Genomic DNA, 56,454 nt, shown 5'->3' with positions numbered 1-56,454 from the left:
GGTCATTCCGAGCGGAGCACCGAGGAGCCATCGCCCGAGCGCTCCGTCCGGCGTGTACTGTTCGATCCGTGCGTGCCACCTGCGACGCGAGTTCGTGCTCGACCCGAAGCGGCGAGGACCCATGGGATTACGACAGCGGCCCGATATAATAATTCCAACTGTTCGCGCGTCGGGGGTGCTGCGTTCGGGTGCAACCTGGCAGCCGTCAGTCGGTCGTCGGTCAATCGCCGGTCCCATCGCCCGACCGCGCGACGACACCACGATACCGGCGGTCGTCGACCGGTTCGATTGCGAACTCGAGCGCCTCGTAAAAGGGCCGCACGTCCGCATCGAATCGCGCCGTCAACCGCCGTTCGCGCTCGAGTGCGCGGGTCACGAGTTCTCGCCCGATGCCCCGGTTTCGGTGGCGGTTGCGGACGGCGACAGCCGAGATGTGGGCCCCGCGTTCGCCCGTGTGCGGGTCGAGAACGATCGCGCCGAGGATGCGTTCTCGTTCGCTCGTCTCGGGCCTCTCGGTGAACTCGTCCACGCCGTGGCGGTCGCCCGCGACGAGCACGTCTCCGTTGTCGATGCGGGTTTCGACGTCACCGGGGTCGAGCATGGCGGCGTCGATGATTCGCCGGACGTCGAGTTCGTCGTCGGGGCCGGCGGTGCGAACGTGGACGCGCATTCGGTAGGAAGTTGGTTCGCGTCGATCAACAGCGCGTCGCTTTCGAACCGGTTCGATCGCTTGTCCGGGTTCGCGCGTCTGATCGTGGTAATAGTTAAGGATGGTGGTGTGGTAAAACACACCAATGTGGATCGCAGGGACGGCCGCCTTCGACCGATCTGCGCTCGCGGCGCGGGCGGCTTGCGGACGAGCGAGGGAGCGACCGGTTCATCCCGCAGTGGGAAGTGAGTGCCAATGAGTCTGATCGCGATACTCGATATCGCACATCCGAATCTTGCGCTGACGCCGACGATCGACGAGTGCCCTGAGGTGTCTATTCAGGTTGTCTCTCACTCGACGACGGACCCCGAAACCGGACTGTTCTTTTTCCTCGTCGAAGGCGCGGACGAGACGTTCGAGCTGGCTCTCGAGGACGATCACACGGTCACGGCCTGGACGCTTATCGACGACTTCGGTTCGACGCGTGTCTACCGACTGGAACACGCCGAGGGAACGAAACTCATTTCGCCGAAAACCGCCGGGATTGGCGGACTCATGCTCAACGCGGAAAGCAACGATCGCGGCTGGACCGTTCGGTTGCACCTGCCGGATCGGGAGGCGCTTGCAACGCTGTGGGAGTTCTGCGAGACCGAGGACATTTCCGTCGAACTGCATCGTGTCTTCCGCCAGGACGAGTGGGTCGACGGACCGGCGACCGACGTAACCGACGAACAGCAGGCTGCCTTGGTGAACGCCTACGAGGAGGGGTACTTCGAGGAACCCCGCGAAACGTCGCTCGAAGAACTCGCGACGCGCCTCGACATCTCGCCGACGGCGGTCGGCGGCCGCATTCGGCGCGGCATGGGCAAACTCGTCGAAGCAACGTTGTTCGAGGAACGGTGAGCGCACTGGGACAGAGACGAGAGAACCGAACGCACTGTCGCGACGACACAGCGCACCCGACAGTGCCGCTCAAAAGGCCGCGAGGTGATCGTCGCGGGGCTCGTAGAGCGCCCCGGTCATCCGAACGTCGGCGATCTCCTCGAGGGTTTCACCGACGGTGAATCCCCGTTCGCTCATCGCTGCGACGACGATACCGATCGGCACCCCGGCGGTACCGCTCTCGGTACTATCGTGCTTGTCGACACCGTACCGGGCGTCGAGACCGTCGACGACTGCTGCGACGCCATCCGCAGCGTCGAGTGCAGCGCCGAACTCGAGATCGGCGCGGGTGACGACGATATCGTGTCCCGTGTGCCCGTGGTGTCGTCGATAGAACGCGACGAGTTCGGTGGCTGACTCGCTGGATCGTTCGATCTCACAGTCGGGACAGGTGGCGACGAACGGTGCGGGCTGCGAGTGGTGGGTGTGATGGGTGTGGTTGGGCATACGTAGTTGCGGAGAGGGATATCGGGCACCTAGGCCTCGTACGCCGTCTGAGCGAGGCGGTGGAGTTTGTGTACCGTGTGTTCGTTCGGACCGAGCTGGGCCTGTGCGATCGCGCCGGATGTGAGACCGCGCTGCTGTCGTTCGACCAGCTCGAAGTCCTCCTCTTGGAGTTGCCTGCTCGTTCGGATGAACCGCTCTTCTTCGTCGGTCAGCTCGGGGTCCTTGAAGTAGTAGTCCGCTACGAGCTGGAACCGCTCCTCGTCGATCGGGTCGATGATGTACGTTCCGTAGCCGTCGGCGGTGCCGTACATGTTGACCGTGAAGTTCGGCCAGAAGTAGTGGAACTGCGCTTCGTGCTCGTCGTGAATGCGCATCTCGTCGTCGACATCTTCCCTGTGCTTGTAGTGGAGCACCCAGTGGTAGTCGTTGACCTCGAGTTCGGAGTCGAGGAGTTCGAGATCCGTGACCCAGTCCTGGTGATTCGCCTGGCAGTGGTCGCATTCGGAGTAGTTGCCGCCGAAGACCTTCCAGTTGCACTCGACTTCCGAGACGATTCGCTGGGCGAGTTCGTACTCCGCCAGGGGGAGCGATTCGAGTTCGGATTTCAGTTTGCCGGCCTGTTCGGCGAGCGACATCGGGTCGTCGGCGAAGTTGACGAAGACGAACGGGCCGATACGGTCGCTGTGGACCTCCATGAGGGAGTTTTCCTCGGCGTCCAGGTCGGGAACGTCCTCGTCGTTGAGGTCGGGGTTTAGCCGCGCCTCCTCGAAACTCCGCGGGGTGCTCGCGAGGTCGCCGTCGAGGTCGTAAGTCCAGAGGTGGTACGGACACTGGATCCGTCGTGCGTTGTCCGGATCGGTCATCGGGGTCTCCTCGACGATCGCAGATCCGCGGTGGGCGCAGACGTTGTAGAACGCCTGTATGTCGCCGTCGTGGTTCCGGAGGACGATAATCTCTCGGTCGCCGATGGTGCGGGTGAAGTAGTCTCCCGCTTCCGGAATGCAGTTCGCGTGGCCGGCGTACACCCAGTACCGCCCGAACACTTTCTCTTTCTCCATCTCGTGGACGGCGGGGTCAGTGAAGTACCGCGCCGGGAGCGCGTTCGTCTCGTCGGTGATGTCGGCGCTCACTTGCTCTACCTCGTCGAGACCGTTGTTCCACCGTGTCATGCTATATGGCATGTCAAGACGTACCGTTCAATAAGGGTTGATCGCAGGTAGTTCGGACGTATAAGTGGCGGGTGGATTCGGCCTCGATCGCACCGAGAACGGCTGCACCGTGGACCGTTTTATTTCCGCTCTCTCGCCGTCTCGAAGGCATGATACGTCCGTTTCCGGGCCAGATACACAGCGCGAAGTCGCCCGCCGTTGCGCCAAAAAGGGATGGCGTGAGACAGACTAACTACCAAGGTGCTAGTCCTCGAACCGACCGAGAGTATGCACTCACCAGACGACCGGTACGACGTCGTGGTCGTCGGCGTCGGCGGCATGGGAAGCGCGACGACCGCTCACCTCGCCGAGCGCGGACTCGACGTGCTGGGACTCGAACGATACGACATCCCGCACACGATGGGGTCGTCACATGGCATCACGCGGATCATCCGCCGGGCCTACTACGAACACCCGTCGTACATTCCGCTCATCGAGCGGGCGTACGACCTCTGGGATGAACTCGCGGCCGAGACCGATCGCGAGATCATCCGCCGGACGGGATCGATCGACGCCGGTCCCGAGGACACCGTCGTCTTCGAGGGCTCGCTGCGCTCCTGCGAGCAACACGATATTCCACACGAGGTCCTGACGAGCGAGGAGGTTACCGAGCGCTTTCCCGGCTACCGGCTTCCGGAGGGGTACAAGGCATTGTACCAGCCCGACGGCGGGTTCGTCGTCCCCGAACAGTCGATCATCGGGCACGTCGAGACCGCACAAGCCGCCGGGGCGGACGTCCGCGCCCGCGAACGAGTTCACGACTGGGAGCCGACGCCGGCAGGCGGCGTGCGCGTCGAGACCGACCGCGGCACCTACGACGCGTCGGCGCTGGTCCTCGCTGCCGGCGCGTGGAACTACAAGTTCGCAGACGCACTCGACGGACTTGCAGTACCCGAACGCCAGGTCCTCGGCTGGTTCCAACCCGAGCGGCCATCGACGTTCGAACCCGATAATTTCCCGGTCTGGAACTTGCAGGTCCCCGAAGGCCGCTTCTACGGGCTGCCGATCTACGACGTTCCGGGATTCAAGATCGGCAAGTACCATCACCGCGACGAACGGGTCGATCCGGACGCCTACGAGACGGACCCCGACCGGGACGACGAGCGCCTGCTCCGGGAGGTCGTGGCGAACTACTTCCCCGAGGCCGACGGTCCGACGATGCGACTCGCCACCTGTATGTTTACGAACTCGCCGGACGAACACTTCATTCTCGATACCCTTCCCGACCATCCGCAGGTGGCCGTCGGTGCGGGCTTTTCGGGCCACGGATTCAAGTTCGCCAGCGTGATCGGCGAGATTCTCGCCGACCTCGCCGTCGACGGCGAGACCGACTATCCGATCGACATGTTCCGACTCGACCGGTTCGACGACGGGCAAGGATAGTTCTGAGAACGGGAACTCGCCGACCCGCTACTTGCTCCCCTGATCGTCCAGAATGCGCTCTTCGGGCGTCGGCCGCCCCGGGTGGATGCCGTACCTCGCGAACCAGTAGAGCACCGTCACCGCGACCGCACACAGGATAGCGGCCCCGGCGATTCCCTCGAGTGCGGTCGTTGCAAGGGATCCTGAAAACGCCTCGCCGACCGCTGCGGCCTGCTCGTTCGAGGGTGCCGTCGCGAGCCCGTACGGGAGAAAGGAGACGAACGCAAGCATCCACCACCGTCTCGCGGTGAGTCGAAGGGAGTCGACGGACCGGCCGCGAACGGATCTGGCCACGCCGAAGAGGCCGGCGGCGATCAGGAGCACTGCGGGCACCGTTCGGACGGAGGTGGGAAAGACAGTATTAATCGTCACGCCGACCGCGACGGTGCCGGCAGAAACCGTCGGGAGAAACGTCGACGATGCGGGGAGAGTGCGGCGCATACTGCCCGCCGATTACAGCGGATCGTACAAAGGTTTCGCGAACTTCGAACCGTCGCTTACGGTGAAGAAACAGTTCGCTGACGCCCGTCGGCGCACAACAAAGAACGTATTACCCGTGCGGACAAGGCGAACGTGAAACCGGGTGCGGTAGGGTTCCGAACGAAACCGCTACCGGGCGATCGAACGCCGGGTGCCGCACACCGACCACGGATAGATGAAGCTGCTACGACACCTCTGGAAACGTCGCGTTACGGGTCGCCCCGACCAATACCAGGCGTACGTCGCTTTCCCGTCGCGGGCGGATCGGCCGGTCAGCGATATCCACGACCGAATCGACGAACTGGAGCACGCCTTCGAGGGCCGACTCGACATCTACGCTCGGTCGCACGGTATCGCGGTCGCCACGGACCGCGTCTCCGCCGAGACGTTCGACGTGAACGCGTTCGAGGCGATTCTCGAGCGAATCGAGGACGCCTACGCCGGGACACACCGGCTCGCACAGCTCGAGAAGTGGCGATCGATCGACGGCCGTCTCGTCACGTCCTACGTCGTCGTGCCCGTCAAGCCGCTCTTTCCGCACACCAAGGCCAAAGCCAAGGCCGACCGGACGGCGGAGAACGTCGCTCCGCCGACCGACTGAGGCGACTGCGGCGACTCAGTCGTCTTCCGCGCCCCGTCCGGGGCCCGGCTCAGTTCCGGGTTCTCGGTCGCTACCGCGTGACTCGCTGCCGCGGGGACGCTCGCTACTGGTGTCGCTCTCGGTCGGCGTGACCGAACTCGTCCGTCCCATCCAGCGGTCGATATTTTCGGCGACGTAGTCCTTACCGCCCCAGCCGAACGCGACGCCGGCACCGATGGCCACGGCGGCCGCCAGTCCCCACGCGAGCGCTCGAGCGAAGACGTACAGGATGCCGACGTTGATCCCCATCGTGTCGAGACCGATGACGATCGCCGTGAAGTAGAGGAACATGCGAGCGCCGTTCGCGAACCAGCTCGCGTACGCCGTCTCCGCTGCCGCTCGCGTTCGTTCGATGACGTCGCCGATGAAGTCGGCGACCACGAATCCGAACACGATGACGAGCAGGCCCGCGATGAACGCCGGCAAGTACGAGACCGCCGTCGCAATCCACTCCGAGAGGGTCGGGATCGCGAGCGCGTTCGCGGCCGCAAGGATGGCGAGCGCGTAGACGAACCACTTTCCAAGCTTGCCGAATGCGCGGGAGACGGCCCGTTCAGTCCCCCCGAGTATTCGCCCGAGCGGCGTCTCGAGGACCATCCGATCGAGTTCAATGCCGTCGGCGATTCGTCGGACGACTCGTGCGGCGAAACGACCGACGACCCAGCCGATGAGGAGGATGACCAGCGCTCCGATCAGCCGGGGGAGGAACACGACTAGTTCCGCGACCGGATCCTGCAACCACTCCGGTACCTGTACTTGTTGGGCGGGTTGGAGTTGTACCATACGTGTCGCGCTTGCGCTCCGCCACTCTTTGTAATTATCCAACTATTCGAGAGTCTGTAAAAATCCGTTCACTAGCACGACCGATACAACGGATGAAGCATCTGTTACGGCGAATTATCCGGCATATGGATTATCTTGAAGCGACGCTGAACGGGGCGTTTTGCCGACACGAGACCGCCCACGAGCAGCGTCGAAACCGTGAGACACGTCGCCGATAACAGTTGATTGGATCGCGATCGGCACCGACGCTGTCGACGATCGGCTTGCGGTCGGCGTCGTGATCCGACGCCGGTTCGTCGATCATTTCAGTTTTCGCTCAGTATCCGGATCCGAATACGATTCGGAACGTGACTCGACGAGGCGCTCCGTTCTCGGTCGTCCTCGAGCGACGGCGACTCGCCGGCTCGCGCCGGCGCGAGTTCGTTTGCTCTCGCGAGCGTCTCTACGATCGGGTACGGGAACTCGCCTGTCGACCACGAGCAGTGTGACAGTCGGCTTCCGAATGCAGCGCGAGATCACCGCGATTCCGTAAGCGTCGGTAATACGGTATTACCATCACCGCTCCGAATTAACTCTCATCGAGCGGAGAGTGATGAGAGTACGACCGAAACCGAATCCGCGCCACGGGTGCGTGAAACGAAAATGCGACCGGCGATTCGTATAGTAGCCCTCATACGGACTGCTGGCAGTCAGTTCCGGCGCACCCGCGACCTGTCCTGCGGGTGCGCCGGGAAATCGGTACGGCAGACCGCATCAGTCGGCGACGGTGCTGGTGGAATCCGCCAGCATGACTAGCGACGACGCCTGCTCCGTTCGGCTCGTTTCGCCGCTGCGATCGTCGCGCTCACCCGACAGCAGTTATACGCCCCAGATTATCCACCCGGGTAGCTATGGTCGATCGCATGGCACGTTCCATGTCATATGAGTACAGGGAACACTATACCCGACAGCGCGGGAACCGTCGTCGTCGGTGCCGGCTGCGTGGGCTGTAGCGCCGCCTACCACCTCACCGAACTCGGACGCGAGGACGTCGTCGTGCTCGATCAGGGACCGCTGTTCGAGACCGGCGGTTCCACGTCACACGCGCCCGGACTGGTGTTCCAGACCGGCGGCTGCAAGCTGATGACGCGGATGGCGTCGTACACGCGCGAGCTGTACGAGACGCTCGACGGATTTCGAACGTGCGGCGGCATCGAGGTCGCAACCACCGAGGACCGCTGGGACTACCTGCAACGAAAGCGAGAACGGGGGCAGTCGTACGGCGTCGAGGGCGGTGAACTCCTTTCGCCCGCCGAGGTCGCCGAACGGATCCCGCAGATCGACGCGGATACCATCCACGGCGGCTACTACGTCCCGACGGACGGCAAAGCCCACGCCGTCGACGCCTCCGCCGCGATGGCCGAGCGCGCCCGGGCGGCCGGTGCCGAGTTCTACGGCCAGACGACGGTAACCGACCTCGAAACGGCCGGCGGCGAGATTCAGACGGTCGTCACCGATCGTGGGCGCATCGCAGCCGACGAGGTGCTCGTCGCGACGAACATCTGGGGCCCCCTTTTCGGCGACATGGTCGGGGTCGACATCCCGCTGGTTCCCTGTGCCCACCAGTACCTCGTCTCCGACGAACTCGCCGCGCTCGCGGGAGCGGATCGAGAGATCGAACAACCGTTGCTTCGCCACCAGGATCAGTCACTGTACTTCCGCCAGCACGGCGAGCTCTACGGCATCGGCTCGTACAACCACGAGCCCCTGCTCGTCGATCCCGCAGACATCTACGGCCCCGAGAAACTCGCGGATCTCGGCCTCGAGTACCCGTCCTTGCGCGAGTTCACCGCGGAGCACTTCGTCGAGAACACGCATCCTGACCATGACCAGTCGGCCGCGGATGCGGCGGCCGAACTCGTGCCGTCCCTACGGGACGCCGAGTTCGAGTCGGCGATCAACGGGATGTTCTGCTTTACGCCCGACGGGATGCCGATCCTGGGGCCCACCGAGGATATCGACGGGCTCTGGTGGGCGCTCGCCATCTGGGTAACGCAGTCCGGGGGTGCCGGGAATATCGTCGCCCACTGGATGGAAGACGGCGTCCCGCGGCTCGACGGCGAGCGCGTCGATGCGACGCCCGCACACATCTCTCGCTTCCAGCCCCACGCCGGCTCGCGAGAGTACACCCGAGGCCGCGGTGCCCAGCAGTACCGGGAGGTCTACCAGCTGATCCATCCGCGCGAACAGCCGGCGGACCAGCGGGAACTCCGCCGGAGTCCGTTCTACGAGCGCCAGGCTGAACTCGGTGCGGCGTTCTACGATTCGGGTGGCTGGGAGATGCCGCAGTGGTACGAGTCCAACGAGGCCCTGCTGGAGGAGTACGACGTTCCGGACAGGCCAGACTGGCTCGACCGCGGCTGGTCCAAGGCCCAGGGCGTCGAGCACCAGGCAGTCCGCGACCGCGTCGCGATGGTCGATATGACCACGTTCACCGGGATTGAGGTGACGGGGGAGGGGGCCTGCGAGTTCCTCCAGGGACTGCTGACCAACGATGTCGATGTCTCGCCGGGCCGAATGCGCTACACCGCGATGTGCAACAGGGACGGCGGCGTCCTCGCGGATCTGACGGTCAGTCGGCTGGCGGACGATCGCTACATGGTGTTTACGGGTGGCGGGAACTCGGCGACGCTGCACTCGCGGTGGATCCGCGAGCACGCACCCGACGACGGTTCCGTCTCGGTGACCGCGCATGACTCGAGTCGTTGCGGGGTCGGCGTCTTCGGGCCCGACGCGCGGAACGTGTTGGCTCCGCTCGTCGAGGCGGAACTCTCGAACGACGCGTTCCCGTTCTATACGGCGCGCGAGACGTACCTCGAGAGCCTCCCAGTGACCATGCTTCGGCTCTCCTATGCGGGCGAGTTAGGCTGGGAGATTTACACGCCGATGGAGTACGGCGCGCGGCTGTGGGAACGGATCGAAGACGCCGGTGAGGCGCACGGCATCGTTCCGATGGGGTGGGCGGCCCTCGACTCGACGAGCATGGAGAAGGGATTCCGGCTGTGGGGAACCGATCTTACCCCCGAGTTTAATCCCTACGAGGCGGGCATCGGTTTCGCCGTCGATCTCGAGACAGATTTCGTCGGAAAGGAGGCGCTGCTCGAGTCGCGCGAGGCGGGAATCGACCGAAAAATCACCCCGATTACGCTCGATGAACCGGGCGAACTCGTCGACGCTGGCCATCCGGTGTTCGATCCCGACAGCGGCGACGTGCTCGGGGATGTCGTCCGGGCCGACTACGGCTACACGATCGACGCGGGGATCGCCTACGCCGTCCTGCCGGCGACTGCGGCCGAGGCGGGTCGCGAGGTCGAGATCGGGTACGAGAACGAGCGCCATCCCGCGACGGTCCGAGACGAACCATTATTCGACCCCAACCGAAAGAAACTGTTGCGCTGATACGATGACTCACGATTTCGAATCCGTCACCGTCGACGATATCGAGGCCGCCCGCGACCGACTCGACGACGACTCGGTCGTCAAACACACGCCGGTCGAGCGAAGCACGTCCCTCGACGAGCTAACCGGTGCCGAGGTCTTCCTCAAGATGGAGCACCTGCAGTGGACGGGCTCGTTCAAGACCCGCGGCGCGTACAACAAGATCGCCCAGTTCGTCGCTGAAGGCGAGTCGGCGTCGGGAACGGGGGTAGAAACGGCAACGGAGACGGAAACGGAAACACAAACGAAAACGAAGACGGACCGAGTCGTCGCCGCGAGCGCCGGCAATCACGCACAGGGCGTCGCCCTCGCCGCGACGAAACTGGGCGTCGACTCGACCATCGTCATGCCGCGAACCGCCCCCCAGGCCAAAGTCGACGCGACGCGGGGCTACGGCGCGACCGTTGAACTCGTCGGCACCGACTTCCAGGACGCGATGGCTCACGCTCGGGACCTCGTCGACGAGACCGACGCCGAGTTCGTCCACGCCTACGACGACCCCGCGATCGTCGCCGGACAGGGAACGCTCGGACTCGAGATGTACGAGGACGTCCCGGCCGTGGACACGATCGTCGTCCCGATCGGCGGCGGCGGCCTCATCTCGGGAATCGCGACCGCCTTCTCGAAACTGTCGCCGGAGACGCGCGTCGTCGGCGTGCAGGCGACGGGTGCCGCGACCGTTCCCGACAGCCTGCAAAAAGGGGCCCCGATCGCGCTCGAGTCCGTCGACACGATCGCCGACGGCATCGCCACGGGCGGCGTCTCGGACCTGACGCTCTCGCTCATCGAGGACCACGTTGACGAGGTCGTGACGGTGACCGACGGCGAAATCGCTCGCGCGATCTTGCTGTTGTTAGAGCGAGCCAAACAGGTCGTCGAAGGCGCGGGCGCGGCCGCAGTTGCTGCGATCATCAGCGACGAACTCGATGTCGAAGGCGAGACGGTCGTGGCGCTGCTCGGCGGCGGCAACCTCGACATGACGATGCTCCAGACGGTCCTCGTCCACGCGCTGAGCGATCGCGAACAACTGCTTCGATTGCGCGTTCGTATCGACGACCGGTCCGGCAAGATGGAGGAGATTTCGGGACTCATCGCCGATCACAACGCCAACATCCAGACCGTCCGCCACGATCGATCCGCACCTGAACTCGACGTCGGCGAGGCCCACCTCGACTTCCAGATCGAGACCAGCGGCGCAGGGCAGGCGCGGGCGATCATCCGCTCGATCCGCGACCACGGCCACGAAGTTACGCACGTCAACGCCTGACGACCCTCTTTTTCGGTCAGTTAAAAGCCCCACCATTGATTAAGATGAACACTGATAGCTCCCTTTGACAATTATTGCCACGACTGTCCGTCACACGATAGACTGCAGCACGGAGACTGCGTCGCTCGATCGACAGTCGACTGATCGAGAGCACGGAGACGGGCGGACACGGCGTGATACGGTGACAACCCATGAACGACTCAGGCTCACAGCGTACAGTAACCAGGTTCCGCGATGAACTCGATTCCGTCGTCTTCGTCGTCGGATTCGTCGTTGCGGCCATCGCAGTGCTCGCGTTCATCCTCAGACCGGACCGGGCGTCGGAGTACATGAACGACGCGAACGAGTTCCTCTGGACGGCGCTTGGCTGGTGGTACTTGATCGCGATGTTCATCCTCGTCGCGTTCGTCGCATTCCTCATCTTCGGCCCCTGGGGAAACATTACGCTCGGCGACGACGACGAAGAACCGGAGTTCTCGTTTCTCGCGTACTTCGCGATGCTGTACTCGGCGGGGATCGCCGCCGGGATCGTGTTCTGGGGGCCGGCCGAGGCGATCTTCCACTACGATACCGTTTCGCCGTTAATCGGTGCCGAATCGCAATCGTCCGCGGCCGCCGTCGGTGCCGTCCAGTACACCTTCTTCCACTGGGGCGTCTCCGCGTGGACGGCCTACGTGGTTATGGCGCTCCCGATCGCGTACTACGCGTACCGCTACGATGCCCCGTTGCGCATCTCGACGGTGATCGCTCCGTGGGTCGGACTCGACAACCTCGACGGCCCGCTCGCAAAAGTCATCGATATCCTCGCGGTGTTCGCGACGATCGGCGGCGTCGCGACCACGCTGGGACTCGTCGGGAATCAGTTCCTCGTCGGCGTCGAGTGGATGACCGGGGCGAGCGTCGGCGACGCCGGAACCGTCCTGGTGATTACCGGCCTCACCGTCGCGTTCACGATCTCGGTCGCGCTCGGGGTCCGAAAGGGGATCCGCCGAATTTCGTACTTCAATATGGCGCTGTTCGCCCTGTTGACCGTCGTCACGTTCATCCTTGGCCCGACGACGTACATCATGTCCGTCGGCACCGAAGCGCTCGGGGCGTACATCAACCAGTTCGTTACGATGAGCTTCTACACCGGCTCCGCAGAGACTGCCGGCGGCGCGATCGCCGGCTGGGTCGGCGACTGGACGATCTTCTACTGGGCGTGGTGGTTCTCCTGGATGCCGTTCGTCGGCCTGTTCATCGCGCGGATTTCGCGCGGTCGGACGGTTCGACAGGTCGCCGTCACCGGCGTCGTCGCCTCGACCGGCGTCACGATCCCGTGGTTCGCCACCATGGGTGCCACGGGAATCTTCATGCAACAGACCGGGCAGGCCGACATCCTCTCCGTCATCGGTGAACTCGGCGAGGCCGGCTCGGGCTACCCGCTGTTCGAAGCCCTGCCGCTCGGCGGCCTGTTGACGGTCCTGTTCCTCGTGCTCGTGACGACGTTCCTCGTCACGTCGGCCGATTCGTCGACGTTGGCGCTGGGGATGCTCACCACCGGCGGTGCTGAACGACCGTCGACGATTAACCGCGTCATCTGGGGCGTCCTCATCGGCGCGCTCGCGTCGCTGCTGATGGTCACCGGCGGCGTCGACGCGCTGCAGGCGGCCGCGATCATCACCGGCGGCCCGTTCTCGATCATCGCCCTCCTCGCCGTTGCCTCGATGGCGTACTCGTTCGGCACCGAACGAGCGCTGTTCCTCCGCGAGGAAGACAGCGTGGAGATGCCCGGCTCCAGCGACGTCGTCAGCGGCGGGGCTCAAGACGACGACTGATCGGCTCCGCTCTTCGAACATGCGGTTCCCGCAGCCGACTCACGCCCGACTCCGCAACTCCTTCTCACACGCGACTCGCAATCGTAACCGACTCTGTGACTCTCCGCACTCGAACTCGAGTTCACCAACGTGACTTGCACCCGCGCGACTCGCACTCGCCGCCGAGTGCAGCCGAGCGACCCACACCGCCGGATCGATCGGCGGGCTCGGTCACTCCTTCGGGCTGATCTTCCCCGCAAACGTCTGGAACGCGATTTCGTCGTCGGGAATGTGGAACGTATCGGTCGCGAACTCGTAGTCGTTTTCCGGCGTCTCGGCGGTCCACGTGATGTAGCCGAACTCGTCTTCGACGAGTTGTTCGTCTATCGTTATCGACGCGTCCGGCGCATCGAACTCGTCGAATAGCGTCTCGAACAGTCCCTCGATCTCAGCGAGTCCCCGAAACGTCCCCATATTCGTGACGACGGTCGATTCGTCGGTGTAGTCCTCCATGACGGCGTCGAGATCCTGGCTCTCGAACGCCTCGAGGTGGTGGTTCAGTACGTCTTCGGTCGTAGTCATGAAATGCAGACCCCGCCGAGTTCATCTGTTCGACGGGATTGGTACTGATTCAACACGATCCATCATAACGGTTCTGTCGAATGTAGAGTATCGGCGGTGAACGGCGACCGTGATGGCGGATGGCCGCCAGTACCACCGCCGCTAAGTGCTATCCGTGGACCGCGTTCCGTTCGGCGGTCACGTCAGTCGTAGATCGGGTGCGTCTCGCAGAGCCGTTGTACGTCCTCGCGAACGCGGTTTCGAACGTCCTCGTCGTCGGGCTCATCGAGGACGTCGGCGATGTGGTGTGCGACCGTTTCGAGTTCGTCCGCGCCGAATCCGCGCGTCGTCAGCGCGGGCGTCCCGATTCGGATCCCGCTGGTGACGAACGGTGACCGCGTCTCACCCGGCACGGTATTCTTGTTGACGACGATGTCGACGGCAGCGAGGGCGTCCTCGGCGTCGTCGCCGGTGAGATCGGGGTGTGAATCCCGCAGATCGACGAGCACGAGGTGCTTGTCCGTGCCGCCGGAGACGAGCGACAGGCCGCGATCACGGAGGACATCCGCGAAGACGGTCGCATTCGCGACGGTCTGCTCTGCGTACTCCTCGAACGCCGGCGTCGTCGCCTCCGTGAAGCCGACGGCCTTACCGGCGACGTTGTGCATGAGTGGCCCGCCCTGGCTGCCGGGAAAGACCGCGCTGTCCACGTCGTCAGCGTACTCCGCGTCGCACATGATGATCCCGCCCCGGCCGGCCCGGATCGTTTTGTGCGTGCTGCCGGTGACGAACGTCGCGTGATCGACGGGACTCGAGTGCACGCCGGCCGCGACGAGCCCCGTGATGTGCGCGATATCGGCGAGCTGGTGGGCACCGACCGCGTCCGCAATCTCGCCGACGCGCTCCCAGTCGAACTCGCGGGGGTACGCCGAGGACCCGCTGACGATTAGCTCGGGATCGACGTCGTGGGCCAGCGCGGCGAGTTCATCGTAGTCGATGTATCCGGTTTCGGGGTCGACCTCGTACTGGAAGACATCGTAGAGTTGGCCGGAGAAATTGACGTGGTGGCCGTGACTGAGGTGCCCGCCGTGGGTGAGGTCGAGCGAGAGGATCGTCTCGCCCGGCTCGAGGGCCGCGAAATAGACGCCCATGTTCGCCTGCGTGCCCGAGTGGGGCTGGACGTTGATGTGATCCGCACCCCACAGGTCGGTCGCCCGTTCGATGGCCAGTCGCTCGATCTCGTCGACGAACTCGCAGCCGCCGTAGTAGCGCGCGCCGGGGTAGCCCTCGGCGTACTTGTTCGTCAGCGCCGTCCCCTGGGCCGCGAGGACGGCCTCGGAAACGTGGTTCTCGGATGCGATCATCCCGAGCGTCGACTCCTGGCGCTCGCGTTCGTTCGCGACGGCGTCGGCGACTGTCGGCGCAACGTCTCTGATAGGGTTTGGCATACCATTGCCATCAATGCTCTGTTCTAAGTAGCTTGATCGCAGGTGATCGACCCGTTCAAAAGGCCTTCCTGAGCCGCATTATCCGCGCCATCCGCGCTACCCGTGTCTCTTACTTTACCCAACGCCACCAGCGTCAGCCGCCCTTGATCAGCCGCAACACCGTCACGTGCTCGCTCTCGACCGGCTGATCCTCCGGCACCGGCCGCCCGTCGACCAGCACGCTCACCTCGTGCGGGCTGAGGTCAACCTCGCGAAGCAGATCCGCATACGTCGGCTCGGGCGCGACCGACGGCTGCGCTGAACTCGTGGCGTCGCCGTCGCTGCGCTCCTCGTTCTGCGTTTCGAGTTCGATTTCGTGGGTGTCCTCGCCTTTGATATCGACGGTGACGCGCATATACGGGATTATCGAGGGTGGGACTTGAGCGCGTCGTTCGTGTTTGTCGTGAGTTCGTATTCGCGCGGTGTCGGTGTGCGAGTCGGTGTGCGAATCGGTGTGCGGATCGAGTTGCGGTTCGGGTACTGCCGGTGTTCGTATTGGTATGTGGCCGTCAGAGCGCGGTTCGCACACCGATTGTGGTGGCCCCGGGGAGCGTTACATCCAGGTCACTCATACACCAATCGATACAGTGGCGTGAGTGGTACGTGTCAAGAACAGGTGCGCGATATAGAGTGTCTGCGGTACAGTGGCCCGGCTGCGAAGAACCGCGGTCATCAAGGGAGAAGAAATAGTATAATTCGACGACAATATCAGTAGGATATGTCTGAATACAGCCTTCAGAATACGGTAGATGCGGTGACTGAAAGCCCGTTTCTTATCGCCGCGCTTCTCGGTTTCGCTTCGGTTCCGTTCACCCTCCTCGTCTCGTGGGAAACAACAACCCTGCTGCATAGTGCCCCGATGATAGTGACCGGACTTCTCGTCGGATATCTGTTCAATGCAAGGCCTGCGGATAGTCACCGGGCTGGATTGATTGCTGGTTTCGTGGCGTCTCTTGGGGGAGTTGTAGCGTTTGCTATCGAAGTTGTAGCAAGATTTTCCCTGGGTGAAAGTACAAGGCTAGAAGTCGTCGCAATTCCATTTGTACTCGTTTTACTGGTAATCTGTCTTGCTATACTGGTGATGATCTGTGCCATGGTCGGAAATTGGGTAGCGGAGATTACCACTCGCTTCCGGTCTATTCGACCACCTGAATAGAGTATGGACAAACCGGATAATCATCTATTGTTACTGGTTGTGGTTTCGCATCGGGAACTCGCGGTAACTATCTACAGCGCCATCAGTGGATTTCACTCTCAATGGTGATTGCGCTTGCTACTAACGCACCGAGGTGGGCGTCCTCTGCCGCATTTATTCTTGTTTTGCTAGGCCTCCCAAAGCCGGTCCGTCTCATTCGGCCGCCGGTTCGTCGGAATCGAAGCTATCGCGGGTGTCGCGGTCCGTTCGTGTATCCGCCCGCGGCTCTCGGTCCCGTCGCCGTTCTCGCTCGCGGACCGCTCGCCGGTGGCCGAACAGCGCGAGCGCGAGCGCACCGAGTCCCAGCAGCAGGACGATGAAGTTGAGCGGGCCGCCGACCCAGGGAATTTGTGCGATGAGTGCGCCGCCGACGAGGCCGACGACGAGTGCGATCCACCGGTTTCCGATGCCGGCAAGCGAGAGGAGCCACGCTGCCACGGCGAACCAGCCGTAGATGCCGCCGATCCAGACGAGCAGCGCGAAGACGAACGCGCCGACGATCGAGAGCGGAATCCCGATGACCGTGATCGCGAGCGCGACGAGCAGGATCGGAACACCGATAAGGACGCCGAGGCCCGCCAGTCCCGACCGAGCGGGCGTCTCCGCGACGCGGCCTGCAACGCGATCGGAGAACAGCGGAAAGAGCGCCAGCAAGATGGCTCCGAACAACAGGTTCAGCGCGAGGACGTACGCGGACACGAGGAGGGAGCCGATCGGGTCGAACGAGGGGAGGAAGTCGTTGCCCAACGTGGAGTCGTACTCGATAGTCCCGGCGACGGCGTCGGTGTTACCCTCGAGATCGCCGCCGTAGCGCAGGTCGCCCTCGATCGCGGCCTCGTCGCCGAGGCGGGTCGTTTCGGCCCCGATTTCGGCGTCGCCCTCGATCGTCCCGTCGATCGTCGCCCCGCCGCTGCCGGCCGTCAGGTCGCCACCGATGGTCGCGCCCTCGGCGAGTTCAAAGCCGCCGGCCCCGGCGTCGACATCGCCGTCGACGGTGCCGGTGATCGTGACGCTCCCAGCCCCCGCTTCGAGATCGCCGCCGACGTCGCCCTCGATTCGAACTTCGCCCGCAGCGGCGCTCACATCGCCAGTGACGGTCCCTTCGACGATGACGGTGCCGCCGACGGCGGTGAGGCTATCGACGGTTTCGTCCGCTTCGACGGTGATGGTCCCACCAGTTCGCGTGTCGGTCTGTGCGGCGACCGGTGCCGAAAGCGCACTACAGCCGACGAGGATGACGAGCACCAGGACGAGGAGTACTGATCCGCGACGTGAACTCGTCCGGGCCGCCTGTTTTGTCACCATGAGTATACCTTTTCCGACGAGTGTGAAAAATCTGTCATTCGTTCAATGGCTAGATACGTCGACTTCGTGGTGGCTCGGTCGCACCGGCGACCGACGGTGTCGTTCGGTCGTTTTATCTTCGGGCCACTCCTTGGTCCGGTATGAGCGACGCCGACGTGGACGCCGAGGTCGCCGAGTCGACTCCCGGCAAGACCGAGGTCTGGATCGAGAAGTACCGCCCGGAGCGACTCGACGAGATCAAGGGCCACGAGAATATCGTTCCGCGTCTCGAGCGGTACGTCGAGCAAGACGACCTGCCCCACCTCATGTTTGCGGGGCCGGCCGGCACCGGGAAGTGTGTTACCGGCGAGACACCGGTATTGACGAACGAGGGGATCACCCCGATATCCGCAGTCGTCGGTGCTATTGACGGCTTCGATACACCGGACGATGACCTCGAGATCCTCACGTACAACGACGACGGCTCGTTTGAGTACGCCGCTCCGTCGCACGTCTTCTCCAAAGAAGCGGCTAATCTCATTTCGATCGAGACGCGGGATGGAAACGAGATCACGGTTACGCCCGAACACAAACTCCTCGTCGCTGACGAGACGGGTCTCTCCTGGAAGCAAGCCGAGTCGATCACTGATGGAGAACGAATTGCTCGGCCGCTAGAAACACCCGTCGCCGACGACTCATCACCGTCGCTTGACTGGCTCTCGTCAATGGATGGCAATCGGACGTTCGTCACTGTCTCGAAGCCATTCGCTCGGCGATACGAGATTCCGGTGGAAGAGAACTACGTCGGACAGAAGAAAACGGTAATCGGCTGTCTCCGCCGCGGCTATTCGATCGACGAAATCGTCGCCGAGTCCGATGTCTCTCGTAAAACCGCTCAAAATTACAAACGCGCGGTTTCGATCGATCTCGACGAACCGTCCACGACCTGTTCACTGACGTATCTTCGATCGCTCGATGTCGAGGAATCGGAACTTCGATCTCATGTCGAATCCGTCAGCTACGTTACGCGGTACAACAGGCGATCCAGCCCGATCACGCCTCCCTGGAAACTCACTCCGGACCTGGCGCGCTTCGTTGGATTCGCGATCAGCGAAGCACGGATCGACAACGGCCGTATCAAGTTCTACAATACCGATGACGACCTCTGTACGTCGTTCGAACGAATTGCACAGGACCTGTTCGATGCCGAGACGGCCCGCGGTGTACAGAAAGGCGTGCCGTACGTCGAACTTCAGACCAAATCGCTCCATCATCTCCTCGAATCCTCCTTCGATGTCTTCGGTGATTCGTCGGCGTCTGCTATCGGTTCAACCCTCGTTCATGCCCCGGAAGACGCCCGAGCAGCGTTCCTGCGGGCTGTTTTCGATTCGGAGGCCTACGTCGCAGATCAGGGAACGATCGAACTGACACAGAAAGACGAGTCGCTGATCACACTCTGTTCGTATCTGCTCGCTTCGTTTGGAATTCAGACGCGACGCGACTGCGCCGAGAAGACCGCGACGAACGGCTCTAAAACGAAGCGTGAATACCACACCCTATACGTCTCGGGTGTGTCGGCGCTCTCGCGTTTCGAGGACGCCGTCGGATTCACTATCGACTACAAGCGCGACCGTCTCGCCGACGCGACGGCCGGCTCTGGGAACCCGAATTACGATACGATGCCTGCACAGGCGGCCGTCGACGACCTCTGTTGCACGCTCGCACTGAAAAAGGAGCCACTGGTGACCGAGAGTCTGCACCCCGACAATCCCGGTCGTGAATCCCACCTCGAGGACATCGACCGCGTTCTCGAGGCGGCGTCAGATCGTCTCGAGGCCGCACAGCAGGCCAAGCAAGAGATAGAGCAGGTTCGATCCGATATTCAGTCGGTGACCGCCGTTCCAACGGCGTGGATCGGTCAGCGGAACGCACTGGGGCCGCTCGAGATGCGGAAAGAGGTCGAGGAGAAAACAGGAATCCGGACGGACCGGCTACTCGAGTACTCCGACGGACGACGGTCGCCAACCGCAAGTCGCACAGGAGAGTTGCTTGCCGCGGTAGAGTCGCACACTGAAACGCCGCCGGATATCGCCTCTGTACAGCAATCCCTCCGGACCGTGATCGATGCACTCGGCGTTTCGGACAATCGTATCGCCGAGGGGACGGAGTTGCTCGGAAGAGACGTCCGACAACTCGTCGAGAACGATGACCACGATCTTGCGTCCCTCCCACGATTCGAGACCGTCGCTGATCGAGTTCACGACATCGCCGACGAGATGTGTTCGATGGACACCGTCGAACGACTGGTCGCGCTCGATCGGTTCTCCCGCGGCACGCTCTACTTCGACCGCGTGTCGACTGTAGAGCAAGTGGAGGACGAGCAGCGGGTCTACGACCTTACGGTACCCGGAACCCGAAACTACGTCGCGGGGGACATACCAACGGTTATGCACAACACAACGGCAGCGCAAGCCATCGCTCGCGAAGTCTACGACGACGACTGGCGTGAGAACTTCCTCGAGCTCAACGCCTCCGACCAGCGCGGAATCGACGTCGTCCGCGACCGGATCAAGGACTTCGCGCGCGCCTCCTTCGGCGGTTACGACCATCGCATCATCTTCTTAGACGAGGCCGACGCGCTCACCTCCGACGCCCAGTCGGCCCTGCGCCGAACGATGGAGCAGTTCTCGAACAACACCCGCTTTATCCTCTCGTGTAACTACTCGAGCCAGATCATCGACCCGATCCAGTCCCGCTGCGCCGTCTTCCGCTTTACCGAACTCACCGAGGACGCCATCGAAGCCCAAGTCCGCGAAATCGCCGAGACGGAGGGTATCGAGGTCACCGACGACGGCGTCGACGCGCTCGTCTACGCGGCCGACGGCGACATGCGCAAGGCGATCAACGCCCTGCAGGCCGCGGCCGTGATGGGCGAAACGGTCGATGAAGAGACCGTCTTCGCGATCACCGCCACGGCTCGGCCCGAAGAGGTCGAGGAGATGGTCGACCACGCCATCGCCGGTGATTTCACCGCCGCCCGCGCGACGCTCGAGGACCTCCTGACCGACCGCGGCCTCGCGGGCGGCGACGTTATCGACCAGTTGCACCGTTCAGCCTGGACGTTCGACATCCCCGAACAGGCGACAGTGCGCCTGCTCGAACGACTCGGCGAGGTCGACTTCCGGATTACCGAGGGCGCGAACGAGCGTCTGCAGCTCGAAGCGATGCTCGCATCCCTGGCACTTGAAGACGAGTAGCGACGAGTTCACGTGGGCCGTCGTCGCTAGAGATCGATCGCGTCGACGCCCCGAAACGCGAACGCCGTCCGGGCCTCATCTGCAGCGATTCCGACGTCCCAGTTGTGCGCATCGGCGATCTGTTCGACGAGCTCACGTGCGCCGTCGGCGTCAGGGTGGTCGGGGTGGTCGGGGTGGTCGGGGTCGGTTGCGGTTGCTGTCGTTGTCGCTGTCGATCGGTGTGCGGTCCCGTCGCTGTCGGCGGCTGCCGCCCCCTCTTTGCCCGGGTCCTCGGAAGCGGGATCGAACCGCGGATCGTCGGCTGCCGGCCCGTCGCGTGCCACGTAGAAGCCGTCCTCGGTTGCCCCGACGGTGACCGTCACCGACGATGGGACGGTGCCCGTCCCGTTTTCGCTATCGTTCCCGGCGACGAGTTGCAGGACCGACTCGAACAGGTTGTGCAACCGCGCTCTGTCGGCTTCGAGCATCAGGGTCGATTCGACCACGAGTTCGGCGTTGCCGGTGTCGACGGTGAGCCAGGCGCGTCTCGCGACATCGTGGATCGCGACCGGTTCGGTGTCGGCGAGAATCTCGTCGGTAGCGGCGAGTTCGTACAGCGATTCGACGTGGTCGGTCAGTTGCAGGTGTGCGTCGTCGATCACCTCGAAGTGGTCGCTGTCGCCGGTTTTCTCGACGAGTTCGAGGTAGCCGCGGGCGACGTTCAGCGGCGTCTGGACCTCGTCTTCGAGCAGGGTTGCGATGGTGTCGAGGCGTCGGGTAGCGGCTGTGAGCGCCCGCTGCGTGCGGGTCCGGTCGGTGATGTCGGTGAAGTAGAGAATGCCGGTCGGATGGTCGATGGGTGCGCTGTCGGTTGTGGGTCCGGTTCCCGTTCTGGGTTCGATTTCGTCGCCGCTCCGCCGGTCCCGCGCCGCCCGCTCCAGCGGCACGACCGTCACGCTGAACTCGCGGATGCCGTCGGTCGTTTCGCGGCGACAGTCGAGTTCGCGTCGGTCGCCTGCGCGGAGTGCCTCGGTGAGTGCGGTTGCTCGGTCGCGCACCCCCGAGGGAACGGTGTAGTTGCTGACCGGCTGACCAACAACGGTGTCTCGCTCCTCGCCGAACGTCGTCTCGAAGGCGGTGTTGATGTCCGTAATGACCGCTTTGGGAGCCTGATCCGGGTCGGAATCCGGGTTCGTGTCTGAGACTGAGTCCGGACGTGCGTCTCGTGCAGTGTCTGCGTTTGAATGGTGGCCATCGATCTCGTACCGCAGCATCGGCAGCGGCGCGCTCGAAAACGCCGCTCGGAAGCGATCGCGCTCGGCTGCAAGGTGTTCGGCAGCCTGCCCGATCACCGCCTGCTCGTCGGCGAGTCGGTTTCGCTCGCTCGTGCGGTCGTCGAGTTCGTTCTGCAACCGATCTCGTTCGGCGGTGAGACGCGCCTCGGCACGGTTTCGCTCGAGAACGGCAGCCGTGACCGCACAGAGTGACTCGAGGAGGGACACGTCGGCGTCATCGAACGCCTCTGAGGTGTCGGCGGCAACCTGCAAGACGCCGAGGTCGGCGATGGGGACGCTACACAGCGATCGTGCGTCCGACCACGGCGACTCGAGTTCAGTTCGCGCTTCGAGGTCCGGAAGCCGGAGCGACTCGCCCTGTCTCTTATACACATCTNCGACGCTCTTCCGATCTGAGCAATGAAGTTGACGGTCGCGATCCAGCACCGGTCGGTGTCTATCGCCTCGACGGTGGCCTCGACAAGGCGCTCGAGCAAGCGGTCCCGGTCGCGGCGTGCGATCAGATCGGCGGCGGCCGCGAGAACTGAACTCGCCTGTGTGGACAGCGTCGTGGATTCGGCTGCCGTGACCGCGTTGTCGTCGCCGTAGCACAGCCAGGTGAGTTCGTCGGCGAGATGCGCGATGGCGTTGTCAGTGTCACGGCGGACGTAGCCGTCGATGCCGTCGGTCGAACGGGCGGCGGTCGCGCCGTAGGCGGACTCGCTGAAGAGCACGAGGGGAGTCGACCCGCAGGCGTCGGCGACCTCGAGGAGGTGCGCGCCGGCGGGGGTCGTCGGCGTTTCGGCGAAGACGACGCAATCGACGTTCGGAGCCCAGTTTCGAACGCGCTCGACGGATGTCGTCGGCCGGACGGCCCGCTTTGGCCCTGCAGGAACCCGTTCGAGCGCCGTCGCTCCGCTCCGGGCCGCCTCGTCGGTTGCGGCCACGTAGAGGATCGTCTGCGGTCGGTGTCGTGATGTCTCGTTCCCCATCGTCGTGGTGCCCTCTGACTGATCGTCTATTCGTACTGTCCGTATCACCACGATAAAGATTCTGCTGAGTGTCTCTCTTCCTTAACAATATATATTTCTGCCATTATCAGATCCACGTGCCGTCGACTATTCGGGAACGTGCTCTCTCCGGATAATTTATCTCACTATGACTTATTTGTACTCGACATAACTAATAACTGAACAGTCTCGGATTCTTACGAACCGGCAGACGGCAAGGCGATTCTCGCACAATGAACGTTGCGGAACTGTTTTACGCCCTGCATGGCCAACACGTGTATAATGAGTGCACTTGAGGAGGAGTATCGTCTCGAGTATTTCGAGACGGAGGGATTCGTCCGCAAGGAGTGTCCCTCCTGTGGTGCGCACTTCTGGACGCGCGACCACGACCGGGAAACCTGCGGGGAACCGCCCTGCGAGGAGTACGACTTCATCGACAATCCCGGCTTCGATGAGGCTTACAACCTCACGGAAATGCGCGAGGCGTTCCTCTCGTTCTTCGAAACCCACGACCACGAACGGATCGACCCGTATCCGGTCGCGGCGAACCGCTGGCGAGACGATGTCCTGCTGACCCAGGCGTCGATCTACGACTTCCAACCGCTCGTCACCAGTGGCGAGACGCCGCCGCCGGCGAACCCGCTCACCGTCTCCCAGCCCTGCATCCGGATGCAGGACATCGACAACGTCGGGAAGACTGGCCGCCACACCATGGCCTTCGAAATGATGGCCCACCACGCGTTCAACGCTCGCGAGGATCTGGACGATCCCGACCAGTACGCCTACCAGGGCGAGGTCTACTGGAAGGACCATACCGTCGAACTCTGCGACGAGTTCTTCGACTCGATGGGCGTCGACTTAGAAGAGGTCATCTACATCGAGGATCCGTGGGTCGGCGGCGGCAACGCCGGCCCCGCGATCGAGGTCATCTACCGCGGCGTCGAACTCGCCACGCTGGTCTTCATGTGCATGGAGCAGGACTCGGAGGGCGAGTTCGAGATGAAAGACGGGAACCGCTACTCCTACATGGACACCTACATCGTCGACACCGGCTATGGCCTGGAACGGTGGACCTGGGTGTCCCAGGGAACCCCGACGGTCTACGAGGCCGTCTACCCCGACATGATCGAGTTCCTAAAGGACAACGCGGGGATCGACCACTCCGACGACGAGGAGGCGCTCATCCACCGCGCCGCCAAACTCGCGGGCCACATGGACATCGACGAGGCCGAGGACATGGAAACCGCCCGCGGCGACATCGCGGCCGAACTCGACGTCGACGCCGGCGAACTCGAGGACCTGATGGAACCCCTCGAGGACATCTACGCCATCGCCGACCACTCCCGCACCCTCGCGTACATGCTCGGTGACGGCATCGTCCCCTCGAACGTCGGCACCGGCTACCTCGCCCGGATGGTTCTCCGGCGCACCAAGCGCCTCTGTGACACCGTCGGCGTCGACGCGCCGCTCGATGAACTCGTCGACATGCAGGCCGAGCGCCTGGAGTACGAGAACCGCGACACCATCCGCGACATCGTCCGCACCGAGGTCGAGAAGTACCGCGAGACCTTAGAACGCGGCGGCCGCCGCGTCGAGAGCCTCGCCGAGGAGTACGCCAAGAAGGGCGAGCCGATTCCCACCGAGGAACTGATCGAACTCTACGATTCCCACGGCATCCAGCCGGACATGGTCGAGGAGATCGCCGCAGAGGCCGGTGCCGAGGTCGCCGTCCCCGACGACTTCTACAGTCTCGTCGCCAAACGCCATGATACCCCCGAGACGGTCGAGGAGGCGGCCGACGAGGAAGATGAGCGCTTCGCGGACCTCCCCGAGACGGAACGACTCTACTACGACGACCAGCAGCGAACCCAGTTCGAGGCCGTCGTCCTCGACGTCTTCGAACGCGAGGACGGCTACGATGTCGTCCTCGACCAGACGATGTTCTACCCCGAAGGGGGCGGTCAGCCCGCCGACAAGGGGACGCTCTCGACCGACGACGCGACCGTCGACGTCCGCGACGTACAGATCGAAGACGGCGTCATCCTCCACCGCACCGACGAGCGACTCGGCAAGGGCGAGTTCGTCAACGGCCAACTCGACGCCGGCCGTCGCCGCCAACTCATGCGCCACCACACGGCGACGCACATCATCATCCACTCCGCGCGCGAGGTCCTCGGCGAGCACGTCCGCCAGGCCGGTGCCCAGAAGGGCGTCGACTCCTCGCGGATCGACCTGCGCCACTACGACCGCATCTCTCGCGACGACGTCAAGGCGATCGAACGCATCGCGAACGAACTCGTGATGGACAACACGTCGGTCTCCCAGGAGTGGCCCGACCGCCACGACGCCGAATCCGAATACGGCTTCGACCTCTACCAGGGCGGCATCCCGCCGGGCGAGCAGATCCGGCTCATCCACGTCGCCGACGACGTGCAGGCCTGCGGCGGCACGCACGTCGACCGAACCGGCGACATCGGCGCGATCAAGATCCTGACCACCGAGCGCGTGCAAGACGGCGTCGAGCGGATCACCTTCGCAGCAGGCGAGGCCGCACTCGAGGCGACCCAGGCTAACGAGGACGCCCTCTACGAGGCCGCCGAGACGCTCGACGTCTCCCCCGAGGACGTTCCCGACACTGCTGAGCGGTTCTTCGAGGAGTGGAAGGATCGAGGCAAGCAGATCGACGACCTGACGGAACAGCTCGCGGCCGCCCGCGCCGGCGGCGGTGGCGGCGGCGACAAGTTCGAGGTCGGCGATCGGACGGCCGTCGTCGACCGACTCGATACCGACGTGGACGAACTGCGCGCGACCGCGAACGCCATCGCCGAGGAGGGGAGTATCGCCGTCCTCGGCAGCGGCGAAAGCGGTGCCCAGTTCGTCGTCGCGGTTCCGGACGACGTCGCCGTCAACGCCGGCGAGGTCGTTGGTGAACTCGCCGCGAAGGTCGGCGGCGGCGGCGGCGGTCCGGCAGACTTCGCCCAGGGCGGCGGGCCGAACGTTGCGGATCTGGATGCGGCGCTTGCGGATGCGCCGGACGTATTGCGGCAGGTCCTGGACGCGTAACGAGATCACTCGGGTCTTCTCTGTTCGTCGATTGGCTTCGCTCGAACGACTGCGACCTGCTATTGACGATCCTCGCAGTCGATCGACTGCATGGATCCGGTCGGTCGTCGGTGGCCATACGCTATTCGTCTCGACGACACGTATCAATCTGCTTCTATTTCGCCGCCGTTTTCACTCGAAATCGCCGCTTTCACTCTCGTGCGTCGTCTTGCAGTAGCTATGCCGACCGCATCGAACGGGAGCGTCTCGCTGTACTACCACCGCGAGGGCGATACCGCGGGCGACACCCCCGTCGTCTTCGTCCCCGAGGCCGGCCTCGGCGGCTGGCTCTGGGGGTGGCAACACGCCGCGCTCACCGGCCCCTTCGAAACCGTCGTCTGGGACCTCCGGGGAACCGGTCGCTCGGACGCCCCGCCGGCTCCGTACGCCATGTCCGAACTCGTCGCCGATCTCGAGGCGGTCCTCGCGGAGTGTGATATCCACAATGCCCACCTCGTCGGCTGCGGACTCGGCGGCGCGATCGCGCTCGCGGCGGCCCGAACCACGAATCGCGTCGCGACGCTCTCGCTGTTCGGCACCGCGGCTCGCGGCGACGAGTTCAGTCTCGATGCCCTGTTCGCGCCGCCGACCGATCGCGAGGCGATCCGTGACTCGCTGGAGGCGGCCCTCTCGGACGAGTTCAGAGCCGCCCAACCCGATGCGGTCGAGGGGATCGTCGACTGGCGGGCCGACGGCGACGCCGACCGGGCGGGTTGGGAGGCACAGCGTGCGGCCCTCGGCGAGTTCGACGCGACGGAGTGGCTCGTCGAGGTGACACAGCCGACGCGGGTGTTCCACGGGAGCGAGGACGACCTCGTCGCGCCCACGGCCGGACGCGAACTCGCCCGGGGAGTGCCGCGGGGCGAGTTCACCGAACTCGAGGGGGCGGGCCACCTCGCGTTCGTCGAGCGCTCGCGAGACGCGAACGATCTGTTGCTCGGATTTCTGGAATCGCAGGCGGACTCGCCGGCGGACGGGTTGTAAGCGGCCGGCGACGCACTGCGGACGATGCTCGTGCTTGCGAATGACCCCTCTCGTATTACGGCTGCAAGCGTTGTTCCTGCTCTCGTGACCCTTTCGCTCTCGCGACGGGCCGAACGCTTTCCCGACCGAACGGCCGTCGTCGACATCTCGGAGGAACGGCTGTACGCGCCCGCCGAGACGATCAGCGAGGAGCGGCTCACCTACGGCGATCTCTCGACGCTCGCCGACTGGGCGGGTGCCCGGCTCTCGGGGCTCGATATTGGCCCCGGCGATACCGTCTGTCTGGTCTCGCGCAACCGCGTGCTCTCGCTTGCGCTCCTCTTTGCCTGCCGCCGACTCGGCGCGACGCTCGCCCCGATCTCGCACCTCCTGACGCCGGTGACCGTCGAACGCCCCTTCGACGCGATCGATCCCGAACTCGTCGTCGCGGAGCCGGCTCAGCGCGATCTGGTCCGCTCGATTCCGTTCGATCAGTCGGTGACGCTAGAAGAACTGACGACCGTCTCCCCCGAGGCGGACTGGCGGGACGAATCCGACGCGTCGAACCCGCTGTTGTGCTTGCACGGTGACGGCGGCCAGCCGGTTGCCGCGTTCTCCGCGCGGACGCTCGAGTGGAACTGCATCACGGCGCTCGTGACGTGGGGGATCACGCAGGACGACGTAGCACCGCTCGTCGCGCCGCTGTCGACGCCGGACGGGCTGCTTCGGCTCGCGCTTCCCCTCCTCTATGCCGGCGGTCAACTGCTGCTCGATCGAGCGTTCGATCCTGGCGACGCGCTGACGGCGATCGCGGCCGAGAACGCGACGCTGCTGGCGGGACGCACGCCGGCGCTCCGGGATCTCGCGGCCGAACCGGCGTTCGACGACGCGATCGGATCGATCGAGCGAGTGATCGCAGATGCGACGGTCGAAGACGACGTTCTCGAGCCCTACCGCGAGGTCTCCGGTACTGCTCCCGGAACTGAGAACGGGAATGGAAACGGGAACGGGAACAAAAGTGAGCGCAGGAACACGAACGCGAGTGGAATCGCCGTTTCGCGGGCCTACGGTCGCCTCGAATGTCCGACCGTTCTCGCGCAGTCGGTCGAGCGCAACCGGGAGACGCCAGACGGCGAGCGAGCGGACGCCCAGTCCGTCCCAGGCGCGGTCGGCCGACCGGTGCTCGACTGCCGCGTGCGACTGGTCGACGACGGCGACACCGAACTCGTGGGAGCGGGGACCGGCCGGTTGCAGGTGACGGGACCGATCGTCGCCGACGAACGCGCGCCGCCCGTCGGTAGCGAAAGTAAGGCGGATACGAGAGCGGAGACGGAACGGGAGCACGAGACGGCGGAATCCGACGCGACGGATGCGGACCCGTCGGCCGCCGGTCAGTTCGTCGACGGCTGGTTCGACACCGGCCAACTGTTCGCCCGCGACGAGGACGGACGCTACGCCCGCCGCTGAACGCGGGAGTGCGTCCTCACGACCGGAGCCGCTTTTCGTATCGCGCACCCGCGCGTTCGGTCGCGAGGAGGAGTTGGTGTGCGACGACGAGAACGACGACGGTGAGCGCGATCAATACCCCCTCGAAGACGGTCGAGAGGAGGCCGAGCGAAACGATCAGCGTCGTCGCGCACGCGGGCGGATGGCGGGTATCGGTTGCGAGCATCCCGCCCGCCGTGAGCATCGTCGCGAGGACGGCACTCCCCGCGAGGCGAAGCCCCTCGATCGACCCCGGCGGCGGTGAACTCGTCATCGAGACGCCGGTCGCGAGCAGGTGATACGCCAGTAATCCGGCGGCGACGCCGATCGCGTGCCCGCCGATCACCCGCCGCGGCGAGGTGGCGTCGCTGTCCTGAAAGAGTGCGAGGACGAACGCCGACGGACCGAGACTCGGGAACAACATTGGCAGTCCAGATATCCACGCAATCACGGCGGTCGTCAGGATAAGCAGGCCGGTGTGTAGCGTCGTCCCCGTCCTGTCGTCCATACGTCTCGATTGGGCTGTGCCGTGGAAAACCCGCCGATTTTCGGCGGTCCGTCGTCTCTCAGGTCGTCACTTGCCTGTTAGACGCCGTCCGTTCGTCACTCGTCAGTCTCTCCTCCCGGAACGACCGTCACCGGAACCGTCGACCGACGGGCAACCCCTTCCGCGATACTCCCGAGCAACATCCGGGAAACACCCGATCGCCCCTCGCTTCCCATGACGATCTGATCGACGCCCTCCTCGCGAGCGAACTCGAGGATCGCTGCTGCCGACGTACCCTCGACGACGGCCGTTTCGACGCTCCGGTCGTATTCTGCAGCCATCGATCGGACAGTCGCAAAGAACTCGGGCTCGAACTCGTCGCTCTCGTTGCCCTCGTTGACGGCGGCAGTGGCGGCCGACGGCTCGCCGCCATAGCCGGCCTCGAGTTCATCGACGGCGTGCAAAACCGTGAGTTCGTCCTCGGGGAATATCGAGAGCGCGTGCTCGAGGGCTGCGCGAGCCGGTTCGGAGTCGTCCATCGGAACGAGCAGGTGGCGAGTCATGGCCGACGCTACGCGACCGACGGTGAAAACTCCGTGCTCGGCCGTCGATTCTGCCCACCTTTGGTGGTCTCGTCCGGGGTCGATCCACTGACAGAAATCCGACTAGTGGATAGTTTCATATGGGTGTAAAACATCCTTTACTGTAAAGGGAGCTTTCCACCGTTCCCGCCGAGACCACCCATGACCGCACTCCCAACTTCCGAGTTCAGTTCCCGGACGTACCGTAGAGCGTCGAACGCGAGTTACATCGTCGGCATCGCCGCGCTCCTCCTCGGGCTCGCCGTCGGCGAGGCGCTGATCGGCACCGTCGTCTACGTCGCCGCATTCGTTGTCGGTGTCACGATCCCGCGAGCGTCACCGCAGCCGGTCTACGACGAACGCGACGAGGCGCTGGCCGCTCGCACGAGCGACCTCGTCCTGACGGCGATCGGATTCGGCGGCTTCGCCGTCTTCGTCTCGCTGTGGACGCTCGAACTCCTCGGGCGGTTTACCTGGAGTTCGGAGCTCCTCTCCGTCTTCTGGGCGTGGTGTGCGTTCTGGTTGCTCTGGGGCGGTACGTACACGTACGTCCGGTTCCGAGCGTAACAGTATGCAAAACGACCTCCGGGCCCGCCGCGAACGGGCCGACCTGAGCCAGGGCGACCTCGCCGCGGCCGTCGACGTCACCCGGCAGACGATCAACGCGATCGAACGCGAGCGCTACGACCCCTCGCTCGAACTCGCGTTCGAACTCGCCGCGTACTTCGACTGCCCGATCGAGGACATTTTCGAGCCGGGTGAACTCGCGGCGGAAAACGGGACGAGTCCTGACGACTGATCGATGCTCGATGCTCGATGCTCACTTCTCGCTTCTCGATGATCGATCTCCGATACTCACTGCTCACTAAGCGAGACTGTGTTTCAAACCCCGTCACAGCCGCAGTCTCGAACCGCGTTACACCGGATCGTCGACCTCGAGTGCGGCCTCGAGCGCGGCCTGCTCCTCTCGTAGCGCCTCGAGTTCAGCGTCGAGTGCGCCGCTTGCGAGCTGCTCGCGCTCGTCGGGCGTGAGCCGAACGACCGCCTGAGCGGCCGTCTGGAGGCGGTCGTACTCGTCCTCGAAGGTGCACTCGCGGACCGCTCGGAGTCGATCGACCGTCTCCTCGTCGGCGACGCGGGCGACGAACGGGCGATACTCCCGGACTCGGCGTCGGAGCGCGCCGGCGGGACCGGGCGGCCACTCGACGGTCAGCGGCTCGGCGTCGATTCCGTCGAGATAGGTCTGCTGGGTCGCAACCCGACGTTTGAGCACGTCCGCGCTCTCGACGTAGTGCTCGAGTTTCGACCGCGAGTAGTCGGCGAATTCGAGCAGTTCCGGAATCGTGTCCTCGCCGTCGGCGCTCTCTTCGACGTACTCGCGCAGGTCTGCGGGCGGCTGTCTGAACTCGACGAAGGGGTACCACTGACTTCGTTGGAGGAGGGTGAAGACATCGCGAGCCGACGTCTCGTGTAGATACGCCGAGAACGCCTCGCGGACCGCCTCGTTGTAGTGCTCGATCGGGTCTCGCAACCGCTCGACCGGAGCATCGAGATCGGCGGTCCCGAGTTCAACGAGTCGTTTGCGCTCGCCGATCTCGTCGTCGAGTTCGCGGCGGCGCTTGGCGGCGACGGTTCGGGCGTCGTCGAGGGCCTCGCGGGCGGCTTCGCGTTCGTCGAGCAGGTCGGCGTACTGGGCGGCGGGTTCGAGTGCGTCGTGTGCGCGTTCGAAGTCGCTTTCGCTGAGACGGCGTTTGTCGATCGCGTCGAGTGCGTCGTCGAACGCCGCGCGCGCTTTCAGGTCGTCGGGGAGGCTTTCGACCAGCGTCGAGAACTGGCCCTCGAGTTCGACGTAGGCTTGGAAGTTCTCGCGGCCGGTCCCGGTGGCTCGGTCGACGTACTCGGTCAGGAGTTCGTCCGCGTTGCGGTAGGCTTCGGCGGCCTCGGTGACGGCGTCGCTGCCGTGGTCCTCGATGCGCCGATTTGCCTGCTCGAGCCGTTCTCTGGCCGCTTCGAGTGCTTCGAGGGGCGTGGGTGTCTCGTCGCCGACGTCGGCGGTGGGGTGGACGCGTTCACTCATTCGCCCGTGTTAGCCCTCGGTTTCGGTCGTTTCCTCGCCGTCTGCGTCCGCGTCGTAGACGGTATCCGGGTCGAACACCCGTTCGCCGACGACATCGCCCTCGATGGTCCGGTAGAAACACGAGCGGTAGCCGGTGTGGCACGCGCCGCCGTCCTGCTCGACCAGATAGAGGAGAGTATCGGCGTCGCAGTCGACGCGTACCTCCCGTACAGTCTGGACGTGACCGCTCGTTGCCCCTTTCTCCCAGAGTTCGTCTCGGCTGCGCGAGTAGTAGTGTGCGCGGCCGGTTTCCCGCGTGCGATCGAGCGCTTCCTGGGAGACGTACGCGAGCATGAGTACGTCGCCCGTTTCGGCGTCCTGTGCGACGGCGGGAACGAGTCCGTCGTCGTCGAACTCGACCGCGATGTCGGCATCGTCCTTCATAAGTGATGGGTTGGCCGTTGGGGCGATAGGTCTTTTGCCGCTACCGATCGGACATCGTGCACGCGAGTACTGGATACCCGAACCCGTTCGGTACCAACTGGCTGTGGATACTGTGGATGCGACCGGCTACTCGAACTCGAGACCGGCGGGCGGAAACTGACAGCCACACGGGGTCGAAACGGCCTTGGAGGGGCTGTGAACGGTTACGCGGGTGATCGACCCGCCGCACACCGGACAGGCAGACAGTGAGAGGACGTTCGGCCGCTCACCGTCATCGGGTGGATCGTGATCACCCATTGAACTCACCTCGATCCTTCGCAGCTGTTGGCCGTATTTCTCTTATTCTTGTCAGATTCAAACCCGGCGGATGCCACTGATTCTCCCGCATATTCGTCAATCTGTCGGGACGTTTATATCCCGGTAGAATGAACCAGGTCATGGCTTCGAAGTGGTGCAAACTTGGAAGCCACGTCTCGGGTGGGCCTAGCACCCGGGACATTTCCGCTTGCGCGGTTGTCCCCACTCCGGAGTGTGGCTTCCGGTCTAATTGTTGATCTATAGCGGCTTATACCTACTGTTACCCGCTCGGAACGTCGCTCGGCGCGGACTGCGCCCGATGTGCGGTCCGCGTTCGCGCCCCACCAGCGCCTGCAGCGCTACGAGACACCTTAACATTACGGACGTTCTCACGCGGATAGACAGTCACGAGTCATTATCCGTCTGCCCGTAATTGACGCCTACCAGAGACATGGCATCTTCAACGGTCACGCGCCGCGGCGTCATCGGGCTTCTCGCAGTCGGACTGGCGGGCTGTATGGGCAGTAACGACTCCGACGATACCGGAAACGACAATCAAGATGACGGGAACAGTACTGACGGCAACGGCGAACAGGACGGCCTCGACCGGGACATCCCAGACCGCGACATCGACGCTAATTGGGACGAGGCCGCCGCCTTCCGAACGTGGCTGACCGACGCAGACCCGTTCAACGGCGGTAACCGGCGCTTCGACTACACCGAATCGTTCCCCGAGGACACTGATTTCTCCTCCGTCTTCCCGGACTACTTCGGCGTCTCCGCCGACACCGTCGATGCACACCTGATCCAGTCGCTCACGCAGGTCTTCTTCGGCTCGTTCGACAAGCAGGCCATCGTCGACGGCGTCGAGGGCGACGACGAGTACGAGTTCGTCGAGGAGTACGCGGACTTCGCCGTCATCGACGGCGCGATTCCGAACTCGTCGGGACGGCGCGACATCGCGGTGAGCAACGAGACCATCGTCGTCGGGCCGGATTACGAGGAGCGGATCGACGCCCACAACGGCGAGCACGACCGCCTCGAAGATGTCGACCAGGAGTTCACGCACCTCTTCAGACAACTTCCACACGAGACGACCGTTACCGGCGAATACAACGCTCCAGCGGGCGATGCAGTCACGCTCGACGAAATATACATCTGGGGCGTCTCCAGCGAGACGCCGATGGCGGATACCATGACCTGGGTCTTCATCCTCGAGCCGGACACCGACCTGACCGACGAGGTCGTGGCTGAACTCGAGGGAATTACGAGCGACGTTCACGAGAGCAGCGTCGAGGGGCGGACGGTGACGATCACGGGGTCGGCACCGGAACCGCCGGAGACGCCGGAGCAGTCGCCGTCGGCGAAACAGGATCAGGACCAGGACCAGGAAACGCAGTCAGAATAACGTTCAACGATCGACGGAGCAGCGATTCGAATACAAACGCCGGCTATCGAGTGTAACGCGGCTTAGATCTGGCCGCTCAGCGTCAGGCTCAGTTCTGGCCGTTCAGCGTAATGTAGTCGACGCCGATGATTCGCCCATCCTCGTTGAGTTCGTCCTTCGCCGCGTCGGGAACCTGGCTGTCGACGTTGTACACCGTCAGGGCCTCGCTGCCGTGGGCTTCGCGGGCGTTGAACATGCCGGCGATGTTGACCCCGTGTTTGCCCATGACGGAACCGATTAGGCCGATAACGCCCGGTTCGTCCGTGTTGCGCGTGACGACCATCTTTCCGTGCGGGATGGCGTCGACCCGGTAGCCGTCGACGCGGACGATCCGCGGGTCGTCGCCGGCGAAGAGCGTTCCGTCGACGGAGATTTCGTCCTCGTCGTTACCGACCGTTACGGAGATCAAGCTCTGGAAGTCCGCGGCCTGGTGGGTTTTCGATTCGGTTACGTCGACGCCGCGATCCTCGGCGACCTGGGGCGCGTTAACCGCGTTGACCTGCCACTCGAGCGGTTCGAAGACGCCCTTCAGCGCCGACGCCGTGACGAACTCGATGTCCTCGTCGGTGATCTCGCCCTCGTAGGTGACTTCGACGGTTTCGATGCGGCCGTCGAGCAACTGGGCGGCGACCTTGCCGGCGGTCTCAGCGATTTCGATGTACGGTTCGACGCGGGGGAACGCGCTCTCGTCGATCGAAGGGGCGTTGAGCGCGTTCGCGACCGGCTCCTCGGAGAGGGCTGCGTTGACCTGTTCGGCCGTCGAGGTCGCGACGTTCTCCTGGGCGGCCTCGGTCGAAGCACCCAGGTGGGGCGTGACGATAACGTCGTCGTGTTCGAGCAGCGGCGACTCGGCGGGCAGCGGTTCCTCCGCGAACACGTCAAGCGCTGCTCCGGCGAGCGTTCCGTCTTCGACCTTCGCGGCGAGTGCGTCCTCCTGGATGATGCCGCCGCGGCCGACGTTGATGACGTACCCGCCGTCGAGCAGATCGAGTTCAGCCTCGCCGATCATGCCTTCGGTTTCGGGGGTCAGCGGCGTGTGGATGGTGAGGAAGTCGGCGCGCTCGAGGCAGTCTTCGAACTCGACGAGTTCGGCGCCGAGGCGGTCGGCGCGTTCCTCGGAGATGTAGGGGTCGAAGGCGACGATGTCCATGCCGAGCGAGTCGAGTTTTTTGGCGACTTCCTGACCGACGCGGCCGAGGCCGACGACGCCGAGGGTTTTGCCGTCGAGTTCGGCGCCGAGGTACTCGCTTTTTGCCCACTCGCCGTCCGTGAGGCGGATGTGGGCCTGGGGGATCGAGCGGGCGGCGGCGAAGGTCATGGCGACGGTGTGCTCTGCGGCGGCGCGAACGTTGCCTTCCGGTGCGTTTGCGACGATGACGCCGTGGTCGGTTGCGGCGTCGATGTCGATGTTGTCGACGCCGATGCCGGCGCGGCCGACGATGACGAGGTCGTCGTTTGCGTCGAGGACCTCTTCGGTCACCTCGGTCCCGGAGCGAACGATGAGTCCGTTGGCGTTCGAGACCGCTTCGAGAAGGGACTCGCCCTCGAGTTCGTAGCCCGTTTCGACCTCGTGGCCGGCGTCTCTGAGTACGTCAAGACCCGCATCCGCGATGGGGTCCGTGACGAGCACGTTCATGCGCGAGACAATCGGGCGGAGCAGGTAAACCCTTCCGTTGTCGACACGGGTGGCAAAAACTACCGCGTCGGTCGGTCGAGAGAGCTACTGACGCCGTCGGACGCGGACGGTCTGACACCGGCTGTCTCCTCGGGCGAAAGCGATGGAATCGAGGCGAGCAATGTCTTCGTGTACGGGTGTGTCGGCTGATCGAACCCCCGGTCGACGGGGCCGATCTCCACCAATTCGCCGCGGGACATTACCGCGACGCGATCCACGACGTGTTCGACGACGGCCAGGTCGTGGGAGATCAATAGGTATGTCAGTCCGAACTCGGCTTGCAGTTTCGAGAGGAGGTTGAGGATGCGGGCCTGAATGGACACGTCGAGTGCGGAAACCGGTTCGTCAAGGACGACCAGCGTCGGATCGGGAGTGATCGCACGTGCGATCGCAACGCGTTGGACCTGTCCGCCGGAGAGTTCGTGCGGATAGCTCCTTGCGCGATGCTCCGAGAGCCCGACCCGATCGAGAACTGTCCGGACGCGCTCTCTGCGACGGTCCGTCGACCATCCCCGACTGCGCAACGGTTCGGCGACGAGTTGCTCGACGGTCAGTCGCGGGTTGAGACTCGACCGCGGGTTCTGAAACACGACGCCGACATCGGCGAGCGTCTCGGCCGAGCGGCTCTCGACGCCCCCTACTGGGTCCCCGCCGAACCGAATCTCGCCGGCCGTCGGCGTCTCCAGCCCGGTGACGAGTTCGGCGAGCGTCGTTTTCCCGCAGCCGGTTTCGCCGACGAGGCCGAGCGTCTCTCCCGCGCGTATCTCGAGGTCGACATCGGCGACTGCACGTCGCGTAGCGGTGGCTCCGAACAGGCGATCGATGAGCCCGTTCGCCGTCGCGTACTGCTTCGTGACGCCCTCGAGTTCGACGAGCGGCTCCCGGTCGCCGTCGGCCGTCGATTCCGGTCGCGTTTTCTCTCTTGTCGACGAGCGCGCCGTCGATTCTGAACTCGGCGTTTCGGCGGCGGGCGTTTCGGCGGCGGGCGTCGGTTCTCGAGTCGGATCGGACTCGTCCGAAGCGGCGGTGACGGTGATCCCGGGTCGGTTGTAGGGGGCCGCTGGCCGGCTATCGTCGACATCGTAACAAGTCGCAGTGCCGCGGCCGTCTCCGAGATCGATCGTCGGTACGTCGCCGTGTCGGCAGTCGTCGGTCGCACGTTCACACCGCGGCGCGAACGGACATCCGGAACGGTCGTCGGTCGGGTCGGGGACTGCTCCCTCGATCGTCGGCAACCGTTCGTTGCGGTCGACGCGCTGTGGGAGACAGTCGAGCAACGCCCGGGTATAGGGATGGCTCGGATCGCGGAGAACGCGTCCTGCGGGTCCGGTTTCGACTACCTGCCCTGCATACATGACGACGACTCGGTCACAGAGTTCGGCGACGACGCTGAGATCGTGCGTGATCAGGAGCAGTGCCATCCCGCGGGTGTCGTTGAGGTGGCGAAATCGATCGAGAAGTTGTGCCTGCGTGGTTGCATCGACCGCGGTCGTGGGTTCGTCGGCGATGAGCAAGTCGGGGTCCGATGCGAGTGCGAGTGCGATCGCGACGCGCTGGATCTGGCCGCCGGAGAGTTCGTGCGGATAGTCGTCGACGCGCTCTTCGGGGCTGGCGATGCCGACCTGATCCAGGAGATCGGCCGCGTGTTCGCGGCGCTCGTGCCAGTCGGCGCGGCTGCTGAACAGGGGTGCGTGAAGGTAATCGAGCAGACGCTGTGAGTCGGGGTGGTCGTGGACCTTGGTCGATTCGGCGATCTGTTCACCGATATCGAGGACGGGGTTGAGCGTCTCCATCGAGTTCTGGAACACCATCGAAACGGTATCTCCGCGGAGTCGGCGGAGCTGTCGCTCGCTCGCGGCGGTCACGTCAGTACCGTCGAGTTCGATGGAGCCGCGGACGGCCGCCTCCGGTGGGTCGAGTCCGATGATCGAACGAGCGGTGACGGACTTGCCACAGCCGCTTTCGCCGACAAGGCCGACGATTTCGCCGTCGGCAATGCCGAAGGAGACGCCATCGACGGCCCGAACGGGTTCGTCGGGGGACGGAAACTGGACCCGGAGGCCCTCGACGGTGAGGAGATCGGTTGTCGACTCGGCTGTACAGGCAGTGTGGGTTGTGTCGTCGGTATCGAACGCGGGCGTCGAATGCGTCGACTCCGACGCGGTCTTTCTCGGTTGTTGCATGATCAGGATAGTTTTTCGATCGTTGCATCGCGTTTCGGATCAAGCACGTCCCGAAGGCCGTCGCCGAGGAGGGTGAATCCGAGCACGGTGAGCATGATCGCGACGCCGGGAACGTTCGCGATCCACCAGGCGCTCCGGAGGTGGTGACGGCCGTCCGAAAGCATCGTCCCCCACTCGGCGGTCGGCGGCTGTGCGCCGAGGCCGATGAACGAGAGGCCGGCGGTGCCGAGGATGACCGTTCCCATGTTCAGCGTCGCGAGGACGACGACGGGACCGGCGACGGTCGGGAGGAGGTGTCGCGTCGCGATCCGAAACCGGGAGACGTTCAGCAGCCGCGCCGCTCGGACGAAGTTGCGCTCTTTCGTCGTGAGGACGGTTCCGCGAACGAGACGAGCGTAGGACGCCCATCCTACGAGCGCGAGTGCGAGCATCACGTTCCGCAGGCTCGGACCGAGAATCCCGGCGATTACGAGCGCGAGAACGAGTCCCGGAAACGCGAGTTGCACGTCCACCAGTCGCATCAAGAACTCGTCGGTCCAGCCGCCGGCGTAGCCCGCGAGCAGGCCGATCGTCGTCCCAAGAGTCAGTCTGATTCCGGTGACGGCGACGGCGATACTGAGCGAGAGCCGCGCACCGTGGAGGAGTCGCGAGAGCACGTCCCGGCCGAGCTGGTCGGTTCCGAGCGGGTGCGCCAGCGAAGGATGCTGTAGCCTGTTCGTCAGCTGCTGTGTCGTCGGGTCGTACGGTGCGATGAACGGGCCGACGGCCGCGGCGACCGCGATCGCGACGACGAGTGCGAGCCCGACAACGTTGAGCGGATTCGCACAGAACGCAGCCACCTTGCGGGAGGTTCGGAGGGCCCGGTAACGACGGCGAACGGTGGTTCCGACCGACCCGAGCACGCCGCTCACGCCGCTCACGCCGTCTCACCTCCCAGTTCCACCCGCGGATCGAGGTACCGGTAGCTGAGGTCGACGAGCACGTTTGTTCCGACGAAGATACCCGCCGTGACGAGCGTGATCCCCTGCACGACCGGATAGTTTCGTTCGAACACCGCGTCGACGAGTAACATTCCGAGTCCCGGCCGCTGGAAAACGATTTCGACGACGACGGCCCCGTTGAGAAGCGATCCGAGTTGGACACCGAGAATCGTCACCACGGGAACGAGCGCGTTCCGCAGCGCGTGCTTGTAGAGGACGATCCGCTTGCGCAGCCCTTTCGAGCGTGCGGTATCGACGTACGCCTCATCCAGCACCTCGAGCATCGAACTCCTGATGAGTCGCGTCAGCACGGCGGCCATCCCGGTACCGAGCGTGATCGCGGGCAGGACGAGCTGGCCGTAACTGCCTGCGCCTGCGACCGGGAGGAACCCAAGGGTCAACGCGAACACGAGGATGAGTAGATAGCCGAGCCAGAAGTTCGGCATCGAGACGCCGACCAGCGCGCCGAGCTGACTCGCGTAGTCGATCGCCGAGCCGCGGTGGACGGCGCTCAAGACGCCGGTCGGGATCGCAATCGCGAGCGCGACGAGCAGCGAGGCGACGGCGAGTTCGATCGTCAGCGGGAGCGCGTCGACGATGAGCGTCGACACCGCCGTATCGCTGTAGTAGGAGGTGCCCAGATCGCCCCGGAGTACGTCGGTTACCCAGTTCACGTATTGGACCGGAATCGGGTCGTCCATGCCGTGGGTCGCCCGAAACGACTCGATTTCGGCCGCGGAGGGCTGGCGGTCGAGTTGCTGGGTAAGGATCACCTCGGCTGGATCGCCGGGCGTGAGAAAGAGCAGCCCGTAGGTGACGACCGAAACGCCGAGGAGGACGATGATCGACGTTCCAAGCCGGTGGAGGAGGTACGTGGCGTCGTCCATGTTATGCTGTCCGTGTCAGGTCGCCCCATTGGGCGAACTTGTCGATCGGGTGCAGGTCGAGCCCATCGATGGAGGCGTCTGCGGCGACGACGTATTCTTCGTAGAAGAGGGGAATGACAACCGCTGCATCCATAATCGCACGCTGTGCGGCGATGTAGGACTCGCGGGTTTCCGTTGCATCGTAGGACTGGAATCCCGTTTCGATCAGGTCATCGACCTCCCCGCCGAGATTGTACAGTCCCGTTCCCTCGGCTTCGTACAGGTCTTTGTTCTCGATGCCCATCGTGTGGAAGTTTTCCCACATGATGTAGTCCGCCGCCGGGCTGTTCGACTGGGATTCGCCGAGTTTGAGATGGAACTCGCCGCGATCGGTGCGGTCCTGTAGCGACGCTTTCTCGAGCACTTCGATATCGAGGCTGACCCCGATCGACTTGAACGCTTTTTGTAGGATCTGGACGAGCGTCCGGCCGTCGTCCATATCGGTTTCGACGAGGCAGGTGAGCGCCTCGCCGTCGTAAGATGATTGCGAGACGAGTTCGCGCGCCGTGTCTCGATCCCGGTCATAGCGCGGTAGCGATTCGTCTGCAGCCCAGTCGATGACCGTCGAGATCGGTCCGTGTGCGGGTTCGCCGATGCCTTCGAGGACGGTGTCGACGATTTCCGACTGGGAAACCGCGTAGTTGAGCGCTCGCCGTAGATCGGTGTCGTCGGTCGGCGCTCGGTGAATGTTGATCGAGACGAATCGAGAGCCGGAGGACTGCTGAGTTTCGATCCGGATGTCGTCGCGATCGCGGAATCCGGAAATACGGCTCGTTGCGGGTTCGTAGACGAGGTCGACCTCGCCGGCCTCGAGCAGGTCGGTTCGCGTCGTCGCGTCCTCGGCGGCCCGGAACGCGAGTTCAGTCGGGGCTGGCTCGCCGCCCCAGTAGTCCGGAAAGCGTTCGACGCGGAGCTGCTGGCCCTGATCCATTTTCGCGAGTTCGAACGGCCCGGTGCCGATGATGTCGCCGGCCCGGCGGTCGGCCTCGGGGGGCTGGATGTCGATCATGTTGTGTGCGATCGTGCCGGGGAAGCCAGGGAAGGGGTCGGTCGTCTCGAACGCGACAGTGTAGTCGTCGATGCGGTCGACGCCTCCGGGTTCGACGTGGAGCCAGCCGTGGACGAAGTCGCCGCGCTCGGTGAGGATGTCCTCCTCGAAGGAATGAACGACATCGTCAGCGGTCAGTTCCGCGCCGTTGTGAAACGACACGCCTTCGCGGAGTTCGAACACCCAGGTGGTCTCGTCGGTTGCGGTCCAGTCGGTAGCGAGCCACGGCTGGGGCTGCATATCCTCGGTTCCCCAGACGAGCGGTTCGACGACGCGCGTCCAGTAGGGAGTCATCCCGCCCCAGTTATCCCAGGAGTCGCCGGCTCCGGTCGGATCCGAACCGGGAACGATCGTGAACGCGGTTTCGGTATCGCCCAACTCGGTTTCGGCACAGCCGGCGAGACCGGCGAATCCAACGCCACCAACGCTGGAGAGGAGGTGTCGTCGTGAGAGGTCTGCAGTCATTGTCTTCGTCTCTATTCGGATGGTCCTCGTCGGGAAATCCGGAACAGTTGGGGAATATCGCCGTGTGGTCGTGAGGGGTCGGCGCTACTGTCGGTTTCCGTCTGGTTGTGAACGTCGGGTCTCGGGTCGATTTCGCGCATTATACAATCTAAGTTTGTGTATTGAAAGTGCACTTGTGAATGTTCTGGTTTGGTTCTCGACACCTGACGTGACTCGATTGGGGCGTGTTCTACCGCCCGGGACGGGGCGTTTCGGTGCCTCTTTCGATGGGACTCCGCAGGTGGCCGGTTTCCAACACTGCGTCAAACCTGCCCGAAACCTGAACTGGTTTATCCGACCGGCCACAATCGGCGGGCAATGACAGTCGTCGCTTTCGACTTCGACGGGACGCTCTCGGATTCGGAGATGACGGTGCTCCTCGGCGAGCGCCGGAGCGTCGCCGACGAGATGGCCGAAATCACGGATCGCGCGATGAACGACGAAATCGGGTACGCGACGAGTCTCCGCGAGCGAGCCGCCCTGCTTGAGGGGCTCTCGGAGGCCGACGCGACCGCCGCCTTCGACCAGGTCGAACTCCGACCGGGGGCGGCCGATCTCATCGAGACGCTGAACGAGGCCGGCGTGACGACGGCGATTCTCACCGGTGGCTTCGAACGCGGCGTCGCGGCCGCACTGGAGCGCGAGGGCGTAACCGTCGATCACATCGTCTCGAATCGCTTGCCGGTAACCGAAGCCGAACTGACCGGCGAGGTCGACGGTCCGCTGATCGAGGGCACCAAGGACGATGCGCTCGCTGAACTCGCGGAGACGGTCGGCGTCTCGCTCGCGGGCACCGTTGCGGTCGGCGACGGCGCGAACGACTTACCGATGCTCGAGGCTGCGTCGCTCGCGATCGGATTCGAGCCGAAACCGGCCGTTGAACCGCACTGCGATGTTACCGTCTCCTCGATGGCGGCCGTCGAAGAGACGCTGGTTTCGGAGGCCGTTCTCGACCGTTCCTAGTTCGGATCTGGTACCTCGATTCAGCACGAATGTCGGTTGTAACTGCTTATTTCCCGATCGAGAGAGTTTTAACTCACAATCGAGTAAGCGTGTTTGATGATGTGGCAAGACTTCGTCTTCATGATCGGAAGCGGCCTCTCTATCGTCTTTCTCGGGCCGACGCTGTTGAACCCGAGTTCACGAGTGCCCCTCGGGACGAGCATTCCGTCGATGACGATCGGGTACGTCTACTCGGCGACGTTCCTGACGCTCGGGATGACGTTCTCGGCGATGGGATCGTTCACGGCGGGAACGATGTGGGCCTTGATTACGATGATTCGATCGCCGCCTGCACGGCGGTTCATGCGAGCGACCGGCCTCGACCTGCTCGGGAGTGACCTGCGACGGTGGGCTGCTCGACGACGGCCGAGTTACAGCGTCATCGATCAGTACGCGCAGGCCGATCCGGGACGCAGGCAACACGGACAGCGTAACGCAGCCGATTAAAAGCGAGTTGCAGGCCGGTACTGTTCGGTAACCGCTGCTTTCACGTTCGATAGCAGCGGGAACGGTACTGTTCTCTCTTTTTCTGTTTCTCTTTCTCGCTCGAACTGACTTACAGGTCGTTCGATTCGATCAACTCGACGAGTTCGTCGATGTCGTTCCAGTACGAGACGTCGACGGTCGTGCCATCCTGTTCGACCTCGATCTCGCGGAGGGTGTCCTTGAGATCGTCGTTCGTCGTGGAGCCGCTGAACATCGAAATCGCGCCGTCGACCACGTCTTTCACGTCGAGTGCGTCGTCCTCGCTGTCGGCGTGGATTCCCATCTCGATGCCGGCCTCGCCGCCGTCCGTGTCGTAGACGCCGGTGATGACGCTGACGTTCTGGAAGGCGCTGACATCGACGTTGGGGGTCATCGGATCGTTTTCCGGAACCGACCCGTCGGGAAGCGACATCGCCAGGGTCACATGTCCGTCCCGCGTTTCGTCGTAGGCCTCCCGCACGTCGCCGGAGACCGGGTCTGCATCGCCGTATTCGACCTCGAGCGCTCCGCGAACGGGTGCTTTTGGTCCGAAGACGAACCGGCCGTCACCGAGGTCGCCGACGTACTGCGGCGCTCCGTACTCGGGGTCTTCAGCCGGTTCGTAGAGGACGCCCTCGCCCTCGAACTCGGTCTGCTCGTACTCCGTCTCGTCTTCCTCCTCGATCGCACTGATGACGGCATCGGTTTCCCAGTCGCTGTAGACGATGATGCCGCCGCTTTCGTCGACGGGACCCTCCTCGGTGTTTGCAAACAGCAGGAACTGATTCGCCTCGCGGATGTCGAGTCCCGTTTCGTTCTCGAACTCGCTGACGACGTCTCCCTGATCGTCGACCGCCTTCTCGTCTTCCACGGAGGCGAACGCGTCGACCAGTTGCTGGTTGTCCTCGTCGCTCAACACGTCCGCGTCCACGTGCAAGAGCATGTTGCTGCCCGCAGGCGCGTGCTCGGCGGGTTCGCCGTCACCGCCGCCGAGGACGCCGAGACAACCGGCCGTCAGTACGAGCACGGCGACGACGCCAAAGAGGGCGAGCCGTTTCGATAGCAACCGTCTGCGCTTCTCACTACCGTTTCCGCGGTCGCTCCGCGATCCGCTGTTAGTCATGTACGAATACACCAGCGAACGTGATATATAAAAAAGCCTAGTTTCGAACCGTCTATCCACGTTCTCGTCGCTTGTTCCTCGAACGGCATTCGACGGTACCGTCTCCTCGCTAGAACGGACCCCCGACGCATAGGTAGTTGTGAAAATATAAACACATATTAGTTCGGCACGCATACCGGTACGTATGGCAGCAGAGACCGAAGAACTTCCGAGCGATTACTCTCCGGACCGCAGTCTCGGTAGTACGCTCGTGTATCCGATCGGGATACTCGGCGCGTTCTTCTTCCTCTTGCAGGGACAGATTCTCCTCTTCGTTGCGGCGATTATCGTCACGTACGTGCTCGCACTTCGTCTTTCGACGTGAGCAGTCGTTGGACTGTCGACTCGGTTTGAACTCGTCCATGTATCGCTTTCGCCGCTCTCCATCGTTCGGACACGCCCACAAACCCTGACAGTCCGCACGACCGATCTCCCGGACGAGTTCATCGACCTCATGACCGCAGCGACCGAGCGCAGCGGTCGGGAATCACTGTGAAAACAGACTCGTGTGAACGGGGGCGAACGTTTCGGACGGCGCTGATGCGTTCGACTCGGCGGTGTCCGTAATCGGTCGTCCTGCAAGCCCGTCAGCCAGGAGCGCCGACAGCGGCGGCCCGACCGTCTCGGGTTCGACGAGGAAGGCGTCGTGGCCGTGGTCGGATTCGATGACGTGGTGTGCGACATCGAGAGCGGCGTCGCGAGCCGATTCAGCGAGCGCTTCGGCCTGGTCGACGGTGAAGTGCCAGTCGGCGGTAAACGACAGGAGCAGCAGTTCGCCCTCGAAGGCGGCGAGTGCGGCTGTATCGGACTCGTAGCCCGTCGAGAGATCGAAATCGTCCATTGCGCGCGTAAGGTAGAGATAGCTGTTCGCATCGAAGCGGTCGACGAACTTTTCGGCCTGGTAGTCCAGGTAGGATTCGACCTCGCGGTAGGGAAAGAACGCGGCCGCCGGATCCGGCGGCTCCTCGCGAACCGTTTCGCGGCCGGCCGAGCGCCGACCGAACTTCTGCGCCATCGACGCCTTCGAGAGGTACATGATGTGTCCGAGCTGGCGCGCCCGAGCGAGGCCGTCCTTGGGTCCGGTACCGCCGTCACCGTTGGACTCCCCCGACGAGCCGCCGTTCGCTTCGCTTTCGGAGACCCCGTAGTAGTGGCCGCCGTTCCAGTCGGGATCGCTCGTGATCGCCCGTCGCGCGACCGTATCGATCGCGAGACACTGCGCGTCGAGTCGTCCCGCCGTCGCGACGGCGGCCGCCCGGCCAACGTCGTCCGGATACCGCCGGAGCCAGTCCAACACGTTCATCCCGCCGACGCTGCCGCCGACGACGGCGTGGAGGCGACCGACGCCGAGTTCATCGAGCAGTCGGCGCTGGGCGCGGGTCCAGTCGCCGACCGTCACCGGCGGGAAGTCGGTGCCGTAGGGCTCGCCCGTTTCGGGGTTCGTGCTCGCGGGGCCGGTCGTTCCGTAGCACGAGCCCGGCACGTTCGCACAGACGACGTAGTACTCGGTCGTATCGATCGCCTTTCCGGGGCCGACTACGTCGCCCCACCAGGCCCGCGCCTGCCCCGCGGTCTCGTCACCGGCGTCCGGCCGGCGCGCGACGTGGGCGCTCCCGGTCAGCGCGTGGCAGATGAGCACCGCATTGTCGCCGGTGAACTCGCCGTAGGTCTCGTAGGCCACCTCGAGTTCGGGAATCGACTCGCCGGATTCGAAGGTGAACTCGCCGAGGTCGACGGTGTCTCTCGTCATGTGTGCGGGTGCCCTCCCGTCGGTGTTCGTGTCGCGGCTTCGATGGCCTGGTCGAGATCCGCGAGGATGTCTTCGGGGGCTTCGATGCCGACGGACATGCGGACGAGGTCGGGTGTCACGCCGGCTTCTTCCTGTTCGTCGGGGGAGAGCTGGCCGTGGGTCGTGCTGGCGGGGTGGATCACGAGCGTCTTCGCGTCGCCGATGTTGGCGAGGAAGCCGGCGAGTTCGACGCTCTCGCAGAAGGTCTTGCCGCCGTCGTAGCCGGTTTCGAGGCCGAACGCGACCATGCCGCCGTAGTCGGCCAGATAGTTTGTGGCGTTGTCGTGGGTCGGGTGCGACTCCAGACCGGGGTGGGTGACCCAGGCCACGTCGTCGTGGTCGTCGAGGTACTCGGCGACGATGGTAGCGTTCTCGCAGTGTTTCTCCACCCGAAGCGGCAGGGATTCGAGCCCTTGGAGGGTCTGCCAGGCGTCGAACGGCGACTGCTGGTTCCCGAGACTCCGCAGCGATCGGAACCGGGCCGCGGCGGCGAAGGGGGCCTCGGGGAAGTCCCGCGAGAAATCGACGTCGTGGTAGGCGTGGTTCTGCCCGGCGATTTCGTCGTAGCCGTGCTCACCCCAGGGGAACGAGCCGCCGTCGACGAGGACCCCGCCGACCGTCGTTCCCGAGCCGTGGAGCCACTTCGTCGTGGACTCCCAGACCACGTCCGCGCCGTGTTCGAGCGGCCGACACAGTGCCGGCGTGGCGAAGGTGTTGTCCACGACCAGCGGCACGCCGTGCTCGTGGGCGATCGCGGCGACGCGTTCGAAGTCGGGCGTGACGAGCGAGGGGTTCCCGATCGTTTCGACGTGGACGAAGGCGGTGTTCTCGTCGATCGCGTCCGCGTAGGCGTCGTACTCGAGCGTCGAGACGAATCGCGGTTCGATGTCCCGTCGCGTCGCCGTCTTCGAAAAGTAAGCCGTCGTCCCGCCGTAGGTATCGGTCGAACAGACCACGTTGTCGCCCGCCTCGGCGAGGATCAGCGTCGCCGAGTCGAGCGCGGCCATGCCGCTGCCGGTCGCGACCGCACCAGCGCCGCCCTCGAGCGAGGCGAGGCGGTCTTCGAGGGTCTCGACCGTCGGATTGCTGATCCGCGAGTAGATGTAGCCGTCGTCCTCCAGGGCGTAGCGCTCGGCCGCCGTGTCCGCGTCGGGGAAGGTGTAGGATGTCGTCTGGTAGATCGGCGGCGCTCGCGCACCCGTCTCCGGATCCGCCTCCTGCCCGGCGTGGACGCTTCGCGTACCGAATCCGTCCGCACTGAACTCGGCGTCGGTCCCGTCGCTCGCGTCGTCACTCATGTTTAGTATGCATACTACTCCATCCACATATGCGTCGCAGTAACGGCAAAATCCGCTGGACGTGCTGACATATAGCACGCAGTCGCCGCCTGTCGCTTCGCCGCGAGACGAGTTCACCGTCGGCCGCGCCTTCGCTAGTCGCCCTCTGCGTCGTGTTCGAGGCCCTCGAACATCGTTTCGACCGCGTCCGATTCCGCTTCGAATCCGAGTGCCTGCGGATAGACGGCGATACAGATCACGAAGTCCTCGTCGTGTTCGACCGGTTCGGACACCTGCAGGTACACGTCGACCGTCGCCCCGGCGTCGATCAGGCGCGCCTCCGCCACGTACCGATCGACGGTCGTCTCGGACCCGAGTATCGAGTGGGTCGTCTCGTCTTCGAACTCGACGGACTCGAGTCCGTCGTACCGGTTCTGGATCATGGTGACGAGTTCGGCCGTCGAGAGATCGCCGACGGGGTTGAACGTTCGCCCGAGAACGGATACCTGTGGTGTGGTGAGTACCGCAGTAACTGCTGCTTGTGCGCGTGTCAGGCCGAGACTATCGAGGGCGATTGCGCGGTCGTACTCGGCGTACCAGTTGGTCGCTTCGATCGTCCGCTCGATACCGAATCGGCCGACCGTCCGTTCGACGACGAGTTCTTCGACGGTGTGTTCGTCGTAGCCGGTTTCTGCTCGTGCGTCCGCGGAGACGGTTGCTGGCCCCGCGGAGAGCGTTCCTTCGAGCCGCCCGGAGCACCCAGCCAGGGCCGCTGTTGCGGTCGCCCCACCCATCGCCAGCAGGCGTCGACGCGTGTATGTCATCGTTCTTGAAGCGTCCTCCACCGACGAAAACCCGTCGGTGTGAGCCGTAAAGCAATAGTCCGTTGACAGTCGTCTTGAGGGCTGCACACGACGGAGCGGTCCCGCCGACGCGTCGGACCGATCGCACCGAGATGACGTCCCGCGACGACGGAACCGAGACGGACGGCTTCATAGGGTCGTAGTCCGAAGGAGCCAGCGTGCACTCGAGTGATCGTGACCGACTGGTGCTCGCGGGTGTCGTCTTCGCCGTGTTGTTCTCCCAACTGTTACTCTACCCCGGCATCGGCACGCTCGTCTCCGTGCTGGGCGCGGACACGACGAGTTCGGGACTCACCGCGACGACGCTCGACGCGAGCATGTGGTTCCTCGTCGCCGAGTTCGCCGCCTACGTCGCGTTTGTCGGCGTCTGGGGCGCAATAAGCGATATGAGCGGTCGGCGAACCCCCTTTATCGTCGCGAGCGCGCTCGCCGGAGCCGTCGGCTACGCCACCCTCGCGGCGGTCCCTGCCCTCGGATCGATCCCCTTCAGTGCCGTCCTCCTCCTGCGGGTCTTCCAGGGCGCGATGACCATCGGCGCGTTCTCGCTCACGATGACCATGCTGATGGATCTGGAGGGCGGCCACGGCCGCAACATGGGAGCGGCCGGCATCGCCATCGGCCTCGGGGCGGCCCTCGGCGCGCCGATCGGCGGCCAACTCACCGAACTCGATCCGGTCGCACCGTTGCTCGTCGCGGCCGGACTGCTCGTCTTCGTCGGCGCGCTCGTCTCCAGACTCGCCGACCGAACGCCCGAAACGAGCCGGACCGCGCGGGCGCTGCTCGAGGGTGTCCGCCGTCGACCGACGCTGTCGATCCCCTACGCGTTCGGCTTCATTGATCGGATGACGGCGGGCTTTTTCGCTCTCGTGGGGACGCTTTACTTCCAGGACGTGTTCAATCTCGACGCCGGGACGACCGGGCTCTTGCTCGCGTGTTTCTTCGCGCCGTTCGCCCTGCTCCAGTATCCGATGGGATCGCTCTCGGATCGCATCGGCCGAACGATTCCGATCGTCGCCGGGTCGGCGTGCTACGGGCTCGGTATCCTCGGCGTCGGCATCGCCCCGTCGGTACGCACTGCTGCCGTGGCGATGGTCGTTGTCGGCATTCTCGGCGCGCTGGTCTCCCCGGCAACGATGGCGCTCGTGACTGATCTCGCGTCCGAACGCGAGCGTGGCCTCGCAATGGCCGGATTCAATCTCGCCGGCAGCCTCGGTTTCCTCGGTGGCTTTCTCGTCGGCGGCACCGTCGCCAGCACCTACAGCTACGACCTGGCGTTTCTCGTCGTCGGCGGCCTCGAAATCGCCATCGCAATCGTCACGGTCCCGATCTTCGTGCGACTCTCGCTCGGGTCCGATCCGGCCATGGACGGCAGCACCGGACGCGAGACCGGCAATCGCTAATCGACCTTGTCCCGCTTCGAAAGCGATACCACCCCTCTCTTCTGCACATCTCTGACGACAGCCGTTTTTATACGCTCCGGGAACGATACGAACAGATACCGATGACAATCCTCGTCGCCTACGACGGTTCGGCTCCAGCACAGCAGGCCGCGGAGTACGCATTTACCACCCATACGGACGACGAAATCATCCTGCTGCGCGTCGTCGAAGCCGCTGACGGCTCGACCGGAGCAAGCATCAACTACGCCCAGGACCTCCTCACGGAGGAAGAAGACCCCGCCGCCGACACGCTCCGCGAAGAAGCCGCTGAACTCGCAAACAGCGAGAACGTCCAGTTCACGACCGAGACCGCCGTCGGGCGGCCGGATCGGGAGATCGTCTCGTTCGCGGTGGAGAACGATGTCGATCAGATCGTCGTCGGCAGCCACGGCCGGTCTGGCGTCTCTCGAGTGCTTCTCGGCAGCGTTGCAGAGCGGATCGCCCGCCGGGCCCCGATGCCGGTGACAATCGTTCGGTAGTCGTCCCCCATTGACAGACAGCCGACTCACTGCGTATTCGTCAGCCCGCCGTCGACGACGAGCGATTCGCCGTTGATGTACGACGAGAGTTCGCTCGCGAGGTACAGTGCCGCGTCTGCCACGTCTTCGGGCTGACCCGACCGGCGTGAGGGTATCGTCTCGAGGTATCCCGACTCCGCCTCCGTCCCGAAGATTTCGACATCGTCGGTCGTCATCGTCGTCTCGATCAGCCCGGGATGGATCGTGTTCACGCGAACACCCTTCGGACCCAACTTCGCCGCCATCGCATAAGTCAGCAGGCGAATCGCCCCCTTCGTCCCACAGTAGGTGACGAAATCGCCCGCTCCTTCGAGGCCGGCGATCGACGAGAGATTGATGATGCGGCCGCCGTCAGCCTCAACCATCCGATTCGCCGCCGCCTGCGCCCCGAAGTAGACCCCTTTGACGTTGATGTCCATCATCCGATCGAAGTCGTCCTCGCTGGTCTCCAGGAACTCCTCCCCGTGGAAGATCCCGGCGTTGTTCACCATCACGGTCACGCCGCCGAACTCGTCGGCCGCGTCGACGGCGTTCTCGAGGTCGTCGACGCTCGTCACGTCGCACTCGACGAACGCCGCGCCGGCGTCCGTTTCCTCCTCGATCAACTCGTGCGTTGACGTGCCGCCCTCGCGCGGCGAGTCTCGAATATCCGCGACGACGATATCCGATCCCTCCGTCGCGAACTGACGCGCGATTGCACGTCCGTTGCCGCTCGATCCGCCGGTTACAATCGTTACGTCGTCTTCGAGCATCTGTGACTGTGCCATAGCCGACCGTCGTACCACAGCAGTCTGCTACGTAGTGTCCATCAGTCATCCCGCCAATAGGTCCTCACATTCGACCCGTCATCGGCCCCGAATTCCGGCCCCACTCACGCTCATATTCGCACTCACGCGAACGCACACGCTCACACCGTCACCGGTCCGGATCGATAACCTCAATCTCTCCCCGCTGGATCACCGGCTGATGCTCGCAGATATAGGTCGTCATCTCCGCCGTCGCTTCGACGGTGAGACTCGCCGTCTCGCCACGGTCAGCCACGACGCCCGTCGCGAGTTCATCCACGACCTCCTCGGCCGCGTCGTAAATCGCAAGGTTGTGCTTGACGTTATCCCGATTTTCGCAGGTGAACTCGTACTCCCGTCCCTCGAGGAGCACGAGCGTCGGATTCTCGACGCGGTCGATGTGTGCGGGTTCGACGCCGACCCAGCCGCCGACGAAGGCGTCGAGTCGGACCGTCGAGACGGACGCCCAGGTCTCGGGATCGGTGTCGTTTGTCGTCGCTTCCGCCACGTCGACGACCGGCTCCGACTCGTCGGTCTCGGCGTCGCCCGTCGAGTCGCCTCCCCATCCGAGACAGCCAGCACTGACCGCTCCCACGACCACCAGACCAGTGCGTGCCACGAACGCGCGCCGTCCCGATCGGTTCGAGGCCATTAGCTGGTGCTAGTACGGAGAGCAGCATAAGCCCCAGTCCGCGTCAATCGGAACGTCGTCGCTGCTAACGGATACGACGGGTACTGCACTCGAAACCGGGTCGACGAGGAAACCTTACTGCGACGCCGAGACGAGTTCAGCGACCAGCTCCGCGACGGCATCGAGTTCGTCCTCGTTGACCCCGTGGCCCATCCCCTCGTAGATGCGCTCGGTGACGTCCGCGTTTAACGCCTCGAGAACGCGCGCCGTCTCGTGAACTCGCTCCTCGGGAATGTGCGGGTCGACGTCGCTACAGCCGAGGAAGGCGGGCGTTCCGTCGAGGTCGCCGTCGGTGTCCGCGTAGTCGTCGGCCTCGATTTCGTCACCGATGAGGCCGCCGCTCAGCGCCGCCAGCCCGCCGTACCGTCGGGGGTTGCGCGCGACGAACTCGCTCGCGAGACAGGCCCCTTGCGAGAAGCCGAGCACCAGGACGCGCTCGGTCGGAATCCCGGCGTCGGTCGCCGTCTCGATCGCATCCCGGATCGCCTGTAGACCCGAGGACCGGCCCGGCTCGTTCGACTCGACGGGAGCCAGGAAGGAGTTCGGATACCACTCGTTGCGCTCGGCCTGCGGTGCGAGGAGGGCGACACCCTCGCGGTGGACTTCCTGCCCCATTTGGACGATGCTCCGGGCGGTCGCACCCCGTCCGTGAACCAGGATCACCGCGGCCGTGGCGTCCCCGAGTTCGGTGCCGGCCGTGACGAGCGGCTGGTCCTGATGGGGACCGTCGATACCGTCGCTCGCGTCACTCATTCCAGACCACCGACGCCCGCACTCGCGTCGGGCAAGTCGTTCTCGACCACCTCGAGTCCCAGTTCCTCGATAGCCCCGCGGAGGTGCTCGTCCTTGGCGTACTCGGCACCGTCGGACTCGCGCAGTTCCTGGGCTTTCGCCAGCACCTCGCCGCGGCGGTCGTTCGGAATCTCGTACTTGTCCGCCGAGAGTTCGATGACGAGCCCGTTGTTGTCCGACGTGTAGATCGAGTGGAAGATGCCCCGGTCGAAGACGTTGTACTGGTGGCCCGCGTCCTCAAGTGCGGCCATCGTCTCCTCGTACTCGTCGGGATCGACGCTGAAACAGAGGTGGTGGACGGCTCCGACGCCGCCGCGCTGCCCGCGCCGGTTCGATGGCCGGTCGTCGCTGACGAAGAACGTCAGAATCCGCCCGTCGCCCGTATCGAAGAACAGGTGCGTCTGCGAGGGATCGTCGAGATTCGGCTGGCGAAGCACCAGCGGCATTCCCAGCAGGTCGCGATAGAACTCGATCGTGTCCTCGGCGTTGCTTCCCCAGATCGTGATGTGATCGGTACCCTGCATGTGGACCGGGCTGTCGGGGCGCTCCGGCGTTACCGGCACCGAACTCGATGGTGTCGTCTCGTCGCTCATGTAGTTACACTATGTTACCGCGACGTATGAAGCCTGCAGAGACGCGGGACCAACCACGTGACATCCGTGTTACTAGACCGATCGTCCGGACAGTGCTGCCACCGAGACCGCACGAACAGCTCTCTCCTGAACCCGACAGTGAGGAGTTCGCCCGGCGCAGGAACGCCCCGCCGGCCACTACGCTGCCCTGTACTCTCATCGTCGCCGTTTATGCAGTTCCGACGTGTACCAGCAGTGAGGTCCTCTCGACCGGCGAATAAGTGAACTCGCGCGATCGAGACCGACGCAGTACCGGGCAACCGGCGAGACAACTATGTCAAACCCAGGCTATCACTCCATCTCACGACGATCGGTCGTGCGAACCGGGTCACTTCTCCTCGGTGCGCTCGTCTCCGAATCGATCGGGGCTACGCGCGTCTCGGCGCAATCCGGATCTAGTTCTGAATCGGAACCGGAATCTGAAGCTGAACCCGAGGCCGAATCCGAACCTGAACCCGACTTCCAGGCTCGACTCTACGGAAACGACTTCTATCCCGCTGCGCGCTTTCGCGTGGTCTCTTCCTCCCTCGAATACAAACCCGCCGTTTCGGTTCAGGAAGGCGAGACGTTTCTGGGGGACCTCTACTGGAGCGATTACGATACACGCCTCATTCGATACGAGAACACGCAGGAACGAGTGCTCTTTTTTCCGCCGTTCGAGGCCGATCTCGACCAGGAGACGACGTACCGAACCGACCGGATACAGTCGACGGACGAACTCGCCGACGGCATCGTCCGCATCGGTTTTCACCGGGCCTCGTCGTCCACCGCGTGACCGTCGATTTGCGCCGCGATTGCTCTCCGGCGACGCGCGGATCGAACGAACTGAACTCGCAAAAGCAGCTGCATGCGTACGCTGAGAAACGCGGAGAGACAGTTTACTTCCAGCCGAAGAGTCGCTTGACGAGCGAGCGGCCGCTCAGAGCCGTCTCAGTTGACACCGCGGCTCGGCGTTCTCACGAGCAGGAGCCGCCTGCCACAACCTCTGTTGCCGGTCGAAATCCGAATACTGGTGTGAGTGGAACTGAGTACGTGGCGTAATACCACCACTCGATGGCCACCAGACGGGGCTCAAACTAACGATCTTTGGACTTCACTTTACACTTCTCGAGTTTGCTGTCGAACCCGGTTTCCCCTTTTTCGCGGCTGGGCTTGCAGTCTCCGCAGCCGGATTTGCGTTCGATTGACAGCGGTATCCCGGCTGCCAAACGGTCATTAGTCCCCGAGTTCAGCTCTCAAGCGGAGTGTCGCCTTCCACACCGAACCATCGGTGTTTGTTTCCGTCGTTGACGTTGTAGTTATCGTAATAGTGATGGCAATCGAACAGAATGCCGGACGTATGGCCACCGATCAGAATTCTCACATTCGACAGGTAGTGATCAGTATCCTTGTCGTCTGTACAGCAATCGGTATTTTCGGCGGCGGACAGGAAGCGGACAGCGGAATCGTTGTCGCGTGGTTCTGGATGGGGATTGGCTTGGCCGTGACGTATCTTCTCTACAGGGTGGTTGTTGTGCTCCAGCGGTTCGAGGCTAGCCGCTAGTCGCTCTCCTCTCCACCGGTGTATCTGTCCCGTGGCTTCGATCATTTGGTGAACTCTGTATTGGCCATTGATGGACCAGCAAGCCGGCGTTGATTTTCGGCGTCGTACAACCGATGCCAGAACTGAACGATGGTCAGTGCATCGATTCTCACGTTCAGTCTTTATTGGAATCGCAATTCCACAGCAATAAACGCGGTTGCAGCCGTTACTCCTGACGCGACGCAAGTGGTCGGTGCTGTGACCACCGTACCACCATCGTCGGCGTGCGAGTTCATGCTCGTCGATCACCGACTGGTTTCAGTTCATCTGTGCCAGCAGCGCAGAGACAAAAATCCTGCCGCTAGCACTATCAGATCTGAGAATGCAAGATAGCGCGGGTTCAAGGTGGTGTTGTAACTTCTCTATATAGCCTTGATTATCAGATCTGAAACCCATAGGGTTCCTGATGTGACTCGAAAGGGTACACTATCGATTAGTTATATATACCGGTACTCTACTGGTTGCTATCAGCACCGGAAGACGGCGAGAAGACGACGAAAAGGCGACGATCTCCAATCCCTCAAACGTCGCCGGGTGCCTCCCAGGGCGCCCAGAATACGTCTTCTCACCGTTGATGGGTGCGTAAACAGAACCAAAAGCAAACGATGGATCTTACAACATACCGAGCCAAGCTGACTGGTAACGCAGAAGAGCGCGCCGTATCGCCTGTTATTGGTGTTATTCTCATGGTCGCAATAACGGTCATCCTCGCAGCTGTGATCGCGGCGTTCGTGCTGGACATGGGCGATAGTATGGGCGAGGGACCAGTGAACGAACTTGCTGGCACAGATGTAGACACTGGCGAACAGCGCATCGTAGTTTCTATTGAAAACCCTCAGGACGCTAGTTCATTTGTTGTCCGAGGAGACAATATCGATGAGACAACACTCGATTCGAACTCTGCTGGCGAATCGGACACATTCTATTACAATCCGGATTCCTCTGAGCAGTCCGAGATTAGTAATAACGCCAACGTGCACGAGATTAGTGAGGAAGAAGGTGAATTGACCGTCGTGGCGCAGGATGGAAGTGCAGAGAGTCAAATTGCAACGGCAAGTTGGGACTTCAGCTAACACAAAATGACAATGGACCTTGCGAAATATCGAGTCAAACTGATCGGCAACGAAGAGGAGCGCGCCGTCTCGCCCGTTATTGGTGTCATTCTCATGGTTGCAATAACTGTCATTCTTGCAGCCGTGATCGCAGCGTTCGTGCTTGACATGGGCGATAGTGTAGGTGAGGGTCCAGTGAACGCAATTGTTGGAACGGACGTTGCCAACGATGACGGGACAATTGATGTCTCTATTGAGGACCCGCAAGATGCGAGTACCTTCATCATTCGTAGTGATGATTTCAACAATGTGGCTGAAATCGAGTTAGACGTGAACGCTGCGGGCGAATCAGCGACGTTGTCTAATAGTACGTCTAACTTCAGCGGGTTCTCTACTGACGGTTCCACCTCCGATTACACGCTGGATTCGGCTGGTGAACTCACTGTCGTAGCACAAGACGGGAGCGCAGAAAGCCAGGTCTCTACTGGGAGTTGGGACTTCAGCTAATCCACTCTCCGTATTTATCGGTCGTAATTCAATTCCACGCGTTCAAGACGCTATTCCCCTCGCCAACGTGGCGACTGCGAATGTGATGGTTGTCTCGTCGGGTGCCGTTCTCGTCGAGCAGTCCCGCAACGCGGAGATAGTTTTCGCACGGGCACGATGGGATTCGAACCACGGTCACAGTAACGCCTCCCTGATTCGAATCCCGGTGCCGTTACTGCTCACGTCGTTCGCAGATAACGGGCACGATGGGATTCGAACCCACGACCATCGGATGGCTTCCCCCATTGCAATCCCAATGAGGATAGAAGTCCGACGCTCTGTCCGGACTGAGCTACGTGCCCACGAGTTCGTCATCACGTTCGTATTCGTCAGGCCAATTTATACCCTTTGACTGATGGGTCCGAGCGGGTCGGACGATCGGAATCGGGAACCGAAAAGGAAGGGGTTGGTGTGTTCTGTGCTGGTGTCTGCGTTCAGGGTGGCTGGCTCTCTGTCAGGGGACTATCCGCTGTCGTCCGTCTCGGTACCTGTCTCTTATACACATCTCTGATGGCGCGAGGGA

General features: G+C 63.5%; 51 protein-coding genes, 1 tRNA gene and 1 pseudogene (1 of these 53 only partly in view). 23 read left to right on the top strand and 30 right to left on the bottom strand.

Features of this window, described 5'->3' with window-relative positions:
* Both C484_RS15795 and C484_RS15790 read right to left on the bottom strand, forming a co-directional pair.
* Positions 1-123, bottom strand: partial view of an SHOCT domain-containing protein gene (locus C484_RS15795; protein WP_006826900.1) — the 5' end (the start) only. The gene continues 522 nt to the left of window position 1, outside the view; the window shows 123 of its 645 coding nt (coding positions 1-123); its start codon is at positions 121-123; the stop codon falls past the left edge of the window.
* Positions 124-220: 97 nt separating this feature from the next.
* Complete coding sequence (locus C484_RS15790) at positions 221-670, bottom strand: GNAT family N-acetyltransferase (protein WP_049915565.1); 450 nt, start codon at positions 668-670, stop codon at positions 221-223.
* Positions 671-904: 234 nt separating this feature from the next.
* On the opposite strand from C484_RS15790, the gene C484_RS15785 reads away from it, so the two are divergent.
* Positions 905-1,552, top strand: a complete 648-nt coding sequence (locus C484_RS15785; RefSeq protein ID WP_006826898.1) for a helix-turn-helix domain-containing protein — start codon at positions 905-907, stop codon at positions 1,550-1,552.
* A gap of 69 nt (positions 1,553-1,621) precedes the next feature.
* On the opposite strand, the gene C484_RS15780 is transcribed toward C484_RS15785, so the two are convergent.
* The gene (locus C484_RS15780) at positions 1,622-2,038 is read right to left on the bottom strand and encodes a hypothetical protein (protein ID WP_006826897.1); all 417 of its coding nucleotides are present in this window, start codon (positions 2,036-2,038) and stop codon (positions 1,622-1,624) included.
* A gap of 29 nt (positions 2,039-2,067) precedes the next feature.
* Positions 2,068-3,207, bottom strand: coding sequence for an aromatic ring-hydroxylating oxygenase subunit alpha (locus tag C484_RS15775; RefSeq protein WP_006826896.1), 1,140 nt, complete (start codon positions 3,205-3,207; stop codon positions 2,068-2,070).
* A gap of 267 nt (positions 3,208-3,474) precedes the next feature.
* Between C484_RS15775 and solA the strand changes: the two genes are divergently transcribed.
* A complete protein-coding gene (gene solA / locus C484_RS15770; RefSeq protein WP_006826895.1) occupies positions 3,475-4,629 on the top strand; it encodes an N-methyl-L-tryptophan oxidase in 1,155 nt (384 codons plus the stop codon).
* A 27-nt stretch (positions 4,630-4,656) separates the two neighbouring features.
* Here the strand turns inward: solA and C484_RS15765 are convergent, their stop codons facing one another.
* Positions 4,657-5,109: a hypothetical protein gene (locus tag C484_RS15765; protein ID WP_006826894.1), complete on the bottom strand. Its 453-nt coding sequence runs from the start codon at positions 5,107-5,109 to the stop codon at positions 4,657-4,659.
* A gap of 214 nt (positions 5,110-5,323) precedes the next feature.
* Here C484_RS15765 and C484_RS15760 point away from each other — a divergent pair, with 214 nt between their 5' ends.
* A complete protein-coding gene (locus C484_RS15760; RefSeq protein WP_006826893.1) occupies positions 5,324-5,749 on the top strand; it encodes a hypothetical protein in 426 nt (141 codons plus the stop codon).
* A 15-nt stretch (positions 5,750-5,764) separates the two neighbouring features.
* Here the strand turns inward: C484_RS15760 and C484_RS15755 are convergent, their stop codons facing one another.
* Positions 5,765-6,571: a mechanosensitive ion channel family protein gene (locus tag C484_RS15755; RefSeq protein WP_006826892.1), complete on the bottom strand. Its 807-nt coding sequence runs from the start codon at positions 6,569-6,571 to the stop codon at positions 5,765-5,767.
* A 921-nt stretch (positions 6,572-7,492) separates the two neighbouring features.
* On the opposite strand from C484_RS15755, the gene C484_RS15750 reads away from it, so the two are divergent.
* The 3 genes from C484_RS15750 (at position 7,493) to C484_RS15740 (ending at position 13,132) form a co-directional block, all read left to right on the top strand.
* Positions 7,493-10,009 carry a GcvT family protein gene (locus C484_RS15750; protein ID WP_006826891.1) on the top strand — a complete coding sequence of 839 codons (2,517 nt, stop codon included), beginning with the start codon at positions 7,493-7,495 and terminating at the stop codon, positions 10,007-10,009.
* A gap of 4 nt (positions 10,010-10,013) precedes the next feature.
* On the top strand, positions 10,014-11,315 hold the full coding sequence (ilvA, locus tag C484_RS15745) for a threonine ammonia-lyase (protein WP_006826890.1): 1,302 nt from the start codon (positions 10,014-10,016) through the stop codon (positions 11,313-11,315).
* Between the two features lie 191 nt (positions 11,316-11,506).
* Complete coding sequence (locus C484_RS15740) at positions 11,507-13,132, top strand: BCCT family transporter (protein WP_006826889.1); 1,626 nt, start codon at positions 11,507-11,509, stop codon at positions 13,130-13,132.
* Between the two features lie 210 nt (positions 13,133-13,342).
* On the opposite strand, the gene C484_RS15735 is transcribed toward C484_RS15740, so the two are convergent.
* The 3 genes from C484_RS15735 to samp2 form a co-directional block, all read right to left on the bottom strand.
* Positions 13,343-13,693, bottom strand: coding sequence for a nuclear transport factor 2 family protein (locus C484_RS15735; RefSeq protein ID WP_006826888.1), 351 nt, complete (start codon positions 13,691-13,693; stop codon positions 13,343-13,345).
* Between the two features lie 182 nt (positions 13,694-13,875).
* Positions 13,876-15,120: a serine hydroxymethyltransferase gene (locus C484_RS15730; RefSeq protein ID WP_006826887.1), complete on the bottom strand. Its 1,245-nt coding sequence runs from the start codon at positions 15,118-15,120 to the stop codon at positions 13,876-13,878.
* Positions 15,121-15,253: 133 nt separating this feature from the next.
* Complete coding sequence (samp2, locus tag C484_RS15725) at positions 15,254-15,514, bottom strand: ubiquitin-like small modifier protein SAMP2 (protein WP_006826886.1); 261 nt, start codon at positions 15,512-15,514, stop codon at positions 15,254-15,256.
* 363 nt (positions 15,515-15,877) lie between these two features.
* Here samp2 and C484_RS23130 point away from each other — a divergent pair, with 363 nt between their 5' ends.
* On the top strand, positions 15,878-16,315 hold the full coding sequence (locus C484_RS23130) for a DUF5518 domain-containing protein (protein ID WP_152422728.1): 438 nt from the start codon (positions 15,878-15,880) through the stop codon (positions 16,313-16,315).
* 192 nt (positions 16,316-16,507) lie between these two features.
* On the opposite strand, the gene C484_RS15720 is transcribed toward C484_RS23130, so the two are convergent.
* Positions 16,508-17,659, bottom strand: coding sequence for a bactofilin family protein (locus C484_RS15720; protein WP_006826885.1), 1,152 nt, complete (start codon positions 17,657-17,659; stop codon positions 16,508-16,510).
* A 140-nt stretch (positions 17,660-17,799) separates the two neighbouring features.
* On the opposite strand from C484_RS15720, the gene C484_RS15715 reads away from it, so the two are divergent.
* Entirely contained in the window at positions 17,800-20,895 is a 3,096-nt protein-coding gene (locus C484_RS15715) for a replication factor C small subunit (protein WP_006826884.1), read from the top strand.
* Positions 20,896-20,921: 26 nt separating this feature from the next.
* Here the strand turns inward: C484_RS15715 and C484_RS15710 are convergent.
* Positions 20,922-23,140 (bottom strand): annotated as a pseudogene (locus C484_RS15710) (histidine kinase).
* A 300-nt stretch (positions 23,141-23,440) separates the two neighbouring features.
* On the opposite strand from C484_RS15710, the gene alaS reads away from it, so the two are divergent.
* The 3 genes from alaS to C484_RS15695 all read left to right on the top strand — a co-directional run bounded on the left by alaS (position 23,441) and on the right by C484_RS15695 (position 28,690).
* Entirely contained in the window at positions 23,441-26,221 is a 2,781-nt protein-coding gene (gene alaS / locus C484_RS15705; protein ID WP_006826883.1) for an alanine--tRNA ligase, read from the top strand.
* A 219-nt stretch (positions 26,222-26,440) separates the two neighbouring features.
* Complete coding sequence (locus C484_RS15700; RefSeq protein WP_006826882.1) at positions 26,441-27,244, top strand: alpha/beta fold hydrolase; 804 nt, start codon at positions 26,441-26,443, stop codon at positions 27,242-27,244.
* A gap of 24 nt (positions 27,245-27,268) precedes the next feature.
* A complete protein-coding gene (locus C484_RS15695; RefSeq protein WP_006826881.1) occupies positions 27,269-28,690 on the top strand; it encodes an AMP-binding protein in 1,422 nt (473 codons plus the stop codon).
* Positions 28,691-28,706: 16 nt separating this feature from the next.
* Here the strand turns inward: C484_RS15695 and C484_RS15690 are convergent, their stop codons facing one another.
* Together C484_RS15690 and C484_RS15685 are read right to left on the bottom strand one after the other, a co-directional pair.
* Entirely contained in the window at positions 28,707-29,216 is a 510-nt protein-coding gene (locus C484_RS15690; RefSeq protein ID WP_006826880.1) for an HPP family protein, read from the bottom strand.
* Between the two features lie 95 nt (positions 29,217-29,311).
* Positions 29,312-29,758 carry a universal stress protein gene (locus C484_RS15685; RefSeq protein WP_006826879.1) on the bottom strand — a complete coding sequence of 149 codons (447 nt, stop codon included), beginning with the start codon at positions 29,756-29,758 and terminating at the stop codon, positions 29,312-29,314.
* Between the two features lie 180 nt (positions 29,759-29,938).
* On the opposite strand from C484_RS15685, the gene C484_RS15680 reads away from it, so the two are divergent.
* Together C484_RS15680 and C484_RS15675 are read left to right on the top strand one after the other, a co-directional pair.
* Complete coding sequence (locus C484_RS15680) at positions 29,939-30,343, top strand: hypothetical protein (protein ID WP_006826878.1); 405 nt, start codon at positions 29,939-29,941, stop codon at positions 30,341-30,343.
* 4 nt (positions 30,344-30,347) lie between these two features.
* The gene (locus tag C484_RS15675; protein ID WP_006110786.1) at positions 30,348-30,575 is read left to right on the top strand and encodes a helix-turn-helix transcriptional regulator; all 228 of its coding nucleotides are present in this window, start codon (positions 30,348-30,350) and stop codon (positions 30,573-30,575) included.
* A gap of 117 nt (positions 30,576-30,692) precedes the next feature.
* Here C484_RS15675 and C484_RS15670 read toward each other — a convergent pair whose 3' ends face one another.
* The 3 genes from C484_RS15670 to C484_RS23730 all read right to left on the bottom strand — a co-directional run bounded on the left by C484_RS15670 (position 30,693) and on the right by C484_RS23730 (position 32,573).
* On the bottom strand, positions 30,693-31,853 hold the full coding sequence (locus C484_RS15670) for a DUF7118 family protein (protein ID WP_006826877.1): 1,161 nt from the start codon (positions 31,851-31,853) through the stop codon (positions 30,693-30,695).
* Between the two features lie 9 nt (positions 31,854-31,862).
* Complete coding sequence (gene hisI, locus C484_RS15665; protein ID WP_006826876.1) at positions 31,863-32,276, bottom strand: phosphoribosyl-AMP cyclohydrolase; 414 nt, start codon at positions 32,274-32,276, stop codon at positions 31,863-31,865.
* 126 nt (positions 32,277-32,402) lie between these two features.
* Positions 32,403-32,573, bottom strand: coding sequence for a hypothetical protein (locus C484_RS23730; protein ID WP_169332879.1), 171 nt, complete (start codon positions 32,571-32,573; stop codon positions 32,403-32,405).
* A gap of 451 nt (positions 32,574-33,024) precedes the next feature.
* Here C484_RS23730 and C484_RS15660 point away from each other — a divergent pair, with 451 nt between their 5' ends.
* Positions 33,025-33,981, top strand: a complete 957-nt coding sequence (locus tag C484_RS15660; protein ID WP_006826875.1) for a hypothetical protein — start codon at positions 33,025-33,027, stop codon at positions 33,979-33,981.
* A gap of 88 nt (positions 33,982-34,069) precedes the next feature.
* On the opposite strand, the gene serA is transcribed toward C484_RS15660, so the two are convergent.
* The 5 genes from serA to C484_RS15635 are packed head-to-tail and all read right to left on the bottom strand — an operon-like array spanning position 34,070 to position 41,297.
* Positions 34,070-35,656, bottom strand: coding sequence for a phosphoglycerate dehydrogenase (gene serA / locus C484_RS15655; RefSeq protein ID WP_006826874.1), 1,587 nt, complete (start codon positions 35,654-35,656; stop codon positions 34,070-34,072).
* A 59-nt stretch (positions 35,657-35,715) separates the two neighbouring features.
* On the bottom strand, positions 35,716-37,878 hold the full coding sequence (locus C484_RS15650) for a dipeptide ABC transporter ATP-binding protein (RefSeq protein ID WP_006826873.1): 2,163 nt from the start codon (positions 37,876-37,878) through the stop codon (positions 35,716-35,718).
* Between the two features lie 2 nt (positions 37,879-37,880).
* Positions 37,881-38,789 carry a nickel transporter permease gene (gene nikC, locus C484_RS15645; protein ID WP_049915563.1) on the bottom strand — a complete coding sequence of 303 codons (909 nt, stop codon included), beginning with the start codon at positions 38,787-38,789 and terminating at the stop codon, positions 37,881-37,883.
* A gap of 5 nt (positions 38,790-38,794) precedes the next feature.
* Positions 38,795-39,745 carry a nickel ABC transporter permease gene (gene nikB, locus C484_RS15640; protein ID WP_006826871.1) on the bottom strand — a complete coding sequence of 317 codons (951 nt, stop codon included), beginning with the start codon at positions 39,743-39,745 and terminating at the stop codon, positions 38,795-38,797.
* 1 nt (position 39,746) lies between these two features.
* Positions 39,747-41,297 (bottom strand): ABC transporter substrate-binding protein, encoded by a 1,551-nt coding sequence (locus tag C484_RS15635; protein WP_006826870.1) that lies wholly within the window; start codon positions 41,295-41,297, stop codon positions 39,747-39,749.
* A 357-nt stretch (positions 41,298-41,654) separates the two neighbouring features.
* Here C484_RS15635 and serB point away from each other — a divergent pair, with 357 nt between their 5' ends.
* Together serB and C484_RS15625 are read left to right on the top strand one after the other, a co-directional pair.
* Entirely contained in the window at positions 41,655-42,299 is a 645-nt protein-coding gene (gene serB, locus C484_RS15630) for a phosphoserine phosphatase SerB (protein WP_006826869.1), read from the top strand.
* Between the two features lie 96 nt (positions 42,300-42,395).
* Positions 42,396-42,785 (top strand): hypothetical protein, encoded by a 390-nt coding sequence (locus C484_RS15625; protein WP_006826868.1) that lies wholly within the window; start codon positions 42,396-42,398, stop codon positions 42,783-42,785.
* A 109-nt stretch (positions 42,786-42,894) separates the two neighbouring features.
* Here C484_RS15625 and C484_RS15620 read toward each other — a convergent pair whose 3' ends face one another.
* Entirely contained in the window at positions 42,895-43,926 is a 1,032-nt protein-coding gene (locus C484_RS15620; protein WP_006826867.1) for a hypothetical protein, read from the bottom strand.
* A gap of 184 nt (positions 43,927-44,110) precedes the next feature.
* Between C484_RS15620 and C484_RS15615 the strand changes: the two genes are divergently transcribed.
* Positions 44,111-44,290, top strand: coding sequence for a hypothetical protein (locus tag C484_RS15615; protein WP_049915547.1), 180 nt, complete (start codon positions 44,111-44,113; stop codon positions 44,288-44,290).
* A gap of 162 nt (positions 44,291-44,452) precedes the next feature.
* Here the strand turns inward: C484_RS15615 and metX are convergent, their stop codons facing one another.
* From metX to C484_RS15600, 3 genes are all read right to left on the bottom strand, one after another.
* Complete coding sequence (gene metX / locus C484_RS15610) at positions 44,453-45,715, bottom strand: homoserine O-acetyltransferase MetX (protein WP_006826866.1); 1,263 nt, start codon at positions 45,713-45,715, stop codon at positions 44,453-44,455.
* The gene (locus C484_RS15605; RefSeq protein ID WP_006826865.1) at positions 45,712-47,052 is read right to left on the bottom strand and encodes an O-acetylhomoserine aminocarboxypropyltransferase/cysteine synthase family protein; all 1,341 of its coding nucleotides are present in this window, start codon (positions 47,050-47,052) and stop codon (positions 45,712-45,714) included. Before C484_RS15605 ends, metX begins: the two co-directional genes overlap by 4 nt.
* A 134-nt stretch (positions 47,053-47,186) precedes the next feature.
* Positions 47,187-47,855, bottom strand: coding sequence for a DUF6517 family protein (locus C484_RS15600; protein WP_239640998.1), 669 nt, complete (start codon positions 47,853-47,855; stop codon positions 47,187-47,189).
* Positions 47,856-48,052: 197 nt separating this feature from the next.
* On the opposite strand from C484_RS15600, the gene C484_RS15595 reads away from it, so the two are divergent.
* Together C484_RS15595 and C484_RS15590 are read left to right on the top strand one after the other, a co-directional pair.
* Entirely contained in the window at positions 48,053-49,294 is a 1,242-nt protein-coding gene (locus tag C484_RS15595) for an MFS transporter (RefSeq protein ID WP_006826863.1), read from the top strand.
* A 101-nt stretch (positions 49,295-49,395) separates the two neighbouring features.
* Positions 49,396-49,812 (top strand): universal stress protein, encoded by a 417-nt coding sequence (locus C484_RS15590; protein WP_006826862.1) that lies wholly within the window; start codon positions 49,396-49,398, stop codon positions 49,810-49,812.
* Between the two features lie 26 nt (positions 49,813-49,838).
* Here C484_RS15590 and C484_RS15585 read toward each other — a convergent pair whose 3' ends face one another.
* The 4 genes from C484_RS15585 to C484_RS15570 all read right to left on the bottom strand — a co-directional run bounded on the left by C484_RS15585 (position 49,839) and on the right by C484_RS15570 (position 52,712).
* Positions 49,839-50,618: an SDR family oxidoreductase gene (locus tag C484_RS15585; protein ID WP_006826861.1), complete on the bottom strand. Its 780-nt coding sequence runs from the start codon at positions 50,616-50,618 to the stop codon at positions 49,839-49,841.
* Between the two features lie 148 nt (positions 50,619-50,766).
* Entirely contained in the window at positions 50,767-51,288 is a 522-nt protein-coding gene (locus tag C484_RS15580; protein WP_006826860.1) for a hypothetical protein, read from the bottom strand.
* A gap of 114 nt (positions 51,289-51,402) precedes the next feature.
* Entirely contained in the window at positions 51,403-52,080 is a 678-nt protein-coding gene (locus C484_RS15575) for an alpha/beta hydrolase (RefSeq protein ID WP_006826859.1), read from the bottom strand.
* Positions 52,077-52,712 (bottom strand): VOC family protein, encoded by a 636-nt coding sequence (locus C484_RS15570; RefSeq protein ID WP_049915543.1) that lies wholly within the window; start codon positions 52,710-52,712, stop codon positions 52,077-52,079. Before C484_RS15570 ends, C484_RS15575 begins: the two co-directional genes overlap by 4 nt.
* A 313-nt stretch (positions 52,713-53,025) precedes the next feature.
* Between C484_RS15570 and C484_RS15565 the strand changes: the two genes are divergently transcribed.
* The 4 genes from C484_RS15565 (at position 53,026) to C484_RS15550 (ending at position 55,892) form a co-directional block, all read left to right on the top strand.
* Positions 53,026-53,526: a hypothetical protein gene (locus C484_RS15565; protein WP_049915541.1), complete on the top strand. Its 501-nt coding sequence runs from the start codon at positions 53,026-53,028 to the stop codon at positions 53,524-53,526.
* 564 nt (positions 53,527-54,090) lie between these two features.
* Complete coding sequence (locus C484_RS15560) at positions 54,091-54,294, top strand: hypothetical protein (RefSeq protein WP_239640997.1); 204 nt, start codon at positions 54,091-54,093, stop codon at positions 54,292-54,294.
* Positions 54,295-54,938: 644 nt separating this feature from the next.
* Positions 54,939-55,406, top strand: coding sequence for an archaellin/type IV pilin N-terminal domain-containing protein (locus C484_RS15555; protein ID WP_006826855.1), 468 nt, complete (start codon positions 54,939-54,941; stop codon positions 55,404-55,406).
* Between the two features lie 6 nt (positions 55,407-55,412).
* The gene (locus tag C484_RS15550; RefSeq protein WP_006826854.1) at positions 55,413-55,892 is read left to right on the top strand and encodes a type IV pilin; all 480 of its coding nucleotides are present in this window, start codon (positions 55,413-55,415) and stop codon (positions 55,890-55,892) included.
* A 237-nt stretch (positions 55,893-56,129) separates the two neighbouring features.
* Here C484_RS15550 and C484_RS15545 read toward each other — a convergent pair.
* Positions 56,130-56,233: transfer RNA gene (locus C484_RS15545), tRNA-Arg, on the bottom strand.
* Positions 56,234-56,454 lie beyond the last annotated feature (221 nt).

Origin of the sequence: Natrialba taiwanensis DSM 12281, from assembly GCF_000337595.1 — an archaeon.
In the GTDB taxonomy this organism is placed as follows: Archaea; Halobacteriota; Halobacteria; order Halobacteriales; family Natrialbaceae; genus Natrialba; species Natrialba taiwanensis.
This window is presented reverse-complemented; position numbering and strand designations above follow the sequence as displayed.

Excerpts from the sequence above, each read along its gene's own strand:
- C484_RS15620 (WP_006826867.1), bottom strand. The coding sequence starts at position 43,926 with ATGACTAACAGCGGATCGCGGAGCGACCGCGGAAACGGTAGTGAGAAG.
- nikB (WP_006826871.1), bottom strand. The coding sequence starts at position 39,745 with ATGGACGACGCCACGTACCTCCTCCACCGGCTTGGAACGTCGATCATC.
- C484_RS15590 (WP_006826862.1), top strand. The coding sequence starts at position 49,396 with ATGACAATCCTCGTCGCCTACGACGGTTCGGCTCCAGCACAGCAGGCC.
- C484_RS15780 (WP_006826897.1), bottom strand. The coding sequence starts at position 2,038 with ATGCCCAACCACACCCATCACACCCACCACTCGCAGCCCGCACCGTTC.
- C484_RS15790 (WP_049915565.1), bottom strand. The coding sequence starts at position 670 with ATGCGCGTCCACGTTCGCACCGCCGGCCCCGACGACGAACTCGACGTC.
- C484_RS15685 (WP_006826879.1), bottom strand. The coding sequence starts at position 29,758 with ATGACTCGCCACCTGCTCGTTCCGATGGACGACTCCGAACCGGCTCGC.
- C484_RS15715 (WP_006826884.1), top strand. The coding sequence starts at position 17,800 with ATGAGCGACGCCGACGTGGACGCCGAGGTCGCCGAGTCGACTCCCGGC.
- metX (WP_006826866.1), bottom strand. The coding sequence starts at position 45,715 with ATGACGAGAGACACCGTCGACCTCGGCGAGTTCACCTTCGAATCCGGC.
- C484_RS15700 (WP_006826882.1), top strand. The coding sequence starts at position 26,441 with ATGCCGACCGCATCGAACGGGAGCGTCTCGCTGTACTACCACCGCGAG.
- C484_RS15755 (WP_006826892.1), bottom strand. The coding sequence starts at position 6,571 with ATGGTACAACTCCAACCCGCCCAACAAGTACAGGTACCGGAGTGGTTG.
- C484_RS15775 (WP_006826896.1), bottom strand. The coding sequence starts at position 3,207 with ATGACACGGTGGAACAACGGTCTCGACGAGGTAGAGCAAGTGAGCGCC.
- C484_RS15785 (WP_006826898.1), top strand. The coding sequence starts at position 905 with ATGAGTCTGATCGCGATACTCGATATCGCACATCCGAATCTTGCGCTG.
- C484_RS15580 (WP_006826860.1), bottom strand. The coding sequence starts at position 51,288 with ATGGCCTCGAACCGATCGGGACGGCGCGCGTTCGTGGCACGCACTGGT.
- C484_RS15570 (WP_049915543.1), bottom strand. The coding sequence starts at position 52,712 with ATGAGCGACGAGACGACACCATCGAGTTCGGTGCCGGTAACGCCGGAG.
- serA (WP_006826874.1), bottom strand. The coding sequence starts at position 35,656 with ATGAACGTGCTCGTCACGGACCCCATCGCGGATGCGGGTCTTGACGTA.
- C484_RS15560 (WP_239640997.1), top strand. The coding sequence starts at position 54,091 with ATGGCCACCGATCAGAATTCTCACATTCGACAGGTAGTGATCAGTATC.
- C484_RS15750 (WP_006826891.1), top strand. The coding sequence starts at position 7,493 with ATGAGTACAGGGAACACTATACCCGACAGCGCGGGAACCGTCGTCGTC.
- C484_RS15555 (WP_006826855.1), top strand. The coding sequence starts at position 54,939 with ATGGATCTTACAACATACCGAGCCAAGCTGACTGGTAACGCAGAAGAG.
- C484_RS15605 (WP_006826865.1), bottom strand. The coding sequence starts at position 47,052 with ATGAGTGACGACGCGAGCGACGGGACCGACGCCGAGTTCAGTGCGGAC.
- C484_RS15740 (WP_006826889.1), top strand. The coding sequence starts at position 11,507 with ATGAACGACTCAGGCTCACAGCGTACAGTAACCAGGTTCCGCGATGAA.
- C484_RS15690 (WP_006826880.1), bottom strand. The coding sequence starts at position 29,216 with ATGGACGACAGGACGGGGACGACGCTACACACCGGCCTGCTTATCCTG.
- C484_RS15760 (WP_006826893.1), top strand. The coding sequence starts at position 5,324 with ATGAAGCTGCTACGACACCTCTGGAAACGTCGCGTTACGGGTCGCCCC.
- C484_RS15675 (WP_006110786.1), top strand. The coding sequence starts at position 30,348 with ATGCAAAACGACCTCCGGGCCCGCCGCGAACGGGCCGACCTGAGCCAG.
- C484_RS15680 (WP_006826878.1), top strand. The coding sequence starts at position 29,939 with ATGACCGCACTCCCAACTTCCGAGTTCAGTTCCCGGACGTACCGTAGA.
- C484_RS15550 (WP_006826854.1), top strand. The coding sequence starts at position 55,413 with ATGACAATGGACCTTGCGAAATATCGAGTCAAACTGATCGGCAACGAA.
- alaS (WP_006826883.1), top strand. The coding sequence starts at position 23,441 with ATGAGTGCACTTGAGGAGGAGTATCGTCTCGAGTATTTCGAGACGGAG.
- C484_RS15660 (WP_006826875.1), top strand. The coding sequence starts at position 33,025 with ATGGCATCTTCAACGGTCACGCGCCGCGGCGTCATCGGGCTTCTCGCA.
- serB (WP_006826869.1), top strand. The coding sequence starts at position 41,655 with ATGACAGTCGTCGCTTTCGACTTCGACGGGACGCTCTCGGATTCGGAG.
- solA (WP_006826895.1), top strand. The coding sequence starts at position 3,475 with ATGCACTCACCAGACGACCGGTACGACGTCGTGGTCGTCGGCGTCGGC.
- C484_RS15585 (WP_006826861.1), bottom strand. The coding sequence starts at position 50,618 with ATGGCACAGTCACAGATGCTCGAAGACGACGTAACGATTGTAACCGGC.
- C484_RS15720 (WP_006826885.1), bottom strand. The coding sequence starts at position 17,659 with ATGGTGACAAAACAGGCGGCCCGGACGAGTTCACGTCGCGGATCAGTA.
- ilvA (WP_006826890.1), top strand. The coding sequence starts at position 10,014 with ATGACTCACGATTTCGAATCCGTCACCGTCGACGATATCGAGGCCGCC.
- C484_RS15765 (WP_006826894.1), bottom strand. The coding sequence starts at position 5,109 with ATGCGCCGCACTCTCCCCGCATCGTCGACGTTTCTCCCGACGGTTTCT.
- C484_RS15575 (WP_006826859.1), bottom strand. The coding sequence starts at position 52,080 with ATGAGTGACGCGAGCGACGGTATCGACGGTCCCCATCAGGACCAGCCG.
- C484_RS23130 (WP_152422728.1), top strand. The coding sequence starts at position 15,878 with ATGTCTGAATACAGCCTTCAGAATACGGTAGATGCGGTGACTGAAAGC.
- C484_RS15670 (WP_006826877.1), bottom strand. The coding sequence starts at position 31,853 with ATGAGTGAACGCGTCCACCCCACCGCCGACGTCGGCGACGAGACACCC.
- C484_RS15600 (WP_239640998.1), bottom strand. The coding sequence starts at position 47,855 with ATGACATACACGCGTCGACGCCTGCTGGCGATGGGTGGGGCGACCGCA.
- C484_RS15615 (WP_049915547.1), top strand. The coding sequence starts at position 44,111 with ATGGCAGCAGAGACCGAAGAACTTCCGAGCGATTACTCTCCGGACCGC.
- C484_RS15635 (WP_006826870.1), bottom strand. The coding sequence starts at position 41,297 with ATGACTGCAGACCTCTCACGACGACACCTCCTCTCCAGCGTTGGTGGC.
- C484_RS15695 (WP_006826881.1), top strand. The coding sequence starts at position 27,269 with ATGCTCGTGCTTGCGAATGACCCCTCTCGTATTACGGCTGCAAGCGTT.
- C484_RS15565 (WP_049915541.1), top strand. The coding sequence starts at position 53,026 with ATGTCAAACCCAGGCTATCACTCCATCTCACGACGATCGGTCGTGCGA.
- samp2 (WP_006826886.1), bottom strand. The coding sequence starts at position 15,514 with ATGCGCGTCACCGTCGATATCAAAGGCGAGGACACCCACGAAATCGAA.
- C484_RS15650 (WP_006826873.1), bottom strand. The coding sequence starts at position 37,878 with ATGCAACAACCGAGAAAGACCGCGTCGGAGTCGACGCATTCGACGCCC.
- C484_RS15730 (WP_006826887.1), bottom strand. The coding sequence starts at position 15,120 with ATGCCAAACCCTATCAGAGACGTTGCGCCGACAGTCGCCGACGCCGTC.
- C484_RS15625 (WP_006826868.1), top strand. The coding sequence starts at position 42,396 with ATGATGTGGCAAGACTTCGTCTTCATGATCGGAAGCGGCCTCTCTATC.
- C484_RS15735 (WP_006826888.1), bottom strand. The coding sequence starts at position 13,693 with ATGACTACGACCGAAGACGTACTGAACCACCACCTCGAGGCGTTCGAG.
- hisI (WP_006826876.1), bottom strand. The coding sequence starts at position 32,276 with ATGAAGGACGATGCCGACATCGCGGTCGAGTTCGACGACGACGGACTC.
- C484_RS23730 (WP_169332879.1), bottom strand. The coding sequence starts at position 32,573 with ATGGGTGATCACGATCCACCCGATGACGGTGAGCGGCCGAACGTCCTC.